The sequence below is a fragment of the Acetobacterium bakii genome, assembly GCF_001263355.1.
Lineage (GTDB): Bacteria > Bacillota > Clostridia > Eubacteriales > Eubacteriaceae > Acetobacterium > Acetobacterium bakii.
Window position 1 is genome coordinate 1 of the sequence record NZ_LGYO01000016.1, and the last position, 57,671, is coordinate 57,671.

Annotated in this window: 58 protein-coding genes and 1 pseudogene (1 of these 59 running past the window's edge); 13 read left to right on the plus strand and 46 right to left on the minus strand. The window is 42.3% G+C overall.

Features of this window, described 5'->3' with window-relative positions:
• Positions 1-366 (minus strand): B12-binding domain-containing protein (locus AKG39_RS07085; protein ID WP_201780227.1); only part of this gene is annotated, 366 nt, incomplete at its 3' end.
• A gap of 343 nt (positions 367-709) precedes the next feature.
• Between AKG39_RS07085 and AKG39_RS07090 the strand changes: the two genes are divergently transcribed.
• Positions 710-1,369, plus strand: a complete 660-nt coding sequence (locus AKG39_RS07090; RefSeq protein ID WP_050739685.1) for a TetR/AcrR family transcriptional regulator — start codon at positions 710-712, stop codon at positions 1,367-1,369.
• Positions 1,370-1,497: 128 nt separating this feature from the next.
• Here the strand turns inward: AKG39_RS07090 and AKG39_RS07095 are convergent, their stop codons facing one another.
• The 7 genes and pseudogenes from AKG39_RS07095 to AKG39_RS20475 all read right to left on the minus strand — a co-directional run bounded on the left by AKG39_RS07095 (position 1,498) and on the right by AKG39_RS20475 (position 6,326).
• Positions 1,498-2,364, minus strand: coding sequence for a formate/nitrite transporter family protein (locus tag AKG39_RS07095; RefSeq protein ID WP_050739686.1), 867 nt, complete (start codon positions 2,362-2,364; stop codon positions 1,498-1,500).
• A 1,101-nt stretch (positions 2,365-3,465) separates the two neighbouring features.
• Entirely contained in the window at positions 3,466-3,837 is a 372-nt protein-coding gene (locus AKG39_RS07100) for a NifB/NifX family molybdenum-iron cluster-binding protein (RefSeq protein ID WP_050739687.1), read from the minus strand.
• Positions 3,838-3,959: 122 nt separating this feature from the next.
• Positions 3,960-4,916, minus strand: a complete 957-nt coding sequence (locus AKG39_RS07105; protein WP_126981295.1) for a GGDEF domain-containing protein — start codon at positions 4,914-4,916, stop codon at positions 3,960-3,962.
• A complete protein-coding gene (locus AKG39_RS19715; protein ID WP_126981294.1) occupies positions 4,913-5,200 on the minus strand; it encodes a hypothetical protein in 288 nt (95 codons plus the stop codon). Before AKG39_RS19715 ends, AKG39_RS07105 begins: the two co-directional genes overlap by 4 nt.
• Before the next feature lie 274 nt (positions 5,201-5,474).
• A complete protein-coding gene (locus AKG39_RS20470) occupies positions 5,475-5,825 on the minus strand; it encodes a rhodanese-like domain-containing protein (RefSeq protein WP_278277926.1) in 351 nt (116 codons plus the stop codon).
• 27 nt (positions 5,826-5,852) lie between these two features.
• Positions 5,853-6,029: pseudogene (locus tag AKG39_RS20670) on the minus strand (CoA-disulfide reductase); the annotation flags it as partial.
• Positions 6,030-6,098: 69 nt separating this feature from the next.
• The gene (locus AKG39_RS20475) at positions 6,099-6,326 is read right to left on the minus strand and encodes a hypothetical protein (protein WP_050739690.1); all 228 of its coding nucleotides are present in this window, start codon (positions 6,324-6,326) and stop codon (positions 6,099-6,101) included.
• 312 nt (positions 6,327-6,638) lie between these two features.
• Between AKG39_RS20475 and AKG39_RS07120 the strand changes: the two genes are divergently transcribed.
• The 4 genes from AKG39_RS07120 (at position 6,639) to AKG39_RS07135 (ending at position 11,875) form a co-directional block, all read left to right on the plus strand.
• Positions 6,639-7,019 carry an RrF2 family transcriptional regulator gene (locus tag AKG39_RS07120; protein WP_050739691.1) on the plus strand — a complete coding sequence of 127 codons (381 nt, stop codon included), beginning with the start codon at positions 6,639-6,641 and terminating at the stop codon, positions 7,017-7,019.
• 95 nt (positions 7,020-7,114) lie between these two features.
• The gene (locus AKG39_RS07125) at positions 7,115-7,714 is read left to right on the plus strand and encodes a class I SAM-dependent methyltransferase (RefSeq protein ID WP_050739692.1); all 600 of its coding nucleotides are present in this window, start codon (positions 7,115-7,117) and stop codon (positions 7,712-7,714) included.
• Positions 7,715-8,511: 797 nt separating this feature from the next.
• Positions 8,512-10,872, plus strand: coding sequence for a glycyl radical protein (locus tag AKG39_RS07130; protein WP_050739693.1), 2,361 nt, complete (start codon positions 8,512-8,514; stop codon positions 10,870-10,872).
• A gap of 73 nt (positions 10,873-10,945) precedes the next feature.
• Positions 10,946-11,875, plus strand: coding sequence for a glycyl-radical enzyme activating protein (locus AKG39_RS07135; protein ID WP_050739694.1), 930 nt, complete (start codon positions 10,946-10,948; stop codon positions 11,873-11,875).
• Positions 11,876-11,939: 64 nt separating this feature from the next.
• On the opposite strand, the gene AKG39_RS07140 is transcribed toward AKG39_RS07135, so the two are convergent.
• From AKG39_RS07140 to AKG39_RS07230, 19 genes are all read right to left on the minus strand, one after another.
• A complete protein-coding gene (locus tag AKG39_RS07140; protein ID WP_050739695.1) occupies positions 11,940-12,665 on the minus strand; it encodes a GntR family transcriptional regulator in 726 nt (241 codons plus the stop codon).
• The gene (locus AKG39_RS07145) at positions 12,662-13,315 is read right to left on the minus strand and encodes a cobalamin B12-binding domain-containing protein (RefSeq protein WP_050739696.1); all 654 of its coding nucleotides are present in this window, start codon (positions 13,313-13,315) and stop codon (positions 12,662-12,664) included. Before AKG39_RS07145 ends, AKG39_RS07140 begins: the two co-directional genes overlap by 4 nt.
• Before the next feature lie 90 nt (positions 13,316-13,405).
• Positions 13,406-13,936 carry a DUF2284 domain-containing protein gene (locus AKG39_RS07150; protein ID WP_050739697.1) on the minus strand — a complete coding sequence of 177 codons (531 nt, stop codon included), beginning with the start codon at positions 13,934-13,936 and terminating at the stop codon, positions 13,406-13,408.
• A 105-nt stretch (positions 13,937-14,041) separates the two neighbouring features.
• Positions 14,042-14,845 (minus strand): dihydropteroate synthase, encoded by an 804-nt coding sequence (locus tag AKG39_RS07155; RefSeq protein ID WP_050739698.1) that lies wholly within the window; start codon positions 14,843-14,845, stop codon positions 14,042-14,044.
• Positions 14,846-14,863: 18 nt separating this feature from the next.
• Complete coding sequence (locus AKG39_RS07160; RefSeq protein WP_050739699.1) at positions 14,864-15,985, minus strand: uroporphyrinogen decarboxylase family protein; 1,122 nt, start codon at positions 15,983-15,985, stop codon at positions 14,864-14,866.
• Positions 15,985-16,602, minus strand: coding sequence for a cobalamin B12-binding domain-containing protein (locus AKG39_RS07165; protein WP_050739700.1), 618 nt, complete (start codon positions 16,600-16,602; stop codon positions 15,985-15,987). Before AKG39_RS07165 ends, AKG39_RS07160 begins: the two co-directional genes overlap by 1 nt.
• Positions 16,603-17,094: 492 nt before the next feature.
• Positions 17,095-17,580, minus strand: coding sequence for a hypothetical protein (locus AKG39_RS07170; RefSeq protein ID WP_050739701.1), 486 nt, complete (start codon positions 17,578-17,580; stop codon positions 17,095-17,097).
• Positions 17,581-17,600: 20 nt separating this feature from the next.
• Complete coding sequence (locus AKG39_RS07175) at positions 17,601-18,194, minus strand: CobW family GTP-binding protein (protein ID WP_050739702.1); 594 nt, start codon at positions 18,192-18,194, stop codon at positions 17,601-17,603.
• Positions 18,195-18,455: 261 nt separating this feature from the next.
• Complete coding sequence (locus AKG39_RS07180) at positions 18,456-18,830, minus strand: hypothetical protein (protein ID WP_050739703.1); 375 nt, start codon at positions 18,828-18,830, stop codon at positions 18,456-18,458.
• Complete coding sequence (locus AKG39_RS07185) at positions 18,818-19,777, minus strand: DUF3089 domain-containing protein (protein ID WP_050739704.1); 960 nt, start codon at positions 19,775-19,777, stop codon at positions 18,818-18,820. Before AKG39_RS07185 ends, AKG39_RS07180 begins: the two co-directional genes overlap by 13 nt.
• A gap of 176 nt (positions 19,778-19,953) precedes the next feature.
• Entirely contained in the window at positions 19,954-21,456 is a 1,503-nt protein-coding gene (locus tag AKG39_RS07190) for an aldehyde dehydrogenase family protein (RefSeq protein ID WP_050739705.1), read from the minus strand.
• A gap of 173 nt (positions 21,457-21,629) precedes the next feature.
• Positions 21,630-22,415 (minus strand): propanediol utilization microcompartment protein PduB, encoded by a 786-nt coding sequence (pduB, locus tag AKG39_RS07195; protein WP_050739706.1) that lies wholly within the window; start codon positions 22,413-22,415, stop codon positions 21,630-21,632.
• A 30-nt stretch (positions 22,416-22,445) separates the two neighbouring features.
• Complete coding sequence (gene eutM / locus AKG39_RS07200; protein ID WP_050739707.1) at positions 22,446-22,721, minus strand: ethanolamine utilization microcompartment protein EutM; 276 nt, start codon at positions 22,719-22,721, stop codon at positions 22,446-22,448.
• Between the two features lie 86 nt (positions 22,722-22,807).
• Entirely contained in the window at positions 22,808-25,438 is a 2,631-nt protein-coding gene (locus tag AKG39_RS07205) for a glycyl radical protein (RefSeq protein WP_160316158.1), read from the minus strand.
• 207 nt (positions 25,439-25,645) lie between these two features.
• Positions 25,646-26,812 (minus strand): methionine adenosyltransferase, encoded by a 1,167-nt coding sequence (gene metK / locus AKG39_RS07210; RefSeq protein WP_050739709.1) that lies wholly within the window; start codon positions 26,810-26,812, stop codon positions 25,646-25,648.
• A gap of 19 nt (positions 26,813-26,831) precedes the next feature.
• Complete coding sequence (gene pduL / locus AKG39_RS07215; protein ID WP_083439461.1) at positions 26,832-27,512, minus strand: phosphate propanoyltransferase; 681 nt, start codon at positions 27,510-27,512, stop codon at positions 26,832-26,834.
• 13 nt (positions 27,513-27,525) lie between these two features.
• Entirely contained in the window at positions 27,526-28,494 is a 969-nt protein-coding gene (locus AKG39_RS07220) for a glycyl-radical enzyme activating protein (RefSeq protein ID WP_050739710.1), read from the minus strand.
• Positions 28,467-29,582: a butyrate kinase gene (gene buk / locus AKG39_RS07225; protein WP_050739749.1), complete on the minus strand. Its 1,116-nt coding sequence runs from the start codon at positions 29,580-29,582 to the stop codon at positions 28,467-28,469. The genes AKG39_RS07220 and buk overlap by 28 nt, the downstream gene beginning before the upstream one ends.
• A gap of 167 nt (positions 29,583-29,749) precedes the next feature.
• Entirely contained in the window at positions 29,750-30,373 is a 624-nt protein-coding gene (locus AKG39_RS07230) for a BMC domain-containing protein (RefSeq protein WP_050739711.1), read from the minus strand.
• A 294-nt stretch (positions 30,374-30,667) separates the two neighbouring features.
• Between AKG39_RS07230 and AKG39_RS07235 the strand changes: the two genes are divergently transcribed.
• A complete protein-coding gene (locus AKG39_RS07235; RefSeq protein ID WP_050739712.1) occupies positions 30,668-31,906 on the plus strand; it encodes a PocR ligand-binding domain-containing protein in 1,239 nt (412 codons plus the stop codon).
• Between the two features lie 24 nt (positions 31,907-31,930).
• Positions 31,931-33,049, plus strand: a complete 1,119-nt coding sequence (locus AKG39_RS07240; RefSeq protein WP_050739713.1) for a helix-turn-helix domain-containing protein — start codon at positions 31,931-31,933, stop codon at positions 33,047-33,049.
• 332 nt (positions 33,050-33,381) lie between these two features.
• Here AKG39_RS07240 and AKG39_RS07245 read toward each other — a convergent pair whose 3' ends face one another.
• Entirely contained in the window at positions 33,382-33,714 is a 333-nt protein-coding gene (locus AKG39_RS07245) for a CGGC domain-containing protein (protein ID WP_050739714.1), read from the minus strand.
• Positions 33,715-33,920: 206 nt separating this feature from the next.
• Here AKG39_RS07245 and AKG39_RS07250 point away from each other — a divergent pair, with 206 nt between their 5' ends.
• The gene (locus tag AKG39_RS07250; protein ID WP_050739715.1) at positions 33,921-34,934 is read left to right on the plus strand and encodes a DUF3089 domain-containing protein; all 1,014 of its coding nucleotides are present in this window, start codon (positions 33,921-33,923) and stop codon (positions 34,932-34,934) included.
• A gap of 210 nt (positions 34,935-35,144) precedes the next feature.
• Positions 35,145-36,464 carry an alpha/beta hydrolase family protein gene (locus AKG39_RS07255; RefSeq protein ID WP_050739716.1) on the plus strand — a complete coding sequence of 440 codons (1,320 nt, stop codon included), beginning with the start codon at positions 35,145-35,147 and terminating at the stop codon, positions 36,462-36,464.
• Positions 36,465-36,713: 249 nt separating this feature from the next.
• Here AKG39_RS07255 and AKG39_RS07260 read toward each other — a convergent pair whose 3' ends face one another.
• From AKG39_RS07260 to AKG39_RS07275, 4 genes are all read right to left on the minus strand, one after another.
• The gene (locus AKG39_RS07260; RefSeq protein WP_050739717.1) at positions 36,714-37,007 is read right to left on the minus strand and encodes a YggT family protein; all 294 of its coding nucleotides are present in this window, start codon (positions 37,005-37,007) and stop codon (positions 36,714-36,716) included.
• 374 nt (positions 37,008-37,381) lie between these two features.
• Positions 37,382-37,903, minus strand: a complete 522-nt coding sequence (gene leuD, locus AKG39_RS07265; RefSeq protein WP_050739718.1) for a 3-isopropylmalate dehydratase small subunit — start codon at positions 37,901-37,903, stop codon at positions 37,382-37,384.
• A 13-nt stretch (positions 37,904-37,916) separates the two neighbouring features.
• Positions 37,917-39,203: a 3-isopropylmalate dehydratase large subunit gene (locus AKG39_RS07270; RefSeq protein WP_050739719.1), complete on the minus strand. Its 1,287-nt coding sequence runs from the start codon at positions 39,201-39,203 to the stop codon at positions 37,917-37,919.
• Between the two features lie 402 nt (positions 39,204-39,605).
• Positions 39,606-40,274 carry a Crp/Fnr family transcriptional regulator gene (locus AKG39_RS07275; RefSeq protein WP_050739720.1) on the minus strand — a complete coding sequence of 223 codons (669 nt, stop codon included), beginning with the start codon at positions 40,272-40,274 and terminating at the stop codon, positions 39,606-39,608.
• A gap of 111 nt (positions 40,275-40,385) precedes the next feature.
• On the opposite strand from AKG39_RS07275, the gene AKG39_RS07280 reads away from it, so the two are divergent.
• The 3 genes from AKG39_RS07280 (at position 40,386) to AKG39_RS07290 (ending at position 44,105) form a co-directional block, all read left to right on the plus strand.
• Entirely contained in the window at positions 40,386-40,868 is a 483-nt protein-coding gene (locus AKG39_RS07280) for a permease (RefSeq protein ID WP_050739721.1), read from the plus strand.
• On the plus strand, positions 40,865-41,587 hold the full coding sequence (locus AKG39_RS07285) for a permease (RefSeq protein ID WP_050739722.1): 723 nt from the start codon (positions 40,865-40,867) through the stop codon (positions 41,585-41,587). Before AKG39_RS07280 ends, AKG39_RS07285 begins: the two co-directional genes overlap by 4 nt.
• Before the next feature lie 670 nt (positions 41,588-42,257).
• Positions 42,258-44,105: a glycerophosphodiester phosphodiesterase gene (locus AKG39_RS07290; RefSeq protein ID WP_050739723.1), complete on the plus strand. Its 1,848-nt coding sequence runs from the start codon at positions 42,258-42,260 to the stop codon at positions 44,103-44,105.
• Between the two features lie 29 nt (positions 44,106-44,134).
• Here the strand turns inward: AKG39_RS07290 and AKG39_RS07295 are convergent, their stop codons facing one another.
• From AKG39_RS07295 to AKG39_RS07355, 14 genes are all read right to left on the minus strand, one after another.
• Positions 44,135-46,189 carry an ATP-dependent helicase gene (locus AKG39_RS07295; RefSeq protein WP_050739724.1) on the minus strand — a complete coding sequence of 685 codons (2,055 nt, stop codon included), beginning with the start codon at positions 46,187-46,189 and terminating at the stop codon, positions 44,135-44,137.
• A gap of 9 nt (positions 46,190-46,198) precedes the next feature.
• On the minus strand, positions 46,199-48,862 hold the full coding sequence (locus AKG39_RS07300; RefSeq protein WP_050739725.1) for a DEAD/DEAH box helicase: 2,664 nt from the start codon (positions 48,860-48,862) through the stop codon (positions 46,199-46,201).
• 136 nt (positions 48,863-48,998) lie between these two features.
• Positions 48,999-49,283: a helix-turn-helix transcriptional regulator gene (locus AKG39_RS07305; protein WP_050739726.1), complete on the minus strand. Its 285-nt coding sequence runs from the start codon at positions 49,281-49,283 to the stop codon at positions 48,999-49,001.
• A complete protein-coding gene (locus tag AKG39_RS07310; protein WP_050739727.1) occupies positions 49,276-49,641 on the minus strand; it encodes a type II toxin-antitoxin system RelE/ParE family toxin in 366 nt (121 codons plus the stop codon). The genes AKG39_RS07305 and AKG39_RS07310 overlap by 8 nt, the downstream gene beginning before the upstream one ends.
• A 471-nt stretch (positions 49,642-50,112) precedes the next feature.
• A complete protein-coding gene (locus AKG39_RS07315) occupies positions 50,113-51,507 on the minus strand; it encodes an aminotransferase-like domain-containing protein (RefSeq protein WP_050739728.1) in 1,395 nt (464 codons plus the stop codon).
• A gap of 80 nt (positions 51,508-51,587) precedes the next feature.
• Positions 51,588-51,890 carry an AzlD domain-containing protein gene (locus AKG39_RS07320; RefSeq protein WP_050739729.1) on the minus strand — a complete coding sequence of 101 codons (303 nt, stop codon included), beginning with the start codon at positions 51,888-51,890 and terminating at the stop codon, positions 51,588-51,590.
• The gene (locus tag AKG39_RS07325) at positions 51,887-52,660 is read right to left on the minus strand and encodes an AzlC family ABC transporter permease (RefSeq protein ID WP_050739730.1); all 774 of its coding nucleotides are present in this window, start codon (positions 52,658-52,660) and stop codon (positions 51,887-51,889) included. The genes AKG39_RS07320 and AKG39_RS07325 overlap by 4 nt, the downstream gene beginning before the upstream one ends.
• Complete coding sequence (locus AKG39_RS20300; protein WP_201780256.1) at positions 52,635-52,772, minus strand: PhzF family phenazine biosynthesis protein; 138 nt, start codon at positions 52,770-52,772, stop codon at positions 52,635-52,637. Before AKG39_RS20300 ends, AKG39_RS07325 begins: the two co-directional genes overlap by 26 nt.
• A gap of 193 nt (positions 52,773-52,965) precedes the next feature.
• The gene (locus AKG39_RS07330) at positions 52,966-53,256 is read right to left on the minus strand and encodes a nitrous oxide-stimulated promoter family protein (RefSeq protein ID WP_050739731.1); all 291 of its coding nucleotides are present in this window, start codon (positions 53,254-53,256) and stop codon (positions 52,966-52,968) included.
• Positions 53,256-53,693, minus strand: coding sequence for a hypothetical protein (locus AKG39_RS07335; protein WP_050739732.1), 438 nt, complete (start codon positions 53,691-53,693; stop codon positions 53,256-53,258). Before AKG39_RS07335 ends, AKG39_RS07330 begins: the two co-directional genes overlap by 1 nt.
• 238 nt (positions 53,694-53,931) lie before the next feature.
• The gene (locus tag AKG39_RS07340) at positions 53,932-54,489 is read right to left on the minus strand and encodes a 3'-5' exonuclease family protein (RefSeq protein WP_050739733.1); all 558 of its coding nucleotides are present in this window, start codon (positions 54,487-54,489) and stop codon (positions 53,932-53,934) included.
• A 45-nt stretch (positions 54,490-54,534) separates the two neighbouring features.
• Positions 54,535-55,464, minus strand: a complete 930-nt coding sequence (locus AKG39_RS07345) for a DUF1848 domain-containing protein (RefSeq protein ID WP_050739734.1) — start codon at positions 55,462-55,464, stop codon at positions 54,535-54,537.
• A gap of 160 nt (positions 55,465-55,624) precedes the next feature.
• On the minus strand, positions 55,625-56,998 hold the full coding sequence (locus tag AKG39_RS07350) for an MATE family efflux transporter (protein ID WP_050739735.1): 1,374 nt from the start codon (positions 56,996-56,998) through the stop codon (positions 55,625-55,627).
• A gap of 92 nt (positions 56,999-57,090) precedes the next feature.
• Positions 57,091-57,549: a MarR family winged helix-turn-helix transcriptional regulator gene (locus AKG39_RS07355; protein ID WP_050739736.1), complete on the minus strand. Its 459-nt coding sequence runs from the start codon at positions 57,547-57,549 to the stop codon at positions 57,091-57,093.
• 108 nt (positions 57,550-57,657) lie between these two features.
• On the opposite strand from AKG39_RS07355, the gene AKG39_RS20850 reads away from it, so the two are divergent.
• Positions 57,658-57,671 carry the 5' end (the start) of a DUF2252 family protein gene (locus tag AKG39_RS20850; protein ID WP_423230034.1) on the plus strand. Its footprint extends 133 nt past the window's final position, so the window shows 14 of its 147 coding nt (coding positions 1-14); its start codon is at positions 57,658-57,660; its stop codon lies off the right edge, out of view.

Genomic DNA, 57,671 nt, shown 5'->3' on the forward strand with positions numbered 1-57,671 from the left:
GCCAAGGTCAACCATATCAAATCCGGCACTTTCAATCATCAGCGAGACCAAATTTTTACCGATATCATGTAAATCCCCGGCAACAGTACCGATGACACAGGTCCCTAATTTAGAGGAACCATCTCCGGCCAGGTGTGGTTTAAGAACGTCCACGCCCTTTGCCATGGCTTTGGCGGCGATCAGCATTTCCGGTACGAAAATTTCTCCGGTTGAGAATTTTTCGCCGACCACGCCCATGGACTCAACCATGGCATCGAGAATATCCTGGGGATTATTCCCGGCATCCAATGCTTCCTGGACCAGACCCGGAACGAGTTTGGATTTTCCTGCTTCTACCTTGGCTTTTACTTCTTCAATTTTAGTCATGTTTTCTTCTCCTATTAACTGTATTTTATTTTCTTACGAAACATGGGTAACAAGATGATTTCTGATAATATTTATTGATTTTTTCTTTGGGGCAATTAAACCCGTTTAATCCATTAATATGGGACATATTAACGATTCATCGGGGAATCATCACCACATAAATTGTTTTGATGCAATATGCTTAACCGGTTCAGTATTTGTATTGTAATCGTTATTTTACGAAATGTCAACACATTTTAAATGAATTTAATTTTCCCGATTTTAAAAGAATTTGCTTGCTTCCATTCTCAAAAAATGCTAAACTGAAAGATACATAAATTATCATCAAAAGAAAGAGATATTCATGAAAAGTCAAAAAGAAAACATTCTCGAGACCGCCGCCCAGCTCTTCTATGAGCAGGGCTACAAAAAAACTTATCTGGATCAGATTGCCGAGATTTGCGACATCACCAAACCGCTGATCTCCTATCATTTTGGTTCTAAATCTAAATTAGCCCGCAAAGTGAGTGATGCTTTTTTATTTGATTTTAAAAATAAAATCGCCCTGAAACTATATACGGACTATTTTAAAGGCCGCCGAACCGATCTGCAGGTCAGCACGGCGGTCGAAATCCGTTTGTATAACCAGTTATTTCTTTGCGATGCCAAAGCGATGCGCTTTATTAAGGAACTGGCCGACGAGAAGTATGAGGATCTCTTCAGTAATGACAGTATCCGGCTTTATAAAATGCATGATCGCCGGTATCATCTGAATATTCACCAGGACATGGATGAAATAGCCATGATTGCCACCGCGGCCCGTTCGTCCACCTTCTCCATCCTCTGGGCCTATGACCGGGGGGAATTCAATTGCCCGATGGAAGACTGCCTGGATTATATCACCCGCCTCAATTTTGTGCTGATGCATATTGACACAAAACGCATCGATGCCATCCTTGCTGAAAGCAAACAAGTCCTGGAGCAGGTTCACTTTGAATTCAAACCCTACTTTCAGATTGAATAATGAGTGGTGAATAAAACGATTCCATTAAGTCCAAGACAAACGAAACGTCCCCATTATAAAAAAATAAGTGCAAATGTTGAACCATAACTGGTTTACATTTGCACTTATTATGTTATTTAATATTTTACTTAAATCTTTAGCTCATTCTTTTTCTTTCCACCTTTGTAAACAAACCAGTAGTAACCAGCGACTAAAATCCCACCACCAACGATGTTTCCCAGAGTTACTGGGAGTTCATTATTGAGAAAAAATGAAGCCCAGTTTAAACTGTCCAGTTTTTCCGGAGTCACGCCATGTTCCATAGCGGCTGCAACCCACTTGGGATTGGATTTTGCCAGGATTCCGGCCGGAATATAATACATATTTGCAACACAATGCTCAAATCCGGAAGTGATAAAGAGCCATATCGGGAAAAAGATAGCGAATATTTTACCGGTTATATCTTTAGCTGAAAAAGACATCCAGACTGCAAGGCACACCAGCCAGTTACACATAAGGCCAAGCCAAAATGCTGACATAAATGACAGTCCTACTTTGCCGACGGCGATCTTGATGGTCATGCCGCCAAGTAAGTTGTCGCCGCTGTTAAAGAGACCAGATTGGACCATCATATAAGCCAGAAATATTCCACCTACAAGGTTTCCGATCCAGACCAGGCTCCAGTTGCCCAGCATCTTTGATACTTTTACTTTGCCTTCCAAAACTGCTGCCATAATGAGGGTTTGTCCGGTAAACATTTCCCCACCGGCGATAATTACGAGCATCAGGCCGGTACCGAATATCGCTCCTGCAAGGCATTTGCCAAGACCATAAGTGCCTGGATCTGCAAGAAGATTGAACGCTGCCATATTGGAGCCTTCAGACGCAAAACCTATGAAAACCCCTGCTAGAATTGCTAATAAGAATTCTTTGAAATATGGGGTTGATACTTTTTTAATTCCAACGCCAACTGCCACATCTACAATTTCCGGTGGTGAATAATAATTTTTATCCATCTACTCCTCCTGTTTTTCTGATATCTATTTATGTAAATCAGTAGCAAAGTTGATAGCATTTGAAGCACGTTTCGAAGAATTTCGAACTTTACATTTGTCCAAATGGAGTAGGCTAGCTGAGGTTTTTTACAATTCGATTTTTCGGTCCTTGTCTAAGGATGATAACCAATAGTGTCATTATCAATAATATTTTAAGTATAAATAATATTTTCTTTCATGAAGGAATATAGCACGGAAAACGTTTGCCTGTCAAACATTAAAGCGATTTTAACAAAAATCTGCAGAATATAGATATAACCTCATATTTTTCCAGAAAACGGGTAAATTATAGAGGCCTATTTCGTGAAATAAAAATGCAGCCAAAAAATTGATTTTAATATTAAATAGATTCAAAAAAGGGTAATATATTGATTCTCATCCTGCCAGAAATGGCTGAAGGTACAAATATAGCAATGATATTTTAATGGTTCAAAAGAAGGGTAAAATTTAGAGTGAAAGTCCTTTTAAAAAAGATGAAATAACAGAAAATCCACTCCGAAATTTATAGCTGTAATTGCTTGCGCTAACCCAAGGTATTATGATATGGCACTGAGTTTCATTCCTGAAAATATAGTAGATACTAAATTGCCACAGCCAATATTTAGGCTGAAATTTATTTCAACGGTTTTAATTCGCATATTATACCACTCATTTTTACTCTAAAAACCTTGTGCTGCTGTTTTATTTTAAATCGGTCTAATTGTGTTCAAATGGTACTGCCGCTGATATTTCAAGTAGCATTCGGTCTGTTTAATCCAGAAATCATCGTGCGGTTTTAGGGAATATCTCATAAAACCAGACAATTGAAACAAAGGGTAATATCTCATTATGCTAATAATCTGTATCCTTTTTAATGCAAAAAAAAACACAGCATTTTTTACTGTGGACGAATCGCTTATACCGCGAGTATACCGCGGGGACGTTTTTTTGTCATGCCCGCCATTTCAGCCGCCTGCTTGCTGGCGTGTCAGCAACCATCTCAAACAGAAAAACGCACAGCAATGGCAGATAGCCACAGCTGTGCGTTTTAAATTTTATTCATATAAATTATCATCCGTCGTTCTAATGATGGTGGTCATGATCGCCATCGCAGTGATCGCTGCCACTGATATTTCTGATTAATGCCAGTTCACGCTGATCCATTAAAGCAAGTGCTTCGGTTCCAGAATGACCTGATCCCAGAAATCGCGTGATGTAGGCATCTGCCAAGATATCAAAGGCTCCCGGATGGCTGATGACGCCGGTGATGATGCCTTCACAATTAAATTCGATTACCTTTTGAGCCATGCCTTCCTGGGTAAGAGCAGCTGTATTTTCGATCGCATTGACGCTTAAATCATTGGTGTCTACCACTAACAGATACTTACATTCTTCAAATCGCTGAGAGACGTTGCTTTCCAGAGTTTTACCATCGGTTGTCATCGCTAAATACATTTTTGCTCCTTTTGCTTTCAATATTTTTTAACATATGTTGATTATACAATACTATTCAGAGATTTCAATGATTATTTGTGATTGCGTATACCCATCATTTCCGGTAATCGTTCTGATTAATTTTAATTCGCGTGCCTTCTCGTTAAAATTAAACCTTCCGCCAATTCACCAGACGTTTCTTTCGGGGAAAGCACATTATGCTTTTCCCCATTATTTTTGGCCTGATACATGGCATTATCGGCATCTGCATAGATTTTTTCAAAGTCATCCTTATTTTTTGCGACAGCAACCCCGATGCTGACAGTAAAATCCGGAATCATGGGACTCTTTTCGAATATATTTATTAGATTCTGATTGAAAACGGCTATCTTCTGCTCAATCGGATCATCATTCGGCATATTTCTAACGAGCACGATAAATTCATCGCCGCCAAACCGTGCAATGATATCCGTACTCCGAAAACTATTTTTAAGGTTATCAGAGATAGCTTTCAGCGCTTCATCACCAGCAGCGTGTCCATTAGTATCGTTTAATTGTTTAAAATGATCAATATCCAGAAACAGCAGCACGGCTGTTTCTTCTTCATAAAGACAGGTTTCCACCTGTTCCTGAAAGGCCCGACGGTTTGAAAGTCCGGTCAGAGGATCCGTTTCGGAAAGCCGCTTGTACTTCTCCATGTATTTAACCTTTTCTTTCATCGCGGTTTCGGATTGAAGCAGTTCATACTTCTGTGCCGTGTTACGCAAAGAAACATAGATAAAACCAAGGACAAGAAAATAAAGAAGATATGCAAGGACAATTTCAACCTGGCCATAAAGATCGCGATCAAAATACATGGTGGGATAAACGCTTAGCATCACAATAAGCCCTGTAAATACTGATACCAGCATCGAAATCAGATACCACTCGGAATCCGCAATATGAACAATGTATCGAAAGGGCTTTCGGATATAGTTGACTTCAATGAAGATTACCAGAGCAAAAACAACCACCCGTAACAGCAAATAAATGACTGGATCTGAGCTGAAAAAAATCCTAATGGCGGTGCCGCAAGCCATGCTGACACCAAAATAAATCATAAACTGGGTGAGAAAATTAAAATATGACACCCAGAATTTGTCTGCCGAATTAAATAACACCAGACTTCCAGCGATAAAATAATCATCGGAACATGTATTATTTCAGCTGTTTCCTCGCTAATATATTGGTAAACAGCGGTCAGATATAAACAACTTGCCGTCAAGATAATCAGTGTGATTACTAATCTTAATACTGCGCGCTGCCGTAAAATCCCAAACGCCATTGTCATTGCCATAAGTGCAATTGCTGTTTCAGCACAACGTAAAAAAAGCAATATATCCATAATTTTCTCAACTTTCTTGCCTAAAAAATATCCATTCGAATAATATCGCTATTATATCATATTCTTTGACTATTTTGATTTTATATAAACTAGGTGGCGGATGTTTCTTTTATTTTCCGCGCTCCGCCTGACCCTCCGCAAAGAAGGACGGCAAAACAAAAGTTTTGCCGTCCTTCTTTTTATTCTTATGCTTCAATGCCTGCTTTTTTAAATCATTTATCCATTCCCCGCCGACCTCCCCGTCTACCTTAACCAGGGTTAGATTCCAGCTGGTTTATTTTGCGCGAGATGGAAAAATCGAACAATAGTGCAGGTATCCGCCATTGAAATTGTATGTGTCAAAGCCATTCTGCATCAGGATTCGGGCGGCAGTATAACCCCGGGCACCAACCATGCAGGTCTCATAAATGGGTTTTTCTTTGTCGAGTTCAGCCAGGCGCTCCCGTAGAGAATCCAGGGGAATATTAATGAATCCATCGAGATGGCCGTTTTCGTTCTCCTGTGCGGTCCGGATATCCAAAAGCGTCACACTGCCATCATGGGGCAGCGTCTCGAGATCGTGCCAGTGAAAATTCTTCACCTTGCCCTTTAGGACATTTTCGATGGCAAAGCCCACGATGTTCATTGGATCCTTGGCCGATCCATAGGGTGGTGCGTAACAAAGTTCCAGTTTTGTCAGGTCGTAGGCGGTCATGCCGGCCCGGATGGCGGTTGCCAGCACATCACAGCGTTTGTCCACGCCGTCGTGGCCGACGATCTGAGCCCCCAGAATTTTACCGGTCTTTTTTTCGAAAATTGTTTTGATCCGCATGTATGAAGCTCCGGGATAATAACTGGCATGGCGGGTGAATAGATAAACAACTTATCATAGTCCAGCCTCAGCCGTTTGGCGGTTTTTTCATTGACGCTGGTAGGCAGCAACGGTGAGATCAAACACCTTGAGAATCGAGGACCCCTGGGTTCCGGTATAAACACTGTCATCGCCGGCAATATTATCCGCGGCGACTCGGGCCTGCTTGTTGGCCGGTCCGGCCAGGGCCACAAAACCCTTGTTGCCGGTGGCTTCCTGGAAATGCTGGAAGGGTTTGCTCTGGGTATAAATCCCATCGACGAGGCCATTTTCCAAGGCGGTTTCCAGGGGGGCAGTTGGTATAGTACACTTCTTTCCAATCCAGGGGCGCTGTGTGTAATTTCATCGCTTCCTTCTTCATTATTATATTTCTCCATTCATTTTTGTGTCATCACCGAACCTGTGATGCTTATGAGGCTATTCCCTGTGAATTGCCCTATTAATAAATACATACCTAATATATGAAATAAATAACAACGAAATTTAAAATAAAATAATCTTAAGGATAGGAATTGTTATTGACATAATAAAATTCATCAAGTATAATCATAGATAAATACAGTCTGCATTATCTTTGAGGAGAATATTATGAAGTATACAAAAGCAACGAATTATGCTTTGCATATCATGGCCTATTTCGTTAAGCAAGAAGGCAAAGACAATTTAAGTCTTCAACCGATCGCCAGTCACCTGAATATATCCCCTACCTACCTGTCCAAAATCCTGACGCAATTGGTCAAGGCTGACCTCATTCAGTCGGCACCGGGCGTAAATGGCGGTTATAGTCTAAGGAAACCGAAGACTGAAATCAGTTTTTATGATGTCATTCAAGCCATTGAAGGCAGCGGCGCGCTTTTCACCTGTGAAATGGAAGAGAATCATGGTTGTCAAATCGAAAAAGTTATGAAAGCTGCCGAAGAGAAAATGGTGAGCCATCTTAAAGAAAAACATATTTACGACGTTGTCTGAAAATGAGCTGAAAGATAGGCCGTTTCAACTGCTCATTTTATTAGCACAATTATAGATAATTACAGTCTGCATTATATTTTATAGGAGGTTCTATTATGAATCATACACATCATTGCAACCAATCGGATCAAAAGTTTTTAAGCAAAATTGCTGTTTTAGATAGCCGTCAAAGGGAGCAGCTCATCCCACCTGAAGCACTTATTGGCCAAATGCCAATTCAAAAAAACCATACGTTACTCGATGTTGGTGCCGGCTCAGGGTTTTTTACCATTCCCATGGCGGAAAGCACAGACTGCAAGGTGTACGCCATGGATCCTGATGAACGCATGCTCGGCGTCATCGCAGCTAAAGCTAAGGAAAAAGGACTTACCAATATTGAACTGCTTCAGGATCCCATTGAGAACCTAAGCATTCAAAATAGCAGTGTTGATTTTGTGATGGCATCCTTAATTCTCCACGAAGTAGGCTCGCTTTCAAAAGCACTCACAACGATCTTTGAGGTCCTAAAGCCAGGCGGGCATCTGTTATGTCTGGAGTATGAAAAGGACGACCTGGTAGTAGAAGGACCGCCCATGTCCATTCGGGTTGGTTCAGCGAAACTTGAAGAAGTATTGCCAGTAATTGGCTTTGAAATTGTAAAGAAGACTAAAATCAGTGAGGCCATCTATACTGTTTTAGCCGTTAAAAAGAAGTAAATCATGACTTGGGGACGTTTCGTTTGTCTTGCCCTGCCAAAATCCTAGTCATGAATATAAAGCAATTTAAGTTTTCTATAATTCATATATTTCGAATTAAAACGAATTGTATTTTTGCACTTGTTATCGCCTCAGATATATTTCCGAACATTTTTAAAAAACTATAATTCTATTACTTTTACAAAATTTCTCAATTTTTTAGTTGAGTATATTGCCTTTAATATTAATCTGTATCTTGTTTTTCCAAATATAAAATGAATCACAAGATATCCATTTTAATAAAACATTGCTGAGTTCAAAACTGGCCGGGATTTAATAGACGAGTCTTATAACTATTCAAAAAGTTATATAACAAAAATTTCCAAGAATTTATTTTTGTTATTTTTTTCGTATAATTGGCTTTATATCCCAATATATTTCATTTAAAACTTAAAAATCATTATCAAATAATATTTATGGCATAATATTTATGGCATAATATTTATCTAAACTTAATAACATTAAGGGTATAGGGAATGCAAATTGACGACAAAGTTTCTATGTGATATATTCTAAAAATCTTAAGTATGATCATGTTTACTAATTTTTTTTCGGCTTGTGAAGACGCTTACTTATATGAACTGATGCTCTGGCACATATTTTATAAGAAGAGTAAAAAAAACAAGATTAGGAGTAATTTATTGTGATCTTTTAAGTATTTTCCATTAAAAAAAGAAAGGCAGGTTTAATGAGTAAAATACAACTATAGTTAATCAAAATGGGCTGGATACTTTTTTAAAATAGAGGAGAAATATAAAATGGCAGCTGTAAATCCAAGAATTAAAAAGTTAATTGATAGCATATATTCAGTAACCCCGGAAATCGAATCGCAAAGAGCTGTATTAATCACACAGTCCTATAAAGAAACCGAAGCGCTGCCGATGATTATTCGTCGGGCCAAAGCATTGGAAAAAATTCTAAATGAAATGACTATTGTGATTCGCGATGAAGAATTAATCGTTGGTAATTTAACGGCTAAACCTCGTGGTACCCAGATTTTCCCCGAGTTTTCCAACAAGTGGCTGATTAGTGAATTTGATACTGTGGCTAAACGAAAAGGCGATGTGTTTCTTATTTCGGATCAAACCAAGGAAGATCTTGGCGAAGCATTTAAATATTGGGATGGCCGCACGGTCAATGAATTAGCCGAACAATACATGTTTCCTGAAACCAGAGAAGCCATTGCCGCCGGCATTTTCACGGTTGGAAATTACTTTTTTAATGGCGTTGGCCATATTGGTGTCGACTACGCAAAGGTCATGGCAGTAGGTTTTAAAGGAATTATTGCCGAAGCTGAAGCAGAAATAGCAAATGCTGATACTACTTTGCCGGAATACATTAAGAAGAAACATTTCCTTGATGCCGTGATCATTTCCGCCAATGCTGCCATTAATTATGCCCATCGTTTTGCGGCTCAGGCGAGGGAGCTTTCCAGTCAGGAAAAAGACCCCCGCAGACAAAACGAACTTCTGGAAATTGCTAAAATGTGCGAAACGGTTCCCGAAAATCCAGCGAATTCCTTTTACGAAGCCCTGCAGTCTTTCTGGTTTGTCCAGGCAATCACGCAAATCGAATCCAACGGACATTCCATTTCACCGATGCGTTTCGATCAGTATATGTACCCCTATTACAAACAGGACGTCAGCAAGGGCAACATTACTGATGAAAAAGCTCAGGAACTGCTGGATTGCCTTTGGGTTAAATTCAACGATATCAATAAGATCCGTGATGAAGGATCCACCAAGGCTTTTGGCGGTTACCCGATGTTCCAGAATCTCATTATCGGCGGTCAGACCCCGGACGGACTGGATGCTACCAATGAACTTTCTTTTATGAGTCTCATCGCTACCGCACACACAAAATTGCCACAACCTTCGCTTTCCTTTCGGGTATGGAACAAAACACCGGAAGAGCTCTTATTAAAAGCCTGTGAAATCAGTCAATTAGGACTGGGAATGCCTGCTTTTTACAGTGATGAGGTTGTCATTCCTTCCTTAGTCAGCCGTGGCGTGACCTTAAGTGATGCCCGTGATTACGGAGTTATCGGCTGTGTCGAACCACAAAAGGGTGGTAAAACCGAAGGTTGGCATGATGCGGCATTCTTTAACATCGCCAAAGTACTGGAAATCACACTTAATAACGGTATGGCCGATGGCCAGCAGATGGGTCCTGAAACGGGAACCTTTGAATCCTTTAAAACCTTTGATGACCTGATGGAAGCCTACAAACAACAAATGGTACATTTCGTAAGCCTGCTCATCAATGCCGATAATTCTGTGGATCTTGCTCACGGTGAGCGCGCTCCCTTGCCTTTCCTTGCTTCGATGGTAGATGACTGTATCAGTAAAGGAAAATCACTTCAAGAAGGCGGCGCCCACTATAACTTCACCGGACCACAAGGCGTTGGTGTTGCCAATGTTGGAGATTCCCTGGCCGCCATTAAAGAATTGGTCTATGACAAGAATGCCATTACCGCCAAAGATCTTAAAAAAGCCCTGGACGAAAACTTTGTGGGCATGGAAGATATGCGTCAAATGTTATTAAACAGAGCACCAAAGTTTGGTAATGATATTGATGCCGTGGATAACCTTGCTCGTGAGGGCGCCTTGATTTACTGTCGTGAGGTTGAAAAATATACGAATCCTCGTGGCGGCCAGTTCCAACCGGGTTTATACCCTGTGTCAGCCAATGTTCCAATGGGTGCCGGAACCGGCGCTTCCGCTGACGGTCGACTGGCCGGTACTGCTTTAGCTGATGGTGTCTCACCGGTTTCCGGAAGAGATCTGGCGGGTCCAACCGCAGCTGTCAATTCGGTTTCCAAACTGGATCATTTCATTGCTTCCAACGGAACCCTTTTGAATCAGAAGTTTCATCCCTCAGCCATTGCCGGGGAAGCCGGTCTTCACAACTTATCCTCACTGGTTCGCGGTTTCTTTGATCAGAAAGGGATGCATGTTCAGTTTAATGTGGTTGACCGTGCGAAACTGATTGATGCCCAGAAAAACCCTGAAAAATACCAGAGTCTGGTTGTCCGTGTGGCTGGTTACAGTGCCCATTTTGCCTCGCTTGATAAATCCATTCAGGATGATATCATTGAAAGAACCGAACATATTTTTTAAGACTATTTAAAAATTCTTAGCAGTGAGGGGATAATTGCCTCTCACTGCTTTTATAATAATTGGAGGTGCAAATATGCCGAGCAACATTTTAGATTCACAAGCAAAAGGAGTCATTTTCGATATCCAGCGATTTTCTGTTCATGATGGACCCGGTATTCGAACCATCGTGTTTTTAAAAGGGTGTCCTTTAAAGTGCGATTGGTGCAGTAATCCCGAATCCCAGCAAAGCCAGCAGGAGCTGATGTTTATTGGTCACAACTGCATTGGCTGCGGTAAATGTCTGAGTGTATGCCCCGCCGGGGCGATTGATATGGAAAACCCGTCACGGATCATTCAGGAAAAATGCACCCACTGCGGCAAATGCGTCGAAGTCTGTTATGCCGGCGCACTCAATATGGCTGGTGAAGAAAAAACCGTGGAAATGGTATTGAGTGAACTAAAAAAAGATGCTATTTATTATCGTAATTCTGGTGGCGGGATTACTTTTTCTGGTGGAGAACCCTTTTTTCAACAGGAATTTTTCGAGCAGCTGCTGATGGGCTGCAAGTCAAACGGCTGGCATACCACCATTGAAACAACCGGTTTTACCACCGAGAAAGTTTTAAATAAAATACTGCCTTTGGTGGATCTGGTTTTTATGGATATTAAACATATGGATGACCGAAAACATGAGCTATGTACCGGAATTTCCAATAAAACAGTTCTGAAAAACGCCCAGATTATTGCCAAGTCCGGGGTTCCGATGATTATTCGAATCCCCGTTATTCCGGAAGTCAATGATGACCTAATGAACATCCAGGCTACGGCTGACTTTGTAAGGTCTTTGGCGTCTGTTAAGGAACTTCAATTGATGCCTTATCATCGTCTGGGACAGAATAAGTACGACTATTTGGGACGAGAATATGCTTTAAATGAAATCAAACCTGCCAGTAAGACCAGCATCGATCAGCTGAAAGAAGCCGTCGAAGCATATGGTCTGAAATGCTCAATCGGAGGATCGTAATAATAGAAGAAATGGTTAAAAAAAGGACTGCCAAAACTCTGCAGTTCTTTTTTATTTTAATTGACTAGAAGATCCGTTTATCGTCACTGTCCTTTGGCGTTGCCGCTTTAATACTTAGATATTTGGGACTGACATAAAACCAGGCGTATTCCAGAATTTTAAGCGTGGCTTCGTTCTTGATAATTTCCGTGATTTCAAAAACGGGATCACGCTCACCCAGGTTGAGTTTTTCCCGGATTTCTTCCGATGGCATGGCCACTGTGATGTTCAGTGTCTTATCAAGGACAAATGCCAGTTTTTCTTCCACCGGCTTGAGATAGTTGGCAAATTTCAGCATATCTTCAATTACCGGCTGATGATGCACATAGGGCAGATAAATAATCTCCATGGCAATTTCTTTTTGATCGGAATATAAAATCCGCTTCACTTCGACGGCTTTCTGGTTTTCCGCCAACGCTAATGTGCGGTCAATCTGCTTAGTCGGATACAGCACCTTCACCGAAATCAGCTTGACCTCATCAATATGGGTGTTTAACCCGTCATACTTATTAAACTTAAACTGAAAAATATCCACTTCGGGTTTACAGACAAAATTCCCCTTGCCCGGCACCGAGTAGATATACCCTTCGTTGGATAAAAGCGACAGGCTTTTGCGGATAGTCATCCGGCTCGCGGAATACTCACTCATCAGTGCGGTTTCAGAATTCAGCATATCACCGGGTTTAAGCTGACTTTTTAATATTTTATCTTTTAAACTCGCTACAATTGCTAAATATAAAACATCACTCATTCATTTTTTGCTCCCTTATTTTTTTCTTCCAGAAAAACTTCACAGTATCTCAGCCCTTCATAAAAATTGTTGGTCATAAAATCGATCTGTGGAATTTTAACATAATCGTGATTCACCACCGCGCCACCCAATAAAAAACGACGGTTTTCCAGCAGATGTTCTCTTTCCAGGGCATTTCCCAATTCCTGCAGATAAGGGATGGAATTGGTCATCACACAGCTCACGGCGATAATATCCGGTTGGTGCTGCTTTACTGCATCAATAAATTTTTCAACTTTCACATCCACGCCCAGATCAATGACTTCAATGCCCTTGTTTTCCAGGGCATCAATCATCAAATCCTTGCCGATATCATGAATATCATCAAAAATCGTCCCAAAAAGCACCTTTCCTACGGGTTTCAACCAAGTCTTCCCCCCCTGATGAAGGTTGGCTGCTGCAAAAATATTCTTGGCAATCATTCCCGAGACAATCAGGTCGGCAATGTAGCATTCGCCCGTTTCATATTTTTTTCCGATTTCATTTAATCCTTCCATAACAATATCATAAAGATCTTGAGCTTCGATTCCCTGTTGGATCAATTCGTCTGCAAAGGCCTCTGCTTCGCTCAGTTTTAAGTCCGCAATCAGTTCGATCAGTTTTTCCTTCATCATTTCTCCTCAACTCTTACGTACAGATCTGTATCATTGATTCTATCATAATTGCTTTTTATTGCATAGCAACATTCACCAAATTTTGGGCTAATCCCTATAGAGCACTAAACCAAAATAGGTGACTTTATTGGAACCATTGTTATAAGTCATCCCCAAATCACGGCTTAGCGTAACCACATCGATGCCCGACGCTTCCAATGATGGCATGGTTTCATCAGGAAATCGACAGGGTTCCGCGGACAGGATGGCACAGGTTTCACAGATAGAGCAGGTTCCCGCGGTGAAAAAGAGATAGTCAAAATGTTCGGCTTTCGCTGCTTCGCTGATTTTTTGGATCTCTTCTCGAAATTCAAGGCCGGATTTAATCATGCCCTTGTGATCATATTTGTTTTTTAATGAATATATTTTTGAAAAAAGCAGTCCTTTGGGGTACGTCAGGATCAATTCCCGATAATACTCCAGATCTCCCACGGCCGGAGGACACATATAATTTTTGCCATAAAATCCGCAATAATTGTCAGCACAGCGATCTCGGACTTCCTTGGTGATGTGGATGCTTTGGGTATCATCAATCGCCTTTATTTCCGAAAAATTACCACTTTGAAGATACGCTTTCATTGATGGATCAACTCCTATTCTTTGATATTTTGATTAAAGGTCTGAATCAATCACAGCCCTTTCCCGAATGCGCCAGGAAAAGGGCTATGAAAATCTGACATGTTTTTATTTTTTGATAAACGCGATTTTTGCCCCAGTGGTATACTTCCGACAGAAGCGATCCCGGCCCAGCAACAGCTCAGTGGCTTTGAGTGACTCAATTAATGCCACATTCTCGGGATTGACAACTGCCGAATCCATGCCGGCTGCCACTGCCAGGGTCAAAAAGGTCCGATTGACCAGAGCCCGGTTTGGCAGACCAAAGGAAATATTGCTCAGCCCGCCAGTGATATGGGCTTCCGGATATGCCGCATGGATGGTTTTGATGGATTCAAAGGCGATCAGCCCGGCTTTCTGATCTGTGGCAACCGCCATGATCAGGGGATCAATGAAGACTTTATCGTCAGCTATCCCCGCATCCCGGGTGGCCTTGAATATATTTTCAAGTACAACCATCCGCTGTTCTACGGTTTTTGGCATCCCGGATTGGGATTCGTCCAGCGCCAGAGCGATGACATTGCAGTCTCTTTCCTTTATAAAGGGGATAAAGCTCTGCAGACGCTCCGGGTCACCATTGATGGAATTGATCATCGGCGTTTCTTTGACAGCGTGGATCGCTTCGCTGATGACTTCCGGGGTGGAACTGTCGATGCAGATGGGGGTATTGGTGACCGATTGCACCATCTCGATTAACCAGAGCATGTCCCCTTTTTCTCGGGAAGGATCGGTGCCGGCATTCACATCCAGATAGTCTGCCCCGGCATTGGCCTGATCCAGAGCTGTTTTTTTAATGAAGTCGGCATCCCGATTGATAATGGCTTCCTGGATAGCTTTGCGGGTGCCATTTATTTTTTCTCCGATAAATATCATAAATGTCTCCTTAATTCTTTAATACTCTAGTGCGACCTCATGCATTGCTACAAGATTTTCGAATTTTGAACATGTCGGAGCATCACAACCTGCAGCTAAAATTACCCCTTTTACACCAATGTCATCAAGTAGTCGACGTATATAATCCTTGACTTCATCAGGAGTTGATACGGTTAACATTTGAGCAGGAACGTCTCCCATAAATGCAACGTGGTCACCTAAAACTTTCCGGGCTTTTCTTAAATCAGTCATGCCATCGGTATTGATAATACATTTTTTTGCTGGTAATTCTAAAAATCTTTCTAAATCTCGATCCCAATTCTGGTCTAAATGCAAGATTGGTGTGATTCCTCGATCAATTAAGGCTAACGCAAGTTTATACATATAAGGCCATACCAAATTATCCCAAATCTTTGGACTGACAAGTCCTGACGCTCCACGCCAACCACCAATCCATTCACCTATGACATAATCCCTATCTGGCCGAGAAGCGATCATTTTCAGCTGTTCTTCCAGCATGGCATCTTGAGCTTCTTTAACTAAATCCGGTTTTCGATAGCAATCCATAAAAAATGCGGTCATAGAACGTCCGCCACATAATGTTTCAAACGGAGGACAGATCAATCCACTATTTAAAACTGGATATCCTGCATCAATATACTGTTGCGCAATCATTTCGTCTTTTGCATGGTATTCAAAAAATTTTTCAATCTTTTTCATATCTATGATTTGAGGCAATATCCGATTCATTACCGCTTGAGAACCTTCTTTAATGATAAGTTCATAATCGCCATCCTGAATCATTTTTTTCTCATCAACCTGCCAGATTTCGTTTTCTCCTAATTCCTCACCTGGCATTTTGACTTTAGACCACCATATCAGGCTTAATGCCGCTTGATGCGCCCCTGGATAAGCAAAATTAATACAATCAACAGGAGCGATTGTATTTATACGATTAACAAAATCGATGTAGTATTTTAAACCAGCTTCTGTATCTGACATATATTTAGCCAGTGTAATATCAGAATAGGTTGGTGGTACAGCTTGCCCCATATAGCAGGCAAGAACATGTTCGTTTTCATGATTAGTACAAGCTTGAACTTTTTTTAATCGTTCATCAAATATTGGGTTCGTTTTCATCATAACATCTCCTTACATAATTTAACTGCCGACTGGGCATCGTCACCGACGGCATCCGCGCCGGTATATCTGACAACTGATTCGTCGGTGGGTCCGCCACCAATGATAATTTTGACCTGATCTCTGAGTCCGGCTGCCTCAACGGCTTTGACAGTGTTTGAGATGGAATCATAGGCGGTGGTCAATAAACAGGATAATGCCAAAATCGGTGCTCCTGATTCCTTCAGTGCATTGACAAACGCTTCCGGTTTGGCATCAACCCCCACATCAATGACATCAAATCCGCCGGATTTCAGCATCACATAGACCAGATCTTTACCGATATCGTGGATATCTCCTTCAACGGTGCCTAAAACAACCTTAGCCAGAATATCTCCGGTTTTTCCATCTAAATAAGGTTCCAGCATCGTCCCGACTTCCTTGAACATTTCTCCGGACATCATCAGGTCGGAAACAAAATAATCTCCTGAGCTAAACAATTCCCCGACCTTGACCATGCCAGCTTCACATTCTTTGAGAATACTCACGGGATCGGTGCCATTTTCCAGTTCTTGCTGGACCAATTCCATCAGCTCATCCATTTCCAGACTTGCCAGTAATTCACTTATTTTCGCCATTTCTTTATCCTCCATGTTTTTGTTTTGTTAACTTTTTTTCGTTTGAACCAAACATTTTCAGAAGGAACACTCATCAGGTTTCAAGTATATTTAAAATTAATCCGATTTATGGAAAAATAATTTTATTTTCCATTGGGATTTGTGTTAATATAAAAGTGATGAGCACTCCTTTTAGCGCTTCCCGTGTACGTTATGGCCCACAATGCCAGTACCCGTGGAATTTTAAGGAGTCTCTTTTTTTGTTTCAAGCATGCATTGTACCTCCAGCTTTAATTTGTTTTGGTAATTGCGTTACAGCCGTGAGCTTCGCTGCCAGTTTTACACGAAACAATTTTTACACTCTACGGCGGACACTCTCCGAGATGTCCGCCTCGACGTTACAAAATTGTTTGTGAAAACTGACATCAAAGCAGCCATTGTTCATCATTTTTTAATTTCGCAATTACCAGAAATTTGCTTTATAATACCGATGGTTTTATCGGTTATTACCATTTAATGATGATGCCCACAGGTTTCGTCATGGGGATGATGTTCATGGCAGACTGGACAGGGTTCCGGATTTGAATTGGTTGTTTCTTCATCACCGGGAATCGCTTCTTTATAATCTGTCGTCAGCCCGTAGACGCTGCAGGTTCGCTCCAGTGCCATATGAAAGCACTGGATATTGGTGTCTTTTGAAATATTGGAAATAATGCCGTTAAAGGTTAAACGCCCTTCCCGGCTGTTGCCATGAGTTTTAGGGATTTCAGCGTTTACCGGGCGGTCTGCACGAACGCTGCTGAGTTTGATGAAATTCTCATCCTCCAATTCAATCAGCCCTTTGATATGACCAATGACCGCATTCGGGGTTTTTCCGAGCTGCTCCATATAATTCCGGATAAAAAAGCATCCGATCTCCTTCCATGTTAAATTCTCTATGGTCTGCCGTGAGAACAGTGTGGTCTCCACCGCCAGTGTTTCAAATGTATTCTGATACATTGCCATCTCTCCGTTTCACTTTATTTAAGTATCTCTTCGATCTGATTGTCACTCAGTTCATTCACATTGATTTTCAAAACCGGAACCGTCTGATTGTATTTCCGGATGATGGCTTCTGATTTTTCCAGCTCTGGTGCAGTTGCCACATCGATTTTATTGATAACGGCAATATCTGCCAGCGGAATGGATGATTCAAGATAGGGTTCCAAAACCGCTTCAAACATCTCCACCCGGGTGGGATCCAGGATAAACACATTGTTCAGATTTTCTTTGGCAAAGCCACAGTGCTTCAGTGGCTGAAACAGTGCTTTGGGATCAGCGGCGCCGGATGGTTCCATCAGAATGTATTCAACCGCATAATTCGCCGTCAGTTTTTCAATGGTTTCTTCCAGACTGACTGCCAGAGTGCAGCAGACACATCCCCCAAATATTTCCCAGACGTCATAGCCCATTTTTTTCATCTGCAGATTGTCAATTCCGATCTCCCCAACTTCGTTGACGATAATGGCACATTGTTTTTGCTGCTGTGCCAGATGTCTGGCTGTTTTTAAAAGTAACGAAGTCTTCCCCGAACCAAGAAAACCGGTAAAGAGTATTAATTTTGGATTATTCATGATCCATCTCCTTAATCAACCTATACGTACAAGTAAGTATGGATTAAATATAAGCCTTTGTAAACGTTTTGTCAATAGGCAATTTCAAATATAATTATTTTAAGCATTATTTATACATACAAAAAAATCACCTTCTTTTGAAGATGATTCTGTTGCGTCATTTGAATTTTTCATTACTTGTTTTGTGCTTCGATATATTTTTCCATAATCGCTGCACCCATCCCTACCAATGCTTCACAGTGTCGATTCTGATAATAATCTTTACTGACTGTTTAAAATAGGAGCAAGAACAATACAATTATTATTTTCTAAAATATCAAAATACATATTTTTATTAAACACTTGATTCTTTTGGGGATAGATATTCCAACATTCGGTTAACATATTCAGCAACACTTTCTCCGATATTTTCCACGAAATTGTATTGTTCAAAAGTGATTGGTACAATGCCATTAATAGCATAATAATATTAAAATCTCTATTATTATAATTATAAGCACTCAAAAAATACTTCTTTCTAAAGATATCAAGATTTGTCAAAAAATTTAAGTATATCGTATCACTTCGAGAATCCCCGCAAAACTTACTTAAAATTTTGTAACACTTATAAAAGACAACTTTTTCTATTTTTTCCATAAAGTCTCCTTTTTTGCTAAATATGCGTTCACTCTCTTTTGCGCATTTTTTCTTAAATCGTAATAATAAAGCGAATAATCGCCACTATGTAAATTCCCCAGAGGAAAGTATTTTTCACCGCCAATGATCCGAAAATCTTCAGGATTTGCGGTACTGCAAATGACTACACCGCGATTCATATCAATTCTGGCATCGGCATAATGAAGCTTGTCAAGTATATCAATCAAGTGTCCCTCTTCGTCGCGTCTGACAATCCGAGAACCCAGGCTCAAGCTGGATGATATTTCTGTCTCGTCACATTTCCAGGAAATTGGATTTATTGCAATCGTGCCATGCGGTACGGTGATATTTTCTGCAGTAATACCGGGTGCTTCTGTATTATACGAGATGATTACTCCATAATCGGTCTCGCCGCTGGCAAATCGAAGATGCGGATTATTTTCTAAATACTGTTGGGTTATGCCATAACCAATGATATAGGCAGCAACCATGGATTGGTTGTATTCCGGATGTTTTTTAAATGAAGTAGCCAGCAGAATGGAAATTAAAATAGATCCCTGTGAATGACCTGCCAGAATAAACGGTCGTCCATTGTTAAAATTTTCCATATAATAGGTAAACGCCTGAATCACATCGGTCACAGGTCCGGCAATGAACTCTCTGATATCATTTTTTTTCTGATCGATCAGATATTCAAGACTTATTTGGCGGTAATATGGTACAAAATAGTTACCGACAGCCTTAAATACCGAGCCTTTATTGATAACATTTTCCCGGGCTCGCTGACGCATTGCGCCATGGGTAACAGGGCAGATTGCCGGTTCGCCCGGGCTATTATAATAAGCGGTTGGATACACATAAAATACATCAACTGGCAAATTCGAATCGAATGTGCAAAACATCCAGTTGTTACGGTCTTGATAATCGGTTGTATATTGGTGAACCATTTTTATTCCTCCCTCTAAAACATTTCTCCTTAAAACCTGTTGAAATGTTTATTTTAAGGATATAAGGGACTGTCACTTCTCTGAAAATCAGATAATTTGTGACAGCCCGAGTGATACTTATCTTGATGCATCGTTACGCATATTTTATCCTTTTGAAAAAAGATTGTTAAAAACTACTATCTTGTACCACTTCTAACATTGAATTCTTTGATCAAAGCGCATCGGGTCTCCCGAGTAAATGATTTAGGACGTGTCAGACCTTCACCGGTTGGTCCGGCAATCGTCATGGTTGCATATCCTTCTCCGCCATAACCAACACCGGCAAATGACGGCCCATTTTTGACAAGAATTGTCGTTTGGATTGCTTTCGCATATTCAGTAATGGTATGGACATCTCGTGAATGCAGCACCGCACTATGTCTTCTGCGGCCTTCGATGATAACTGCTTTTTCAATTCCCTCATCGACATTTTTAACTCTGACGATGGGCAGCAATGGCATCAGATATTCTTCCATGACAGTAATATGATCGGCCGGAACTTCATAAATAATCGTTCTTATCTCATCGCCAACCGTGATCCCGATATCCGTTAAAATGATCTTAGCGTCTTTTCCAATATATTTCCGATTAACACCACCCTTATCTGTCGTGACTAAATCAGTTAATTTATCAATCGTTGCCATATCCTTTATCAGATATGCCCCATTCTTTTGCATTTCGCCAATCAGTAAATCCGCAATGCTGTCAATGACCAGGCACTCTTTTTCACCGTTGCACTGGATGCAGTTCTCAAAGCTGTTACCGGCAATGATATCTTTTGCCGCTTTGGGAATATCCGCGGTTTCATCAACAAATACCGGTGGATTACCGGGTCCTGCTCCAATGGCCTTTTTCCCGGATGATAAAATAGCTTTGACAACACCTGGTCCACCGGTGGCAACTAATAAATCAATTTTAGGATGGTGCATCATTTCATTTGCTTTATCAATCGTCGCTTCCTTGGTTGTAACAAAAATATTTGCCGGACCGCCAGCTTCCCGGACCGCTTCATTCATCAATTCTAATACCGCATAGGTCGTGTTTTTCCCGCCTGGATGCGGACTAAAAACTACACTGTTTCCAGCCGCAACCATACAAATGCCATTATGGATCGGTGTACACGATGGTGCCGTTGAAGGCAACACGCAACAAGCAACGCCATAGGCTCTTTTTTCAATTAACGTCAGACCATCGTCCCCGGTATATACTTCCGGTTTTATATCTTCCACACCAGGCGTTTTATTGATTGTGAGCAGATGTTTAGCAACCTTATCTTCATAGCGGCCATAACCCGTTTCATCAAGTTCCATGCGAACTAATTGGGGAATATTTTCTCTGATTTTTTCACGGATCGCGTTAATTATCTCAGCACGTTTGGCCAATGAACATTTTACTAATTCCTTTTGAGCCTTCACTGCCGCTTCAACCGCATCATCCACTTCATCAAATAAGAATGAATTTTTTTTCTCTGCTGCTTCTTCATATTGCTGATTTCCGGAACATACCGTAGCATCAAACGATAATTCATTATTGGTTGATATATTATGCGTCTGTGATTCTGTATCGCAATTGAACTGATTCAATAAATCATTGATGAAATTATTTACGTACTTGTTGTCATTATTTTCAGATGAAAACATCGTTATACCTCAAAACTTTCTGTACTCTCTGTCTAAGATTGTAAAATAAGATTCGCCAACCGGTTCAGGTTTACCTCCCCGAATTTTGAATCATTCGAAACCAACTTCCGGCCACGCTTTAACAAAGCCCTTCTATTTATAAAACGAACGACTTACGCTGCATCGCTTTTTAATTAAATATAGGGCGTTGTTACCGATGGGCAAGGACCGCCAAGTGCTTCCAGTGCCTGCTTGCCAACTTCTCTGGCAGCATAAATCGCTTGACGGACTGCTCCGGCATCACCAGTGATGAAGATCATTGACTCATTCGAGTATTTGGTTCCGCCATTATCAGGAGAAGCGTAACCAACGAGTTCGACATTAGCCGATTTTAATGCGGAATCAGCCATTAATACGCCGATCCCTGCCGGAGCACCAACAACGATACCAAAGGCTTTTCCGATCGGAGCGCCCAGTGTCATGTTACAGGCAAAGCTTGCGCGCGCCGTATATTGGAATTCCAAATGACCGGCCGAATTCGAATATACATCTCCAAAGGTTCTGTTCAAGTCATGAAGTGCCACTTCAACCGCTCTTTTTGCATCTGAAACATCTTCTGCGCCAAAGATAATCAAAGAACCATGGCCGGCTCCACCTTCAGTGTCTCTTGCTAATTCGCAAGAGACAACTTCGCAATTGGTTGCTTTTACTGCCTCATCCGCTGCAAATATTTGGGGGCCAGCACCAGTTCGGGCGGAAAGAATACCGATTGACCGGTATTTTGGATCAATTTTCATTGCTTCGTGCAATGTTTTATCGACGTTTGCAATAACAAATCCAATGGTATTACCAATAGCGGTTCCTACGAATTCGGTTAATCCACATACCCCAGTGGCCGCAGCTACAGTACCGGTTTCTTTAACATCGCCCATTTTCTTCATAACTTCTTCCATCAATTTGTTCATTAAATCATCTTTCATTAATTTACGCCTCCGTATTTATTTTAATAATTATAGATTCGGCAAAATTTTCTCTACATCACCATGTGGTCTTGGGATCACATGGACTGAAACAACTTGTCCAACTTTATCAGCTGCCGCAGCACCTGCATCAACCGCTGCTTTGACCGCGCCAACATCGCCGCGAACCATTACGGTTACTAATCCGGAACCGATTTTTTCGTAACCCACTAATGATACGTTTGCTGATTTTACCATTGCATCCGCTGCTTCAATTGCTGAAACCAGACCTTTGGTTTCAATCATACCCAAAGCTTCATTTGTCATAATTTTCACCCTTTCTGAAAATAAAACAGTATTGGTGGTGTGAACACGCTTTTGCGTCACACCACCGATTACTTTTTAATTATCTTTTAGATTTCATCGAATGCGTTACGGTGAATTAAATCATCCTGAAGGGCTTTACTCAATCTTGTAAAGTAAGCACTGTATCCGGCAACCCGAACCAAAAGTCCTTTGTAATTTTCGGGATGTAATTGGGCATCGATAAGCGTTTCGACATTCTGAATATGGAACTGGATATGGAGTGGGTTTTGGTGGAAATAGGAATGGATAAACCCAATCATATTTTTGGTGCCCTCTTTACCGGAAACACTGTTTGGCGTAAATCTGATATTTAATAATGTTCCGTTGCCGGCTTTTTGATGGTCATACTTAGCCGCTGAATTACACATTGCCGTTGGACCATTAACATCATGGTTGCCAGCCATTGTATTGACAGCACCGATACAATTTGAAACAGCTTCGTAAGCTTTTCTTCCGTCAGGAGTAGCCGCTTGGATCATCCCAATACCGACATTGGCTGAGACACTGTATAAACCGGCTGCATATTTACCGCCTCTAACATTTTCACGTCCATTGATGAACTCAAAGTAACATTCACTTGCAAAGACAGAATAGGCATCAGCTTCATCATTATCATTACCGAAATGCGGGATACGATCGCTGTTGGCAAGCTGATATATTTCTTCATAACCTTTCCAGTCTTTTCTCAGACAATCCAGGAATTGTTCCCCGGTGATTCTTTTATCTTCAAATACTATTTTCTGGATATTGATTAAGGAATCGCCAACGGTGGCTGGACCGACCCCTTGAGGACCTGAAAAATTGTATTTTGCACCGCCGGCGGTTAAATCCACACCATTTTCAATGGCACACTTGTTCATACCCGATAAGAATGGCAATGGTTTAAGATCTTTATGAGCCTCTTCAACACAGTTCATACAGCTAACCATGCGATCACACCAGTATTTCATTTGTTGTCGATAAGAATCTTTTACCTCATCGATATTTTTTGCGGTTGCTAAGCTGCCGGTATTTGGTCCCAGTGTTTTGCCTGCTCCGACGCAGATGCTGAAGCGCGGACAATTGGGACTGCAATCGATACACTGACCGCCATTTAAAGCTAGTTCCATGGCTTTTGGCAAACTGTAGTAACATAAATCATGGGCACCGTATTCTTTGCCGGGTACATCAAGTTCAACACAACCTACCATTGTACAGGTTCGGGCATCTTCCAATGAAATACCTTTAGCCAATTCAGTTGGGATAATGCCTTCAATATTAAATAATTTTGGCTGACCGGTACCAATTTTAATGGCTTCAACCATTTTAACTTTAATTTCCCAGGGTGCGGCATCATTCCATTGGCAGGCAAACCAGGGATCTGGTAAACAGGTATGGTTATGGGCTTCGATCGCTAAATAGGTAAGGTCATTCGTTGCATCTGAACCATCTGCTTTCTGTCCGCCAACAACGAGACAAGGACCGCCAATGCCAACTTCACTGTTTAAGGTTGCTGTTTCTTCATCACGCAGTTTACGCAGTTCGTGAATTTTAACATAGAAACTTTCCATACATTGAGCGACAAAAGATTTGGTGATTTTGCCCTCTTTCATATCTTTTTCATAGAAAGGATATAATACCTGATCAAAATTAGCATAGGTGATTGAATGACCATTACTTTCGATCATGGTAATATTTGAAGCCAGGTGGTATAGTTGCAGGGCATCCCAATAACCTTTTGGTTTATTTTCTGAAACCCAGTCGCAGTTTTCAGCAATCTGTTGTAAAATTTTCTTTTCGTCCGGATTTGTTTCGGCAGCAGCTTTTGCTCTTGCACAGGCAGCGTATCTTCTGAAAAATTTAGATGCCGCTTCCAAGCTTATCAGTGCCGCCGTATAGAATTCTCTTTTCTTAAGATTGGCCAGTGTCGTAAAGTCATCAATTGCTTCCAGCTGTTCGACAATCATTCTTTTTAATCCGCTGTAGCCTTCATTTAATATCGTTTCATAATCCAGACAGGTATGACCGACACCGCCATACACATACAGGTTAGGCATGAATATTGGCCGACCGCCTAAAGATGATCCTTTTATTTCTTCCTGAGTCAGATAATTATTTACGACATGGTCTTTCAGGTTTTTACCTTCCCAGTATTCAGCTATGCTTAATAAATCTGCTTTTGTTTGATCTGAACATGCAAAAATGTCGGTTTTTCGATTGTACCATGGTGAATTATTTAATTCATCGACGATCCAGTCAAATGAGAATTCCGGAAAAAATGGGGAACAACGCGCGGGAGCACCCATTTCACCAACAATTAATTCATCCGGGTAAATGTTAATTGTTATGTTGTCAAGAATATAATTTAAGATCTTAGCATTGGTGATAATTTGCGAACCACCATTCCCCCCAAACATCTTATGCGCTTCGGTATAGAGCATCGCTCTTTCGGCATCGGCAGCTTCGGTGATTGCACAAACCCGGTGAAGAATTCGGTTTGTGCGATCATAGGGACTTGGACTTGTTTTAGTGGGATCGCCAAAATTCATCATTCCATATTCTTTATCGAATGGTTCACAGCCACCTTCGCCTAAAACTTCATTAAACTGACTATTTGCAGCACTGCTGCCTGTCCGCGGACTTTTTGCCATTTGGCACATAACCTGTTCCACTAATGCTTGGACTTGTTGTTTCGACATTTCCATAATAAAACCTCCTAAATTTTTAACACTGTGTATTAACTTAATTACATCATACTGTTTTAACCGATTACAATCGAGTTCCAAAATTGTTCAGACCAATTCATCTTTTGTTTTGTGCTGAAGCGAACAACCAATCATTTTTTAACACCAATCATTTATTGACAATCATCATACCTCCTTATCGCAATGGCCTGACAAAATTACTTACTTAAACAAATGAACACTATCTAATTTCTCCCAGGGAAGATCCAAATCATTTCTGCCAAAATGGCCGTATGCCGCTATTTGTTTATAAATCGGCCGTCTCATATTAAAACGATCAATTAACGCCGTTGGCCGCAGATCAATATTTTCCCAGATGATTTCTCTTAATTCCTGTTCCGTCCATTTCCCGGTTCCATAGGTATTGATGCAGAGTGAAACAGGTTTTGAAACACCGATGGCGTAGGCCACCTGAATCTCGCATTTTTTTGCTGCGCCGGACGCCACAATGTTTTTAGCAAGATAGCGCATCGCATAGCTGGCTGTCCGGTCCACTTTTGTCGGATCCTTTCCCGAAAATGCACCACCACCGTGTCGGGCATACCCACCATAAGTATCCACAATGATTTTTCTTCCTGTCAAACCGGTATCACCGGTCGGTCCGCCCACAACAAATCGCCCGGTAGTATTTATCAGAAACTTGGTCCGATCATCCAGTAAATGCGCTGAAATTTCTGACTCGATTACCTGACTGACGATGTCTCGTCTAATCCGTCCCTGACTGATGCCTGAATGATGTTGAGCCGCGATCACGACGGTATCGACGCGGACCGGTTTATCGTCGTCATATTCAATGGTTACCTGGGACTTGCCATCCGGACAAAGATAATTGATCGTATTGTTTTTTCTGACCAACGCCAGCCGGTGGGTTAATTTATGCGCCAAGACAATGGCCATCGGCATAAATTCAGGCGTTTCATCACAGGCATAACCAAACATCATGCCCTGATCGCCTGCCCCAAGATCTGACTTTTCAGCGAAAAACTCGTTTTTTGATTCAAAGGAATGATTGACCCCTAAGGCGATATCCGGTGATTGAGCATTAATCGAGAGCAGGACTGCACAGGTATCGGCATCAAAACCATCGGTTTTGCTGACATAGCCAATTTCTCTAACGGTGTTTCGTACAACTTTTTCAATATCAACATAACCGTTAACGGTGATCTCACCCATCACATGGATCAAACCGGGTGAAGCGGTCGTTTCACAGGCGACTCGCGCATTTGGATCTTTTTCGATCATTGCATCCAAAATCGCATCGGATATCAAATCGCACATTTTATCAGGATGACCTTCGGTTACCGATTCAGAAGAAAAATAATTTTTCATCTTTATATCCTTTGCCTTCTTATAAAATAATTTTCAGAAAATCGCCGTTTTTAATGCTTGCTGCATTTGCTTCGTCAGAATCCAAATGCAGTTCGGTGCGGAAAGCTTCGCCGATTCTAATTTTTACATTTGAAAAAATAATTTCCCGTTCGCCCTGGGTCTTCACTTTTACATAATCGCCATCGCTAACACCCAGAAGTTTCGATTCATAAGCGTTCATATGGATATGGCGCCATGCAACCATCCCGCCCATGTTATTAATAACGGTACCTTTCGGACCGACAATGGTAATCGTCGGGGCCACTGTCGGTGACCCTGATTCTCTGACCGGCGGTTCAATTCCAAGGGTAAATCGATCGGATGCCAATACCTCAATTTGGGTATCGTTTCGCAAAGGGCCTAATAATCGCACCTTGTTTATCGCACCTTTTGGACCGACCACGGTAACGGTCTCCTTCGCTGCAAAATAACCTTTTTGGGTTAATTCACGATATTCTGTCAATTCACTTCCTTCGCCAAATAGCACATCCATATCTTTCCGACATAAATGCACATGACGATTTGAAACACCAACCGGTATTCTCAATAAATCATCGTTAATATTTCTGGAAAATTCATTATTTTGATTGTCCTGTAATATGTTTGTTACAATTTCCTGAATAACTTTTTTAATATCTGGATTTTCAATATCTGTTGTCATGCTGCCATTCCTCCTATCCTCGCATTTTTTCTGATAATTTCATGGCTCCCGGCACCGCCGGTACCCCATATTTCTGTAATTCTTCGGCAATTTTTGTCAGCTGCTCGGTATAAAGATCTCGATTACTTGGGGTTCCTGTCATGAGATATGAAATGCCAAGAGACTCATATTTATCTTCTCCTAAAGGTCTGAACGGCAATAACTGTAATTGGATGATTCTGTTATGCAGTTCATTTTGAATAAATTCTCCGGTTTTGCGAATGTTTTCGTCACTATCATTATAGCCAGTGACGATCGGGATCCGTAAAACAAGCGGAATATTCTTACTGACGAGATATTGAAGGTTGCCCAGAATAATTTCATTCCCGGCATTGGTAATCTGGCGATGCTGCTTGCTGTCCATATGCTTGATATCTGAAATAAATAAATCTGTGCACGGGATAATTTCATCCAAAATTTCTTGCTTACAGAAAAGCTCTGATTCCACACATGTATTGATATTAAGTCTTTTGCATTGCGCTAAAACGTCACGAACAAACTCCCATTGTGTAAGGGGATCCCCTCCTGAAAATGTAACGCCGCCGCCTGATTGATCATAGTATTTTCGGTCGGCTCGGATAATCTTCATCAATTCATCCACGGTTAGATCGGCCCCGAAGATTTTCAAGGTATCGTTAACACAGGCTTTTGCACAGGCGAGACAATTTGTGCATTTTTCTCGATCAATTCCTGCAATTTTATCGCCGGAAAACATCAAGGCCTCCTGTGTACATACGTCGAGACATTTACCGCATAATTCTTTTCCAATGCAGCTGTCACGATTCACGCCGACCTCAGAATAAGGGTGCCTACTTTCCGGATTACTGCACCAAATACAGTGCAATGGACATCCTTTTAGAAAAATTTCCGTTCGAATTCCGGGCCCATCATGAATAGTGAAGCGTTGAATATTGATTATCTTTCCGATTCTATTATTGGCCATAACGTGTCCTCCTGGTTTTCTTTTATATATATCCGTGTATTTATTTCCTTATTAAGGACGCGTAAGGCACCTTTTGCCAATGCTAATGCTTCATTCTCACCTGGGAATATCAATACCGGTGCTAAAAACCCCATATAACTAATAATTTTGGATGTGAATTTTTCTGAATAAGCCAAACCACCGGTTAAAACAATTGCATCAAGTTTTTCTTGACTGACGACTGAATAAGCACCAATCTCCTTAGCGACTTGATAAGCCATTGCATCATAAGCTAAAATTGCTTCTTTATCCCCTTTATCGATTCGGTCCTCAATTATTCGCACATCTACTTCACCCAGATATGATTTCATACCTCCTTCCCCATTGATCATGCGAAGAATTTGCAATTGATCGTATTGTCCGGAAAAACATAGTCGAACCAGATCGCCAACCGGCAGACTGCCGGAACGTTCAGGAGAAAATGGCCCATCACTGTCAAAGCCATTATTCGCATCAATAATTTTCCCGTTATAATGAGCACCGATCGTAATACCGCCGCCCATATGGGCGACAACAAAATTGCATTCCTCATAGGGCTTACCAATTTGCAACGCGGCAATCCGCGCCGTCGCTTTATGATTTAGCACATGCATATTGGAGGTTCTCTTTAAAATTCTATTTCCGGAAAGACGCGCTTCAGGTATTTTTTCGTCAACAACAATCGGATCCGTTGTATAAGCTGGGATACCGTATGCTTTAAACAATTCATAACCGATGATACTGGCTAAAGCACTGGCATGAACGCCATATTGACCGCTTTCCAAATCATCGACCATATCCTGGTTGACCTGATAGGTTCCGCTTGCAATCGGGTGGACATTCCCACCTCTGGGAGCAATGGCGTCAAAAGACATGATTGACTCATTAATACTTTCCAGCCATTCTAAAACGGCTTTTTTTCGAAAATCTCTTTGATCAATAACGCTTTTAAATTGATTAAGCGTTGCTGTATTATGTGCGATCGATGTTTTATTTACTTCAACTTCATCTTGAAAAATTGAAATCTTCGAAGATGTTGATCCAAAATTCAGAACAAGAATTTTTTTCATTTTACTTCCATCCCTCCCTTTTTTTTGCCTGTTTATCTCAAATAATTGATTTCCTTTTTCCTGTACATAATTTTCAGCAAATGTTGCAATCAACGTTCCGTCATTCTTTAATGCTAAGTGGCGCAGAACTTCGTTTACAATACTAATAATCAATTCCTGATCCATCATTATTCCCTTTTCTCGTTATAGTGAAGACACTCTGTATGGGGTCTGCCTTTAATTCTGGGGCAGGTTGGATCTTTACACAGATTACATGAATACTCTTTTTCAGACACTACTAAAAAATTTTGATCATTGAACACCATTTTCGTTTCATTCCCTATTGTTTCACTGATACGGGTTTCTTCGACTTTGGGTTTTAATCCCATATCTGATTTCTCAAAAACAATCAAATCGGGTTCATCATAATTTTTTTCATTCATCTCATTCTCAGTTTTCTGATTATCTCTCAAAAACGTCGATTGAACATTCTGGCCATTCTTTTCTTGATTCATTAAACTGTGCATGACATAATCATTCTTCAGCATACAATTAATATTGTCATGAGGCCGGGGAATAATAATTTTTCCCATGATCCCGCCAATCGTATCTGCAATAATTATTCCAGCTGCTATCGCAGCTTTCACGGCACTAACATCTCCAATTAACTTGACATCAACCATCCCTTCTCCTTTTGCCAATTCCATTCCTAATAATTTTACATTGGCAGATTTCAAAGCCATATCCAGAAAAGCAATTGCTGTTGGCAATCCATTACATTCGACGATGGCCACTGCTTTACCTTTCTCCATGTTTTCACCTCACTTCAATCATAATTACAGCTAAATTCCATTGAATACACTTATGATACTCTCTTTTTAAACCTCAAGTAGTTATCATTATTGTCCATTAGTATTCCTTTATTGTCTGACAAAATTCAATATTCAAGTATACTGCACTCTTTTATTACAAATAACCAATCAATTTTTGACATCTTAATCATTATTAATTGACAACATAAATTGATAAGGTTATATTGAAAATATGATATAATTAAACTAATATCGTGGAGTGTAAACCTTTACAATAAAAAAGGGGGGATCATCATGCATGTCATTCATTTAACTGATTTGGTTTCCGTAGAAATCCTGGAAGAACTCTTGCAACAATACTATGAGGCTACCGGCATGGCTTCATCCATTGTTGACTTTCAAGGGCGTACAATTACCAGTCATAAATTTCTACCCGTTTGTGAATCGATCAGAAGTATTCCAGAACTTGAGAAACTGTGCATCCAATCAGATGCTTATGCCGGATTAACCGCATCCATCACTCGAGAACCATATATTTATCAGTGTCCCTGCGGATTGATTGACTGTGCCGTCCCCATTTTTGTAGAAGATACCTGCGTCGGGCAGATAATGACTGGTCAAGTTCTTTTAACCGGTGTGGATTTAGATAAAGTGCCAAAGATCTTTGATTATTTACCGGATATATTTAAAAATTCGAATGCTTTTCACTATACCGATATCTATCATGAAAAAATTCTGGCCCTCTCCCTGAAAGAAATCACTGCCTATACAAAACTGCTGAAAATTATTGCTCAATTAATATCTGTCATGGGATACCAAAATATTTTGAATGAACGATATAAGGAACAGCAAATCAAATTATTGGAAGAAAAAAAGGAGATTGCGGAGACGAAAGCAAATGTGGCGAAATTGAAGTTTAACCTTCTTGAGAACCAGTTACCGATAACATTTCTAGTTGAAAGTTTTAATTCTATTTATCAACAAGCAATCATTGAAGAAGCAACTGAAACTGCTGATATCATCTTTTCAATCTCTTCTCTACTGAGACGGACACTTTATCGCAAAGAATCTTTAGTTCCTCTTGAAGAAGAAATCGACTATATACAAAATTATATTACGATTAAAAATCTATCGCGAAATTTTAAAGTTACCATTGAAGAACAGATTAATCAGGAGTGTGCAAAAAAAAATATTCCGATCACATTGATTCAATCCATTGTCGAACATCTTTTTTTTATAAACATTGATAAGCAAAATATTTCCAGCATAATAATGATTTCGGCTATTGAAATTGATAACAAAATGGTTCTGGCATTATCCTGTAATCATGTGAAATTACCAATTGTCAATATAAAAGAAACGACGAATCGCAATATTTTAAGTTCGCTTTTCTCGCGAACAACCTGTTTAACACTTAACAACCTCCTGCGTATGCTTTCGGCATTCTATAATGAATCATATGATATTACTATTATTGAAACGGAAGATAATTGCGGGAAAATTGTTATCTCTTTACCTTTAAACCTCGAATAATTTATTATTAAAGGAGTCCATAATATGATCAATTACTTTGTTATCAGTTCGAATCCTTTGGATGGAGAAATGTTCAATCATTTATTTAAATATAATTCAAATATTCAATACAGTGGCCAGGCTTTTTCTTTCAACTCTGGATTGACCGTCATTAAAGAAAAGAAACCTAGACTTGTATTCCTTGAAATCAAGCCAATCGACAACACTTTTTATGTTGATATTGTCAAAATGATCAAGGATCTTGACCCGTCAAATTTTCTCATTTGTTTTTCAATTTCCGAACAGTTTGAATTACTTCAATCGGCAATGGATTTCGGAGCTTATTCTTTTTTATCAGCTCCTATTGACCGAAAAAGAATCATTCGAATCGTAGAAAACATTAATAAAAGTGTTGAGAAGAAAGAATACTTCTTCAATGATTCAGCTAACAGTATTTCTTACAAAAAAATATTTTTGGACTGTCTGAATTGTACTTGTACAGAATTAGAAATTATTTTTGATGAAATATGGGATACTTACTTAAATAAAGAAGAATATCATTTTTCTCGAGTTGTAAACAAATGTCAAAAATTCTGCACCGAATTATATTATTATCTTATTGATACCTACGTTGAAAAGATTAATGAAACGGTAATCATCATCTATAATAATTTTATGTTGGAAATTACTAAAATCAAAACAAAAATCGAGATAAAAAGTTTGCTGTATAATTTCATAAAAGACTGTAACTGTACAATCAACAAAGACCAGCAGGATTTATCCAGAGAGCTCATCATCAAAGCAAAAAAATTGATTAGTCAATATATTAATGAAGAAAAACATATTTCATTAGAAACCATTGCCGTTGAAATGTTTATGAGCCCGTCCTATTTAAGCCGCATATTCCGAAAAGTCGAGGGTATTAAATACATCGACTATGTAAACTTCTATCGACTGGATAAAGCCAAGGTATTGTTGTCAACAACCAATAATACTATTGAGAACATCGCTTGTATCTGCGGTTATAATGAGCCCAATTCTTTTCGCAGACTTTTCAAGCAAAAGCTTGGTATGACTCCAAATACATACCGTAAGGTACAAGGGAAAAACGACAACAGTCTCCGTGATCCATCCAAAATAATCACTGCACCAAAATTAATATGACATGGGTATGACGTGGGGACGTTTCGTTTGTCATGCCCTCTCTGCCTCCTTCTGCCATAACGCAAAAGAGGACTGCCAAAACTCTGCAGTCCTCTTTTGTATTATTTTTTGTTGTTTCAGTAATTCAGCTGGGAATAATTATAGCCTTTTTTAAACAAATCCATTGCAATATCTGAGTGCTTCTTGCTTACGATATTGCTATGAGAAAAATCGCCGCTTTTATGTTGATTTCAGTTGTCCTTTAATTCAGTTGCCATTATTTAGCTACTCCTGCGCACTGGAAATAATAACCCAGTTTGAATTTCTTTACACTATTATTATGAATGCGTCTCTTAATGCGTATAATCAATAATTTTTATGGAATCGCCCAGTTTTTTTTCAATGGCAGCTTTCATCTGTTCAACATTCGGACAAACAAAACCGATGGGATTTCCTCTGGTGATACACGAGGCCAAAACAATCGTATCGGCTCCGCGCTTAACCATTTCCGCAGCTCGTGTTACCGCTTTTTTCCCGGGACAACCGCCACATGAAGTGAAACCGATTATTTCAATTTCCCCTTCTACCCCTTCAAATGCCAGTTTCTTCTCTTTCATCACTTTAAAATCGGTTGTTCCGGGACACATATCCTCAGTCTGCATGCATCTGATTAATCCAACTTTCATCATTTTACCTCCTTACAGCATATGAATTACCGTTCATCATTTATTGACATATGTTAATTATGAGTTTATTATACAATACTCTTGTGTGATTTCAATTATTATTTATTTTTTGCAGAAAAGATATGATTGCGCATTCCCATCATTTCATATAAAATGAAACTCATTAAAAATATGTTAACGAATGTAATTAAAGGAGAAAAACGGAATTGAAAAGAAAAATCGTGATATTGATGGCTGCCGTTGTAGGTCTGGGCATTGTCCTGGCAGGATGCACTGCCCAGAAAGATGTAACCGATTACTCCCAAACTGAGCATTGGCTCAATGTCCCCACTAGCACAGACAAGAAGGTGGACGTTTTTTATCTCTACCCCACTACCTACGCCCCGGCCGATCAGACCAATCCCAGTATCAGCACCATTGATGATCCGGGCATGATGGCCAATGCCAAACTGGCCTATGACCGGCAGGCGACGGCCTATGAAACGGTGGCCAATATTTATGCCCCTTTCTATCGCCAGGACAACCTGTCCGCGGTCAATCGGGAGGAAACCATCGCCGGTATCCCCACCACCGATGCCACGGCCGCCTTTGATTACTACATCAAACATTATAACAACGGCCGGCCCTTTATTTTAGTCGGTCATTCCCAGGGATCCGACGTCATGAGCAACATCCTGTCCGGCTATTTAAAAGAACATCCGGATGTCTACAAACGGATGGTGGTTGCCTATGTGGTCGGCTTTACCATCACCGATGATTACCTGGCCGCCAATCCCCACTTGAAATTTGCCCAGGGCCCGGATGATACCGGAGTGATCGTTTCCTATAATACCGAAGCCCCCGAGGTGCTGCCACCGGGTAACCCGGTGATAACCGCCGGTGCTCTTACCATCAATCCGATCAACTGGAAACGGGATGAAACCCTGGCCACCGCGGCTGAGAATTTAGGGTCCATCGGGCTGAATAAAAATGGCTCAGCGGTACGAAATGCCGAGGGTTTCATTGAACCGGTCATGAATTTTGCCGATGCCCAGATCGATCTGGCAAAGGGTGCGCTGATCTGCAGCACCGTTAATGTGGATGTCTATTCGCCCGGCAGTGCGACCTTTGGCAAAGGGGTCTACCATACCTTCGACTATCCCTTTTATTATTTCAACCTCCGGGAAAATGCCGCGAACCGGACCAGCAAATACTTTGAAAAAAATGATGCCAAGGTGTAACACCGCCATGCTGACACTAATTCCAAAGAACGATTATCGGGGGGCCGAACCATCCCCCTGAAATCTAGGGTTCTCTGATAACCGTCTACCTTTTTCACAATTGATTAATTAGACAAAATATATATTGCTTCGTAATATTAGTTGCTGTAGAATAACATCAATGACAAGACCATGAATGCTGGGGTCAATTTATGTCAATATGAGGAGATTATGAAATCAGCTAGAAGAATCTTTTTCCAATTGTTTTTAATGCTTATTGCCCTTTTTTTGCTTGTTTTTATGCTTCAAACAATTTCAGGCAAAGAATTAAAGACTATTGAAGCCAAGGCCGCCTATGATGTCAGTAGTGCCACCCGCGGGGACCTCTTGTTTAATGAATTTTATCAAACCTTTTCAACCGTTGACTCGACCACTTTTCTTCAAAAATTAGGGAAAAGCACCACCAAGGAATCTGCCCAATGGTCCATGTCACAGCTTGGTTCACCAGAATTTCCGGTTAGTGCCTATATTATTGAATATGTCACCGTTAATCACGCCGGTGAAAAGATACCCTGTTCGGGAGTCGTTCTGATTCCAGAAAAAACCGATGCCACGCCCATGCCTTTACTTGTTTATCAACATGCAACGATCATGACAAATGGCACTGCTCCCAGTATCAGCATTCAAAAAGCTTCCGGAGAATCCAATACGATGGCAGGTGCATTTGCCAGTGACGGATATGTGGTCGCAATTTCCGACTATGTCGGTACCGGACAGCCCAATTGCCTGAAATATCCCAGTGAATATTTGTTTGCCGACAGTGAAGCTGCAAATGGTGTGGATATCTTAATTGCCACCCAACATTTATTGGAACAATTAAAGCTGTCCACCAATGGCCAACTCTTTTTGTCGGGCTATTCAGAAGGTGGTCAGGCCGTATCAGCGCTTGCTGAATTAATTCAGAATGACTATCCTCAGTATCCGGTTACTGCCGCTGTATTTATGGAAGGTCCCTATAACATGAATGCTGCCATGAATAACTTTCTTGAAACACCAGGGGGCGTTATCATGGATGGCCGGCCTGGCGGAAGCCTGGTGTGTGCCAAAGCGATTTATGCCTATCAGCAAATTTACAATTGGGGTACAATGGATGCTATTTTCAACAAACCTTATGATACTCGGGTTGAAAAAAACTTCGCCAACCCCGCAACTCCACTTATCATATTGGCTTCCAATTACCCAAAAGAAACAGACAACATGTTTACAGCTGCTTTCCTGAGCAGTGCCAAAGATGGCGATGTATCACAGGACATTGCCGCTAATGATACGGATAATTGGGTTCCGCAAATGCCTGTCACCTTTCTGACCTCATCTGAGGATGGATTGATTCCGGCATCGGTAACCGAGAACGCCTATGAAAAAATGCTGGCTGCCGGCGGAAATGTAAAAATGAGCTATACCCAGTATCCACTTAATCATCTGCAAAACTATATGCAAGCCATTGTTCAGTCAAAGGGAATCTTTGACAGTTATGTGAACGCAACAAATTGATGTATATAAAGGGGTGTCCAGAGTAACGACAATACCCTTAGAATAACAGTAAAAAATCATAACCATCGGCTCAGCCGGTAGTTATGATTTTAATTTTATACGTAATTATTTATGCCATGGGTATTCAATGGAGACGTTTCGTTTGTCATGTTCTCTTCACCGCCCCCTTTCCCCACAGCAAAAAAAAGGCAGCAAAACCAAATAAAGTTTTGCTGTCTTCTTTATTATTTTATGCTATATTGGTATTCTTCAATTCGTAGAAGAAGAAAAAATCTTATTTAAAACCCAACCGATCAAGGCCACAACCAGCATCGCAATCAGGGTTGCCGGCTCAAAGACAGCGGTGGCATTAATACTCGGGATGGGAATTTGGGCGAAAATGCCCTCAAAAATACCCACAAGCGGCTGAGTGATCATATAAACACCATTAACAATAACATTTCCCGGATTTGCACCCAGCAGTTTTAGAACCAGACGAATCAGCAATACCGCTTGAACTATTCCGACAACTAATCCAATAATCTTTCTTGCTCCTGAATTCATTTTTACACCTCTATTGCTAATCTATTTTTTTCAGTTAAAACACTTATCACCGACATCCATCGCTTTTCCCTCTTGATACCACCGACGGTCTTATCTTTGGCCTCATCAATTCTATCTTTTGGATCTGCTATAATTGAATTCTCCCTTAATACAATATTTTTGATACTATTTATATACCATATTTTTTAGTATTTATTCAGTCTATGTTTTATTTTTAGGGGTTTTATCTCACGAATATTTGGATGCGGTGGTACAAATTTCCTTTTGCGGTGTAGCCGGGTTGCCCATTGCCTTGCACCACCGAAAAAGAGAACTGCAAAACCAAAGTTTTGCAGTTCTCTTTTTAAATTCTAATGATTTAATGCCTGATTCTTTTAGTAATTCATTTCGGCGTAGCCGACCCAGCCGCCTTCTTTAACAAGGGTTTGATCAAACGCCCCGATTTTGAAGTCGATGGTTTCGGTTTTGCCGTCGGCGCTGATGATAATTTTATTGGCGTCTACATCAATTTCCATGGCGACGTCTTTTCCCGCATAATTGGCGAAAAGCGCATCGATGGTTTCTTTAGGCAGCTCAATGGCAAACATGCCGCAGTTGTACATATTCTGCCTGAAAATCCGAGCGAAGCTTTCGGCCAGCACGACGTTGATGCCGTTGACTTCCAGGGCCCAGGGCGCATGTTCCCGGGAAGAGCCGCAGCCAAAGTTTTCCCGGGTGACAATCACGGCTTTATCCCGAATGTCGTCCTTGTTGAAGCCGGTCATAACCAGATCTTCCAGTAAGTTTGGTTTTAAGGCCTCTTTGGTAATTTCGGTCAGGTATTTTGCGGGAATGATTTCATCGGTATTGATATCGCTTCGATCTAAAAATAATACTTTTCCACTAAATGTTTTCATTTTATGCCAGCTCCTAAACTTGATATAAATCGGAATTTGTGATGCTTCCGGTAATGGCGGTTGCCGCAGCGGTTGCCGGGCTCATCAGATGGACCATGCCACCCTTACCCATGCGGCCGTTGAAATTACGGTTGGTAGTGGACGCACAAACTTCCCCTTTGGCCAGGACGCCGTTGCTCATGCCCAGACAGGCACCGCAGGTGGGGTTGGTCACGCAGAATCCGGCTTCATGGAAAATTTCAATGATGCCTTCTTTGAGCGCCATGGAATAAATCGCCGGGGTTGCGGGGCTCACTATGGCCCGAACATTCTCGCTGATTTTCTTGCCCTTTAAGACACTGGCAGCGATGCGCAAATCTTCAATCCGGCCGTTGGTGCAGCTGCCGATATAAATCTGGTCGACTCTGGTGCCGGTCATTTCCTTAACTGTTTTAACCTGATCGGGTTTATAGCCAACCGTCACCATGGGCTCCAGATTTGTAACATTGTATTCGCAGATCCGTTCGTATTCGGCATCGTCATCAGATACCCATTTCGAATATTCTTTGAGGGCGTCTTCTTTGGTAGCGAACTCATCCTTGATGAATTCCCAGAGGTAGTCCACGGTAGTCATATCCGGGTAACAGATGCCCGAGGTACCGCCGGCTTCAATGGCCATGTTAGACAGGGTCATTCGGGATTCCATGGACATCGCATCCACGACCGGGCCGGTGAATTCTATGACCATATTGGTGGCGCCGTTGACGGTCAGCTCTTTAATGATAAACAGAATCAAATCCTTGGCGTAAACTCCAGGTTTTAATGAACCTTTTAGGACGATCTTAATGGTTTTAGGAAAATGGAAGGCACAGACACCCTTTAGAATCCCCACTTCCAGGTCGGTTGTCCCGATGCCGGCGGCAAAAGCCCCAAAGGCGCCATGGGTACAGGTGTGCGAGTCCCCCATGATGATGGTGAATCCCGGTCGGACAAATCCTTTTTCCGGAAAGATGGCATGACAAACGCCGTTTTTCCCGATATCAAAAAAGTCTTTAATGTCATGGCGTTTGGCCCAATCCCGGAGGATTTTTCCTTGTTCCGCGGTTTTTGAATCCTTGGCCGGGGTCACATGGTCGATGACGGCTTTAATTTTGGTGGGATCAAAGACCCGGTCCATGCCGCGTGCCATCAGATCTGTGATGGCGATTGGAGTGGTGATTTCATGGCAGAATACCCGATCCAGTTTTAACACATGGGTGTCCGGAAACGGCTCGTCGACCCGATGCGCATCAAATATTTTTTCAGCAATTGTTTTTCCCATTTTGTTCTCCTCGTTTTTTGATTCGTATTGATAGCATTATTATATAAGAAAACATATGATTTGTGAAATGAATGTTTTTGATCTCATCAATTCGTTTTACTGATTATATGAGTTTTGCACGAATGTACAACTTATGGTGTCTCCCTGGGGGGTATTATAACTTCCTGCTTTTAACTATATATTCATATGTGTCATTCACTATTATGACATAAAAGGTGTAACCTATCAATATATCCAGCGAAATCTGTATTAAAGATTTAGGCTAAACGGTGAAATTCCAATTGAAAACCTTTATCGTAATTCAAAAATTTCCCTAGTCTTATTATTAGGCCAAGGGGATTTTTTAATTACATCTGGGCAACTGTATGCCTGTCTTTAATATTTACGCGTTCTTTATCAATATCAGTAGCCTCGCTTTGTTTGTTCATTGAAATTTTTTATCACAATGCTGCGGTTGCTAAAATCAATGATCTCTTCGTCTTTTAATTTCTTTAATTCTCTGAACAATGAAGGTCTTTGAACGCCTAGATAATCGGCAAGTTCTCTTTTGCTGATAGGCAGAATAATGGTCGAAGATTTTTGAATCAGGGATTGTTGTTTCAGGTAGTACACGATATTTTCCCGAAGTTTTTTTTGCGTCATCATTGTGATTTTCCGATTCATGCTTTGAGAATTTTGGGACAATGATTTTATATAGTGCATTACGAAAGTGTAGTCATGTAAATACTCCGAAACCGCTTCTTTGGAAATGTGAAGCAGTCTGCAGTCAACCCGGCAATAGATGTTAAATGGATAGGCATGATTTTCTCCAAACAATAAATTTGCGCCGATTATGCTGCCCTTTTGAAACTCGAACATGGTTGTTGCCGAACCGTTTTCTGACAATGTATAGGCCACAACCCCACCTGATAGGACAATATCCAGGGTTTGACATAAGTCGCTTTGATTATAAACGGTTGCCCCTTTAAAATAGCTTTGAACATATAGGCAATGATTCATTAAATGTGTTTTAAGCAGTTCCATGCTTATATTTGAAAATATAGGAAGCTTTTGTATTTCTTCAGCCGTCATTATGTTCATCTCCTTTTTGATTATTATAACAAAAAGAAACATTGGTGTCTATATTGCAAACCGCCAATACTCTATAATCGTGTTATCAGTAAACACTTGAAGGAGGATTTAATGGATGTTTTTACTCTGTTAATATGGATCGGCACAGCTGTATTTCTGCTTGTTTCTTTTCAAAAGGATTCTGGAAAAACAAGACAGGCACTAAAAATGGCATTTGGTATGGGTAAAGGCATGATGGGAAGTATCCTGTCAATTATTTTTTTAATTGGTTTAATCCTGACTGTTTTACCACCGGAAAAAATTGCTGACTTTGTTGGCAATCAATCGTTAGTTACCGCCACATTAGTATCCGCTGCATTTGGTACGATCACGATTATTCCCGCGTTCATCGCGTTCCCGCTTGTCGGGACCTTGGTTAATGCAGGAGTTGGCATAGTCCCGGCGGTTGCATTCTTAACGACATTGACAATGGTAGGTATTGTCACTTTTCCACTTGAAAAACGTGAATTCGGATTAAAGTTCACCGCTGCCCGAAATGGTTTGAGTTTTGTCTTTGCCATTATTATTGCGTTGGTTATAGGGGTGCTTATATGACCGTTCTAAAAAAATTATACGACCATTTATTTGTTGTGGCAGTGGTAATTGCTTATGTCATCATGTTTATTTTACGACCGGGTATGGGAATTGATTCCCTCAAGAACAGTAGCTACTACCTTAAAGAAATGCTCTTAATTATGCCGGTCATCTTTGTCCTGACTGCACTTTTGGATTTGTGGGTACCAAAAGAAAAAATCATCAAATATTTAGGGACGGAAGCCAAAACAAAGGGTGTAGTGCTGGCCTTCGCTCTTGGCAGCGTATCAGCCGGACCGATTTATGCGGCTTTCCCAATGTGTGTCATGCTTCATAAAAAGGGGGCCTCGGTCCGCAACCTGGTTATTATTTTGAGTTCATGGGCAGTCATCAAGATTCCGATGCTTTTGAACGAAGTGAAGTATTTAGGGATAAAGTTTATGGTGATTCGTTATATTTTGACAATCATTGCAATCATCATTTTTTCTTGGATTACTGCAAAAATCGTGACGAAAGAGGACTTCCCTCAAACTGAAGAAATACCAGGTGGTCTTTCTGTTAACACGAGTGCCTGTATGGGTTGTCGGCTATGTACAAAGAATTATGCCGATCTTTTTAAAATGCAGAATAAGAAGGCTTTTGTTAAGTCTCAGGATGTTAAAATTGATATGGACCGACTTTTTACTACAATCAGCGCCTGTCCCGTCAATGCAATCACCTATGTTGAGACACCCCGATAAACTAAATATAGGCTGAGAGCGATGTTGCTTTCCAAGCGTCTTCCCAGCCTCGTTTATTAGTCTCCTAAGGACGACGGATTTGTAAAAATCTTTTTACAACCCGATATGATTGTTATACAAAGGTTTACGTTTTCTCTATTTACTTTTAAAAGTATGGTGTTATAATTAGGCCATATCAAAGATCAACTCAATCATTTTGAATAAATGATTACGACACTGGCCAATAAGATCAATAACCGACCCGAGGTTGAAGGAGAAATTTTGACTCGATGAAATAAGTTGATTTTGGCGGATAAAAAATTTGTATGAAAAACAGAGTTTGAATATTAAAAAGAGAAATCTTTTTAATCGAGTAGGAAAGTTCAACAGTGCGTGATGTTTATAAAAAAGTGAAAAAAAGATTTTTGATGATATCAAAAGAAGGAGTCCAAACGGATGACGACTGAGATTGTGAGCTAGGCCGATTTCGCAGGTACAATTGTGGAATCGGTTCTAGCTCTTTTTTGGCTTCAATTAATGCATTGTGAAACAAAGTTTCAAAAATTTACTTTATTTGTTGTTTCTTCTTGTTTCAGATACTCCCTCATGTTACAATCTCCAAAAGATCATATTTTGCTATGATTCTAAACTGTGTTTTTCTAAATTTTAGCTGTTGAAAGGATTGTATCTGATGGACAAAAACAAATCCGGATTATTATCCATTACCAGGGAAACCTTGTCGCTTCTTAAATTTAATTTTCGAATTCTAATCTTTTTCGAAGCCATCTATACCATGGTAGGCTCAATGGTTGTCTATCCGGGAGGTTTTTTTCTATTTAATAGCGTCATGTCTTTTTTGGGTTATCCTTATTTGAGCGGCGCTAATTTCACCCAGGCCTTAACCAATCCGCTGTGTCTGCTGACCTTTTTGTTTCTGGCGATAATTTTTGGCTTTTTTGCGCTGCTGGAATTGACGACCCTGATTCTGCTCTTTAATGAGAGCCATTTCCGCCGAAAAATACAATTGCTGCCATTATTAAAAGAAGGATTCAAACGAGCGATCACGATTGTTCGGCCTAAAAATTTACTTTTTCTTGTTTTTATCCTGGTTATTATACCGTTGACCGAGTTTTCCCTGTCTTCCAATTTCATATCTTCCATTTCAATACCTGGCTTCATTATGTCATATATTTCAGAAAACACGTTCTATTCCCTTGGGTTCACGGTCTTGTCTTTGATTTTGTTTTTACTTGCCGTTTACTGGATTTTTTCATTCCATTTTTTTACGCTTAATGGCCTCAGCTTTTTCGCGGCGGTTAAAAAAAGTTTCGTGCTGATGAAGGGTCACTTCTGGCGTTTCATCCTATACATTCTCTTCTGGAACATGCTGATATTAGTGTCGCTGCTGCTGGTTGTGATCATTCTAGAATTGATTACTTTCTTTTCACTGGAACAGCTCGACAACCATCCCCTGGGATTATCCATTTTTGTCGGAACTTTTGGTTTTTTTGTCTCGGGACTGTTTACCTTTTTTCAACTTATTGTGTCGTCCATGAATTTATCGATTGTATCCAATTTTTATTACGCCTATTCCCAATCTTCCCATGCATTTGTTTCAGCTGATCCTCTTATCAAAAACAATCGTCCTGCCCGACTAACGAAAAAGACCATCCTGACCATCAGCATTACCGCTGTTCTACTTATTGTAATACTAAACAGTGCCATTATTTTTAATTCCTTTAACGATATTTTCAATGATCGTTTTTTAACCGGTCCGTTAATTTCGGCCCACCGGGGCGCTTCCAACCTGGCCCCGGAAAACACCCTGGCGGCCTTGCAGAAAGCCATTGATGAGGGTGCGGATTATGCCGAAATTGATGTCGCCCAAACCAAGGATGGCATCATTGTCGTTTCTCATGACAATAATATCAAACGGATTTCCGGGCAGGATTTAAACATTTGGTCGTCCAACTATGCCGATATCAACGGTCTGGACATCGGCAGCTGGTTTGACCCCCAATTCCAAAACGAACGCATCCCCACCCTGGAAGAAGCCATTCTTCTTTGCCAGGATAGGATTCGCTTGAATATTGAACTTAAACCCACGGGACATGAATCCAGTCTGGTGGAGTCGACGGTTGCCATTATTAATGATCATCAGTTTCAGGATCAGTGCATTCTCGCTTCGTTGGATTACCCGACGCTGGAAAAGGTCGGAGCCGTGGATTCCCAGATAAAACGCGCCTATATTACGGCTGTGGCGATTGGAAATATTCAAACTTTGCCGGTTGATGCCTTAAGTGTGGAAGCCACCTTCGTCACGCCTGATTTGGTTTCGAATGCTCATCGCGCCGATAAGGAAGTCTATGCCTGGACGGTGGATTCGGAAGAATTGACGACGAAAATGGCGAAAATGGGAGTTGATAACCTTATTACCGATGATGTTGCTCAAACCCAGGCAATCATTGATGAAATGACTAAACCCCGAGAAATGATTGAGCGTATCAATAATTTTATCTTTGAAGATCTCGTTTTTTAGTTTCGCTTTTAAAATTTAAAATCACCGTCCTACAAATACTCCAGCTCACTGAACGCCTTGATAAATTCTTTGACGCCGTAATTTTCGAACTCTGCTTCGATCATCGTCTCATCCTCTTTCAGCACCGTGCCGATGCCGTACTTGTGATGGCGGACTTGTTTTTCCGGGACCGCAACGACGGTTTCGGCTGGCTCCGGCGCTTCGCTGCCCTCGCTTTGGGCCGCCTGAATCTGTTTCTTCAGGTCCTGCAAATTGACTTCCCCGCCGGCTTTGACTGATTCATTTTCGACCAGCTGGGGCGGGATCATGTTGATGTAGCGGCTTTCCCCGGCGATGACCCGGTAATCGTCGGGGTTGGTGTAATAGGACAGCTCCAGCACATCCTTGGCCCGGGTCATGCCCACAAAAAACAATCGCCGTTCTTCGGCTTCTTCGGCGGGGCTTTTCATATGCAGGGGGATCAGACCGTAATTGATGCCGGTGATGAAGACATAGGCAAACTCCAGTCCCTTGGAGGCATGGAGGGTCATCAGTTTAACCGAATCGGCCTGGCTGCTGATGTCCTTTTTCAGAATATTGATGCCGTACAGAGCCGAGGAATTGATAAAATCGGTAAGCCCTTCCAGAAAGGGCAGCTGCTTTTCCGCTACATATTCAATGATTAGCTGCAGCAGACCGTCAATGGCGGCCTTATCCTCCTGATAGGTGGATGCCGTCGGGCGAATCTGGCGGTCCAGTTCAAAATAGGTGTAAATCGTTGCGGGTGTGGTCATCTCCCCACCGTGGCTGACAAACCCGCGCATTTTTCCCAGCAGCCCGGACTGATTGGCCCCCGGGTCTTTTATTGTTTTTAGGGCCGCTTTTGCGGTTCTTTTTTCGCCGTAATCCTTATTACTCAGGACCTCGACACCAGAGGACCAGTCATTGGGATTGAGGGAAAAGCGCAGCAGCTTTATCAGCCAGTTGAGCACCGGGATATCCCGGATGGTTTTCTTCAGCGATACTTCAAAGGGAATCCCGTTTTTCAGAAACACATCTTCAAAAACCCGGGACTGGTTCTGGGTCCGGTAGAAGACGGCGATTTCACCATAGGGTGTCCCCTGCTGATGAATGGCGGCGATCCGGTCGGCCAGATAGCAGGCTTCGTTAAAGGGATTGTACTGGTTTTTGATAATGATTTTGCTGCCGGTTTCCCGGCTGCCGGTCAGATCGCTGCCGTCTCTTAGAAAACACTTGGCCGCTGCCAGAATCGATCCGCTGGACCGGTAATTAATGGGCAGGGACCGTTCCCGGGCATCGTATTGCTCCCGCAGGGCCGCAAACACGTTCAGGGTGCTGCCCCGCCAGCTGTAAATAATCTGGTTGGGATCCCCCACCGCAAACAGCCGGGTTTCGCTGCCTTTGAGCCGATTAATGAACTCCAGCTGGAGCTGATCGCTGTCCTGAACCTCATCGATGATGATCCACCGGGGCTTTTGCTGATCATTGGTCAATAGGGCCGTGGCATTCTGGATTAAATCCGCAAACGCCATCTTGTTCTGGCTGATTTTTTCTGCCCGCAGCAGCTCAACCAGCGTAAAAATATCATCCTGGTAGGGCGACACCTTCTGGGCTTCATCGGTGATGGCGGTGGCCTGTTCCAGCCTTTTCTTGAGCCGGTTTTTATATTTAACGGTCAGCTTCTTTTCCCGGATGATCCCCAGGGCAATATCCAGTTCTTCATCCGGAGCGATGACCAGAAAATCCCTGGTGTATCCCAAGTCTTGAACCGGTAACACGTCTTTGAGAAAATGCAGCGCGACGCTGTGAAAGGTGCCAAACCCGGCCAGATCGTCGGTGCAGATGCTATCGTCCGCCCGGAGCAGCCGCGCTTTGATTTCATTGGCAGCCTTATTGGTAAAGGTCAGCACAATCATATCCCGGTAGCGGATCTTTTTCGCTTGATGTAGATAGACAATCTTGGCAATCAGCACTGTGGTTTTTCCGCTGCCGACCTGGGCCTTGACAATGCAGACACCACTGTCATCCAGAACCGCGTCTTTCTGATAGTTGTTCAGCTTTTCCAGCTCTTTTTGATGCTCCATGGGCGCCTCCTATTCCACCAGATTTTTGTATCTTTTTTGCAATTTATTTTTCACATCATCCCGGTCATCAGCGGCGGGCTCGATGCTGACTTTAAGTTCGATCTCGGCCGGGGCCTCGGTGTAAAAGCTGATCATATTAATGAGGCTGCGTTTGTTGGTTTTTTCCATGACCCATTCCCCATAAAAATCGTGCTGGAGCATCAGCGTCAGCACCTGGCCGCTGACGGTCACCTCCGGCACGGCGCTTAAAAAGGCAGCCAGGGGGTCCCCTCTTTCCAGGATATAGGCACAGAATTCCGGCCATTTTTCCGGGAGTTCGTAAAAGCCAAAGGGCTTTTCAATGAATAGCGTCGGCGCATAGGCCACCAGTTTGATGCCCTTGGGCGCTTCCAGTTCTTCGAGAAAATTTCGCAGGCCCCAGAGAATCATGGCCTTGTCCAGATGATAGTCGCCGATACAGGCGGCGCAGCCATCCTTGCACTGGCAGCCGCTGACCATCTTAATGGCATTTTCGACGATCGGGGCAATCAGATCAAAGACCTTTTCGCCATAGCCGAGACCGCCGATGTACTTGTCGTAAATGAACAGATAAACCGCCCCGCTGAAATTTTCGCCGATTTCAATGGCGTTGTTGGACATGGCCACGCCGATGTCTTCCCGCTCGGTCATGGTCGCCATCATGGCCACACTTTTCAGGGCATGGCACAGCCCTTCGAAATGATTATTGCGGATCAGCTGACCATTCTGACTGTGCTGAAGCAGCCTGCGATAGACGTTCACCACGTTATCGGGAATCTTTAACCAGGTGCTTTCAGTGTCGTAATCCTTGGCCAGGGGTTTATCCAGCTGTTCAAAACCGAGGTTCTGATGGTTGTGAAACTGCAGTTTTTTATACATCAGCACCATTTCATCAACGTTGACATCCCCGAACGCCACGCCGAGGCGCTGGTATTCCTTTTCCTTGCCGGCTTTGATGATCCGGATATTGGTATGGCTACCGGGCATGGTGTAGTAATTGCCGTTAAAGGGAATGGCAAAGGCGGTGTGGCTTTCCAGATCCAGTTTGATGACCTGGTACTGGGCGCCTTCATGCATGTAAATGGCGCCGCTGTGAAGTTCCCGAAAGGCCTGCATCTCATCCATTTCGGTGATTTCGGTATTGTTTTCCTGGTTAATCAGTTTATATCGGGCTTTGTCAATGTTGCGCAGACTGAAGTCCCCGGCGGGAAAGGTATTGCCGGTCCAGGCAAACTTGCCGTTCATATTGGTTAACTCATTCGCCCGGATCAGCACCGGAATTGTTTCGCCCAAATCCGGGAACAGCGAAATATCATCCAGGGTCAGGGGAATCTCCGCTGCCGCCGCCCGGATATGGGCCAGCTGGATCAGCAGATTATTCTTGTCGATAACGGCATTTTCACTGCTGCTTTCAAACAGCCAATCGGGATTGATGGCGATGTACTGATCGAAGGGCAGATTATCGAGAATCAGATAATTGGTCGATTCCTTGCCGCTTCGGCCAGCTCGGCCGGTCTGCTGCCAGAAGGATGCCCGGGTGCCCGGATAGCCCACCAGCACAGTGGTATCAATTTTGCCGATGTCGATGCCCAGTTCCAGGGCATTGGTGGATACCAGTCCCTGCAACACCCCGGTGATCATTTTGTTTTCAATGGCCTTGCGCTCCAGCGGCGTATAGCCGCCCCGGTATCCGGATATTTTAGCGGTCAGGGAGGCGCCGAAGAAATGTTCGGTTTCCAGTTTATCCCGGGATTCTTTCAGTACCACTTCAACGTTCTTTCGGGATTTGGCAAAGGCGATAAAACTGTGATCATTTTCCACCAGCTCCGGGATCAGATCCGAGGCAATCTCGGTGACCTGGACCTGGCCGATGTATTGTTTGTCCGAGCCGATAATCTTCGGCGGCTGGACCAGCACGTATTTTCGCTGGGCCGCCGGCGAACCATCCCGGTCGATCTGAATAAATTGCTGCCCACAGATTTCTTCGGCCAGCTCCACCGGATTGGCGATGGTGGCCGAACTGCACAGATACTGGGGGGCCGCGTTATAGTAGCGGCAGACCCGCCGCAGCCGCCGAAAAACATTGGCCAGGTGGGACCCGAAGGCGCCGCGGTAGGTGTGGAGCTCGTCAATGACCACAAACTTCAGATTGGAAAAGATGAAATCAAAGCCGAATTTGCTGTGATTGGGCAAAAAGGCGCTGTTTAACATTTCCGGATTGGTTAAAATGATGTTGGCACTTTTGCGGATCCGGCTGCGTTCATTCACCGGGGTATCCCCGTCATAGACCCCGGCCGATACCCGGCTTTCCCCAAAATATTCAAGGTAAGGCAGAATCGCCCGGTACTGATCGCTGGCCAGGGCTTTGGTGGGATAGATGAAAATGGCTCGGGTCAGCGGATTGGCCAGAATTTCCTGGAGCACCGGCAGTAAAAAGCTCAGGGTTTTGCCGCTGGCCGTGGAGGTGGTGATGACGATATTCTGCCCTTCCATCCCCCGTTCAAACATCTCCGCCTGATGGCTGTACAGTTTTTTGATCCCTTTTTGCGCTAGAAAGGCGGCTAATTCCGGGGCCAGTGCGGCCGGATAAGCGACATACTGGGCCTCTCGCTCTTTGATGGTTTTGGTGTAGATGATTAAATCTTCTATCTTCATTTTTGACTGCTCCTGTTATAAATCTTTTCTATCTGTTATTGCATTTAATCCGATCAAATTGCTATTCAGGCTCTTTTAAAAAGACGAATCAAGATTCGGGGACTCAAAACCATCACTTTCTTTTGTAGCCCTCTACTCATCTGATCTCTATATGAATTTCTTTTCCCAGACTTTTTGCAACCTTGACCAGAAAGTCCAGGGATGGGTTATAAGATCCGCTTTCAAATCTTGAAATATTTGATTTTTGGGTTCCCACTCGTAGGGCTAATTCTTCCTGTGTAATATGTTGAGTATTTCGCGCCTCAATAATTTGTGATATTATTTCATAACGCGGTTTCAATTTTTCATATTCAACCTTAAATTCATCATCTTTCATTAATTGCTCTTTGATTACCTCAAACTTTATTCCTGCCTTACTCATCTTTACACCTTCTTTCATAATCAGTTTTATATTTCCGTGCTCTCTCTAATTCTCGTTCTGGTATCTTATTGGCTTTTTTTATAAATCCATTTAACAATACAAAAGTGTTTTCCTGAAAGCTAAAATAGAAGATTCTCGATATATCTGTTGAAAATTTAATTCTTAACTCATATATTCCTTTGTTGTTATTTCCTTTGATTGGTTTAACATATGGTTCTCTGAGCGCTGTCCCATGTTTTTTTAACAACTCAATTTCACTATATGCTTTTGCTCTCAATTTTGGCTGAAGTGACAATAAAAAATTCAATACCGGGACATCTCCGTTTTCTTTTTCATAAAATTCTACTTCATAATCCACTTAATTTTCTCCTAATATTATGTAATCTATTCTTGAATAATGTTATCATATTTGATAACATTATTCAATGTAATTATTGATAAAATGGGAGGTGACATTAGTATTTTGAAAGAATTTATAAAGCTTGCAGCCTGCAGTATACTTCAAAAGCAATTTATCGTACGGCCTTAGTATTGCAATTACCTGCATTATGACGTTTATATCATTCATTATAGATTTATTGCCGGGTTTTGCAAAGTAGGCACTTTTTTGTAACCATTGATACTTAAGCAGACCCGGTTACCGTTTGGCCGTTTCTAGTCCCCTATTTCCAGAAAAATTTTAATCAACAGATCATCAACATGCAAAAAAAACAACCGCATAACAATTTCAATGCATTGTTATACGGTTATAAATTTATTACGGAAAAAGTTTATCATTTTATAATCAAAGCAACAGTGTTTGTCATCGCCTAATGGCATGGTTGGCCCTCTATTTCCTATCCGCCTTTTTCAACAGATCCCCAATAATTTCCAGACCCGCAAGCAGTTCATCATTGCTATTGGCTGCCCCCACTGCCAGACGCACCGCCGCAACCGGTTTAACATTCCCGACAGCAAAACGTTCTGCGGCATAGACTTGAACCCCGGCGGCCTGGGCCAGGGATTCAAAGGTGTTGCCGGTTATCCCCTTGGGCAACAACAGCCAGCGGAAAATACAGTCTGCTGATCCCAGCACCCGGTAACCGGATAAAGCCTCATCGATGAGCTGATTCCGCACTCGGGTCAGTTGCCGCCGGTTTTCGATTAACCGGTCGGCGTTTTTAGACACAATCATCCGGGATGCAATTTCCGACAAAAATGGTGAAACCGATAAGTTGATGTTATACATAGCCGTGACAAGGTCTTTTTTGTATTGTTCTGGGGAAACCATATAGGCCAGCCGCAAACCCGGAGCAAACACCTTGGACAGGCTGGCGATGTAAATGGTCTGGTCCGGAGCATAGGAGGCCACCGCATTTTTCGGGGTCTGATTTAACAGGCTGTAAATCACATCTTCCAGAACAATCAGTTTCTTTTCCCTGGCGATTTCGCCAATGGCCTGTCGCCCGGAATCCGACATGCTGTGAGTAGTGGGGTTCTGAAAATCCGGCATGATATAAAGGCCCTTGATGTTTTCGTTTTTACAGGCATATAAAATCCCATCGGCACTCATTTCACCATTTTTCTGACGAATGGGGATCAGCTGAATTCCCAGCATTTTGGCAACTGTCTTAATGCCCGTATAGGTCAGGGGGTCCGTTCCGATGCGGTCCCCGGGATGAAACAGACCCGAGAGAATAACGGCAATGGCGTTTTGTCCGCCATTTGTAGGGAGCAGTTTATCGGGGGTGGTTTGATACCCTGCCTGGGCAATGAGTTTGACCGCCGCATCCTTGTGCCAGGACGTCCCTTCGGTTGGGCCATACTGAAACAGTATGCCAAAATCCGGTTCGGTGATCATTTTTTCGATAAGCCCGGTGATTTCTTTATAGGCCACCGCTTCGGGAAAAACCGACCCCATTTCAATGACAGTCCTGGTTTTTGGTGAGGGCAAAAGACAGAGATTGGCCGTGGCATCATAGGCGACAAAGGTTCCGCTGCCCACGGTGCTGCTGAGCAGCCCTTTCTGGGTGCACTCCTTAAACGCTCGGGAAACCGTACTCACGTTGATATCCAGATAGTCCGCCAGCTCTCGCTGGGGCGGCAACCTGGTTCCCGGCAGCAGTACCCCGGTTTTTATATCCTCCTCCAGCTGTCTCACCAGCGATACGCAAAGACGTTCATTACCCGCTGCTTTCTTAGGTTTCCAGCTCATGGGATAGTTTTCAAAAGAATTGATCGACAAGCCGACACCTCCTCGTTAATTAGTCACACAATTATATCATTGTCTGCATCCTGACTCAACCCTGGTTTGGCCTGCACCCATCACAGCAGTAAATAGGCCAGCATCACCGCAACCACCGCTCCCAGAATTATCAGCATGATTGGCGCCTTTTTCCAGCTTAATACCATCGCGGTTACAGCCCCGGCAATGCCAATCCAGATGTTAGTACCGTCCATCGTCAAAACCCCCGGGAATACCAGGGCAGTCATAGCTGTATAAGGAATCAGGCTTAAAAACCGTTCGGTTTTTACCCCAAATCGCAACTTTTCCACCAGCAGCACCGGAATGACCCGGGGGATGTAGGTTACCGCTGCCATACCAAGGATCAGTAAAAAAATATTCATATGGATTCTGTCCTTTCCCGATGAGTTTCCGGCAGGATTGCGGTTTCGCCCTCTTTTTCATCACTTAAAATATAAACGCCGATAACTGCCCCGATTAATGTGGCGCTGATGATGGTCCATGCGGAATCGAGAATAAAGCGCATGGTAAAACTGAACACCGCCGTCAGAAACACCACGGCAGTCAACCGAAGATTTCCTTTTAGGCTGGGAACCAGCAAACCGATAAACATGGCATACATGGTGATATTTAAACTATTGGCCAGAATGGGCGGTAGAATGCTTGAGGCCGCACAGCCCATTGCCGTGCCGATCACCCAGGAGGAATACGTCACAGTGATCAGACCGAGAAAATAATAAACCGAAGCTTTTTCCTCGGATGTGGTAGTGAAGATTGCAAAGGACTCGTCGGTCACCCCGAATGCTGCCAGTAACTTCAGCGCCGTATTATCTCCTTTTATGCGATTCATTACGCAGGTGCTCATAATCAGGTGGCGCAGATTAATGATAAAGGTTGCCAGCAGAATAGTCAGGATGCCGGTGCCCTGATCGGCCATGGTCACTGCAATCATCTGGCTGGAGCCGGCAAACACCATCGCCGACATCATGACCGCTTCCCAAGAGTACAACCCCGACTGTAGCGCCATGATTGAAAACGCAAAGGCCACCGATATAAACCCGATGACCACCGGCAGGCCCGCTTTCATGCCCTGGAAATACTGCGCTTTTCTGTTCCCGGGATTATTTTCAGATAAAGAGTTCTGCAATGGCATAAAGCACCGCCTTTCCGGACAGACTGATCCGATCCTGGTACATATTACAGACCCCTGCCGGATTTCCTTCAAACACATGCTCTGCAAATGCGTCGACGACATACTGTTTCATTTTTACACCTTTCTGATCTTTCTACTTAAAAACTATATTTTCAAGACTTTAATCACAGGATTTTTATTTCCGATACCATGGCTGTTAATTCATTCTAACATAGTCAATGGAACCATATAATGTAAAAATTGTGTGCAAAACAATTTAGCTGGCAAGCTGATAAATTCAGACGTAAAAAAGCATCTGCTGTTCGCTATGACAGCAGATGCTTAATAACCATTTTAGGATCATAAAAAATCATCCGTGGCCCACAAAAACGCATGACCTTTCGAATCGCTTCCTTTTTTTCTTTGGTGTAACAGTGGGTGGTGCATTGATTGCAAAAGCCCTTGTTCTCACTGTATCTGCAATGATCCAATCGGCTCAAGGCATATTCCAGAAGTTCTGCGCAGTCATCGCACAGCTGGTTGGAGTTGTGATTTTTTTTGCAGTAAATTTTTATCATTAGGGTAAGTGTGCGTTTTTCGTTCTCGATTTTTTTCATCATGTCTCCTGTTGATTGAGTGATTCGGTAAATAAACTCTTAAACAGAAAGAATCCCGTAAAAATCGGCGTCACATAATGAAAAAACTCCAGATATCCTGATTGATAAAAGATGAGAATTCCCAAAATTGGAAATGTACCCAGGATTGAAATTACAAACCATCCTATTGCGATTAGAAAGGGCGGGGTCGAAAAGCTGAAACCCGGCCAATTTTTAAAGTTCAGAAAACTGAGCAACACTCCCAAGAAAAACCATTGGAAAAATGTAATGCTGTAAAGCCTGATGATATGCACTCGAAGTGAGGTGACAGTAATTGCGGCCATCGTATTAAGATCATTTTGATGACTATCGAACAGGTTTTTCATGAGGATGAAAAATAGCATATAGGCCAGAATCACACCGGTCTGAATCAACAGAGAGAGTTTTTTGTTTTTCATGTGCCCCTTCTTTCTCTTCTTTAAATAGTGAAACAAAATTTTTTAAATTTATTTTATTTGTCATTTCCCATTGTAACCCTAGCCATTATGCCCGTCAATTAATAATCCCTGTAAATATTCACAGTCCTTTCTCCTATGCCGTAGGGGTGTTTCGTTTCTCCTCTCATACATCTTACAAAAAAGAACCCGTTTCCAGCCAGGGCTTCCGGCTAAAAACGGGTTCTTCCATTTATTCACTTCATATCTTCGCCAAGATGTATTTATCTATTTCATGGTCAAGCAACTTCATAATCATCAACTCGTCGATCGCGTCAGTCAGAGCGTTGTGCAACTCGCAGTACTCCGACTCCTCGCTTAACATCCGGTATACGCTCTCCACGCCGTAACCTCGCTTCAATCTGCCGGTGCCGCAGCATTCGGCCCAATCGGGGATGCTGGGATTGTGCTGTCGATACGCCGCCACCTTCATAATGTCATACCAATCAAGATGGCTTAATTCCGGCAGATGACGGCAGTCAAATACGGCGTTATAAGCAAACATAGCAGTGGCCTCATGATCTGAAAGAAAATGTCGTAATTCGACCATTACCGTTTCTCGTGAACACTCAAGGTCAGGCGTGATGCCATTGGCATATAGGGCGTATGTATACATACCGCCGTGATCTTTAAACGGCGTGAGGATGTAATAGCGTTTGTCGACCAACTCGAAGGTCACAGAATCGGCTATGACAATCCCGATGGACATAACCGCATCATCCCAGGTAGTTTCTGTATCAATTACGGCAAATCTGCTCATCGTTTTCTCCTTGTCTTCGGCTTAATTTAAATTTTGTCCCAATTTTCAAAATAACCTCAATTGCCCATCCACATAGGACACCTGTTTGGCTTCTTTGATGATATCCCCGTCCATAAAGCCACCGATTAAAAATGGGGATTTTGCGTCGTGGTTGGCCATGTTATGCCTGACGGATTTGTTATCGTGATTGGCATAGCAGTAAAGACAGCCGTGTCCACAGGTGTTGTAAACACCGATATCACTGCCAAGCAAACAGTCACAGCCGTCCCGGGTTTCATGGCGGTTCCTGGGTATCTTCAGGGTGGTCCCAATGGCCCGTTCCAGAACCGCCTGGGTCATGCAGCCGGAACAATCCACCTCAAAGTGCTGCAGATCCGTGCCTTCACAGCAGGTTCGCAGGGTCATCTTATATTTTCTGGCGATGGCGGCAAATGCCTGTCCGATGATCTGCCGTTCTTCGGCTGTTACAGCCTGGACGCCCTGGAAATTTCGCAGGGTCTTTTTGTACAGATCAATAAAACTGATCACGCAGTGATCAGTGTAGCCGCTGAGGCCACTAGCCATCCGCTCAAAACTTTCCAGATGAAAAGCCAGGGGGTATTGCTTGGAAATAAAAATCGGATCATACCGCCATCCGATGGATTTGAGACTCACCGCATCCGACAACTGCCGAAAGGCCTGCATAACCTGCTCACTGTCGGGCACATGAGGTTCAATATCCCGGCCATAGGGTGTAATGGTCACAAACCAGTACTGTTTGAAGGTTCTAATTTCGCCCAGACGTTCAAGCATGGGCTCTGGATTTTTTGTACAGAAGGCCAGACAATCCACCACCTCCGGACTGAGACGGTACTTGATGACCTGCTGAGAATAGTATGGATTTCGGACCAGGACTGTGCCTGCCTGGATGCGATTGTAAAACCATTCACTGAAGAATGCCGGGATATCGGTTCGATTACCGGTATTAAGTATCATAGAAACTCCTAAGGACTTTTCTATGTATTATAACATTTATTTCAGAATAATAAAATCGATTGCTTAAATACCTGAACAGCCATTTCTCCTCGTTGTTGATCTATTAGCCGCCGACCCAGTCAAAACATCCCCATACCTTTCCTCATTTTCAGCGCTGTCTTCACCCGTCCACTTTGACAACCGACTGATCGGGAAGAATTTTTCCATTCTTTTCATTTTGCACCAGGATGGCCACCATAATAATCGAACAAATATCTGCGATGGGTTGGGCCATAATCAAGCCGTTAAGACCAAAAGCCATGGTAAAAATAAAAACCAGCGGCAGGAAAAAGGCTCCCTGACGACCGACGCTGATGAGTCCGCCTTCTTTTCCCCTACCCATTGCAAGGAACCGGGTGCCGTGTATCACCTGATAAGCCATCCCCAAAAATATCACAGCATTGGCAATCAAGGCCGTTGAGCCGATATTAATGACCTGAGCATCATCCTGACTGAATCCTGTAAGAATTGGATTTCGAAACACAATCAGAAGGGTGGTACTGATCAAGCAATAGACCATTCCCCAGATCAGTACCGTTCGGGTTGCCTGTTCCGCCCGTTTCATATTTCCGGCGCTGAAATTATACCCCAGAAACGGCTGATACCCTTTGAGAAAACCAAAAATCATCATACTCCCAAGGGACATGATCCGGTTTACAATCCCCAGGGCGGCAACAGCAGCATCCCCAAATCCGGATGCCAGAAAATTAGTGATTCCCATAGTCAAACTGCTGAGCAGCTGAAAAATCAGCATCGGAATTCCGACTTTCATGATTTCACGGAATAAATGAACTTCCGGTTTCCAGTTGGATAATTTAAAGGTCAACATGCTTTTCCCGCTAAACAGATAAACCAGATAAAGGACAAAAGACACCAGTCTTGCTACCAGGGTGGCGTAGGCTGCTCCCTGGACACCCCAATTCAGTAAGATGATAAACACCGGATCCAGCATCATGTTGATAAGTCCTCCTGCGAGCATGGCAATCATGCTTTGCATGGCGGCACCTTCAGCTGTGATAATATTGTTCACGGCAATATTAAAGACATTAAAAGCCATGCTGATGATGATAATCATCGCATATTCTCTGGCAAAGGGCAGAATGGTGTCGGTTGCTCCCAGTGCCCTCAGAATCGGATCCAGAAACAGACCCATTGCAATCAGCAGCACGGAGCCCAGCAAAACAGCGCTGATGATTGCGGTTGTTGCACACTGACTGGCTTCCTTGTAAGCTTTGATTCCCAATAATCGCGCAATATAGGAAGCCGCGCCGGAACCGAATAACAGACCGATACCCAGCAGAATCATCTCCAGCGGATAGACCACCGACACCGCACCGATCTGGGCTGTTCCAAGTTTTCCCACAAAAAAAACGTCCACCAGATTATAGAGCGCCGAAACCATCATACCGATCATCGTGGGTATCCCCAATGTCAGCAACGCTTTTGAAACCTTTTCTTCTTTCAGTAAATAGATCCGAGAACTGATACTTTTCATAAAATACCTCTTTCATTGTATTGCTGCTATATTGTATATGTACTATACTTCAAGATCCAAAAGAATGGCTGCAATCACAGCCACTTTTATTGCTATTTCGATTGTTTTAACTGAATATCCAGAATTTTGTCAAATTCAATCAAAATTTTCTCCATCTCTTTCATTGTTTCTTCCGGCATTTTGCGCATCGTTTTAAAAAACAGATTATTGGTCTCCTCGTGATACCGTTGGTGGGCTTCATAGGCTGCCTTCCCGGATTCCGTCAGAGACAGACAGACTTCTGTATCGGAAACCGGAGAAACCTCTTTCCGAATCAGACCTTTATCCACCAGCTTATAAATCATCTGCGATGCTGCGCCTTTTGTAATACCTTTTTTCTGAGCCAATGCCGTAATATTCAGACCAGGTTTGTCCCCCACTTCCACAACTGTATGAATCTCAGTCCGGGTTAAAATGAGATCTGTTCCGAAATAGCGTTTTTTGTTTTCTGCCTGATTGTATTTATGAATAATTCGTTCCATCAGTGAGGATAACTGTCTAAAATCACCCATCGTCTTACCTGCTTTCTTTTTGTATAGCACCTATACAGTATAGTAAATCACAATAACTGCTTTGTCAACACTTTTTTTACAGATGAAACCTAGCAGCAATTGAGATAAATTAACAATGTCCA

Excerpts from the sequence above, each read along its gene's own strand:
- AKG39_RS07090 (WP_050739685.1), top strand. The coding sequence starts at position 710 with ATGAAAAGTCAAAAAGAAAACATTCTCGAGACCGCCGCCCAGCTCTTC.
- AKG39_RS07095 (WP_050739686.1), bottom strand. The coding sequence starts at position 2,364 with ATGGATAAAAATTATTATTCACCACCGGAAATTGTAGATGTGGCAGTT.
- AKG39_RS07100 (WP_050739687.1), bottom strand. The coding sequence starts at position 3,837 with ATGTATTTAGCGATGACAACCGATGGTAAAACTCTGGAAAGCAACGTC.
- AKG39_RS07105 (WP_126981295.1), bottom strand. The coding sequence starts at position 4,916 with ATGATTTATTTTGGTGTCAGCATGGCTTGCGGCACCGCCATTAGGATT.
- AKG39_RS19715 (WP_126981294.1), bottom strand. The coding sequence starts at position 5,200 with ATGGATATATTGCTTTTTTTACGTTGTGCTGAAACAGCAATTGCACTT.
- AKG39_RS20470 (WP_278277926.1), bottom strand. The coding sequence starts at position 5,825 with ATGAACATCGTGGGCTTTGCCATCGAAAATGTCCTAAAGGGCAAGGTG.
- AKG39_RS07120 (WP_050739691.1), top strand. The coding sequence starts at position 6,639 with ATGAAGTATACAAAAGCAACGAATTATGCTTTGCATATCATGGCCTAT.
- AKG39_RS07125 (WP_050739692.1), top strand. The coding sequence starts at position 7,115 with ATGAATCATACACATCATTGCAACCAATCGGATCAAAAGTTTTTAAGC.
- AKG39_RS07130 (WP_050739693.1), top strand. The coding sequence starts at position 8,512 with ATGGCAGCTGTAAATCCAAGAATTAAAAAGTTAATTGATAGCATATAT.
- AKG39_RS07135 (WP_050739694.1), top strand. The coding sequence starts at position 10,946 with ATGCCGAGCAACATTTTAGATTCACAAGCAAAAGGAGTCATTTTCGAT.
- AKG39_RS07140 (WP_050739695.1), bottom strand. The coding sequence starts at position 12,665 with ATGAGTGATGTTTTATATTTAGCAATTGTAGCGAGTTTAAAAGATAAA.
- AKG39_RS07145 (WP_050739696.1), bottom strand. The coding sequence starts at position 13,315 with ATGAAGGAAAAACTGATCGAACTGATTGCGGACTTAAAACTGAGCGAA.
- AKG39_RS07150 (WP_050739697.1), bottom strand. The coding sequence starts at position 13,936 with ATGAAAGCGTATCTTCAAAGTGGTAATTTTTCGGAAATAAAGGCGATT.
- AKG39_RS07155 (WP_050739698.1), bottom strand. The coding sequence starts at position 14,845 with ATGATATTTATCGGAGAAAAAATAAATGGCACCCGCAAAGCTATCCAG.
- AKG39_RS07160 (WP_050739699.1), bottom strand. The coding sequence starts at position 15,985 with ATGAAAACGAACCCAATATTTGATGAACGATTAAAAAAAGTTCAAGCT.
- AKG39_RS07165 (WP_050739700.1), bottom strand. The coding sequence starts at position 16,602 with ATGGCGAAAATAAGTGAATTACTGGCAAGTCTGGAAATGGATGAGCTG.
- AKG39_RS07170 (WP_050739701.1), bottom strand. The coding sequence starts at position 17,580 with ATGTATCAGAATACATTTGAAACACTGGCGGTGGAGACCACACTGTTC.
- AKG39_RS07175 (WP_050739702.1), bottom strand. The coding sequence starts at position 18,194 with ATGAATAATCCAAAATTAATACTCTTTACCGGTTTTCTTGGTTCGGGG.
- AKG39_RS07180 (WP_050739703.1), bottom strand. The coding sequence starts at position 18,830 with ATGGAAAAAATAGAAAAAGTTGTCTTTTATAAGTGTTACAAAATTTTA.
- AKG39_RS07185 (WP_050739704.1), bottom strand. The coding sequence starts at position 19,777 with ATGGTTCACCAATATACAACCGATTATCAAGACCGTAACAACTGGATG.
- AKG39_RS07190 (WP_050739705.1), bottom strand. The coding sequence starts at position 21,456 with ATGTTTTCATCTGAAAATAATGACAACAAGTACGTAAATAATTTCATC.
- pduB (WP_050739706.1), bottom strand. The coding sequence starts at position 22,415 with ATGAAAGATGATTTAATGAACAAATTGATGGAAGAAGTTATGAAGAAA.
- eutM (WP_050739707.1), bottom strand. The coding sequence starts at position 22,721 with ATGACAAATGAAGCTTTGGGTATGATTGAAACCAAAGGTCTGGTTTCA.
- AKG39_RS07205 (WP_160316158.1), bottom strand. The coding sequence starts at position 25,438 with ATGTCGAAACAACAAGTCCAAGCATTAGTGGAACAGGTTATGTGCCAA.
- metK (WP_050739709.1), bottom strand. The coding sequence starts at position 26,812 with ATGAAAAATTATTTTTCTTCTGAATCGGTAACCGAAGGTCATCCTGAT.
- pduL (WP_083439461.1), bottom strand. The coding sequence starts at position 27,512 with ATGACAACAGATATTGAAAATCCAGATATTAAAAAAGTTATTCAGGAA.
- AKG39_RS07220 (WP_050739710.1), bottom strand. The coding sequence starts at position 28,494 with ATGGCCAATAATAGAATCGGAAAGATAATCAATATTCAACGCTTCACT.
- buk (WP_050739749.1), bottom strand. The coding sequence starts at position 29,582 with ATGAAAAAAATTCTTGTTCTGAATTTTGGATCAACATCTTCGAAGATT.
- AKG39_RS07230 (WP_050739711.1), bottom strand. The coding sequence starts at position 30,373 with ATGGAGAAAGGTAAAGCAGTGGCCATCGTCGAATGTAATGGATTGCCA.
- AKG39_RS07235 (WP_050739712.1), top strand. The coding sequence starts at position 30,668 with ATGCATGTCATTCATTTAACTGATTTGGTTTCCGTAGAAATCCTGGAA.
- AKG39_RS07240 (WP_050739713.1), top strand. The coding sequence starts at position 31,931 with ATGATCAATTACTTTGTTATCAGTTCGAATCCTTTGGATGGAGAAATG.
- AKG39_RS07245 (WP_050739714.1), bottom strand. The coding sequence starts at position 33,714 with ATGAAAGTTGGATTAATCAGATGCATGCAGACTGAGGATATGTGTCCC.
- AKG39_RS07255 (WP_050739716.1), top strand. The coding sequence starts at position 35,145 with ATGAAATCAGCTAGAAGAATCTTTTTCCAATTGTTTTTAATGCTTATT.
- AKG39_RS07260 (WP_050739717.1), bottom strand. The coding sequence starts at position 37,007 with ATGAATTCAGGAGCAAGAAAGATTATTGGATTAGTTGTCGGAATAGTT.
- leuD (WP_050739718.1), bottom strand. The coding sequence starts at position 37,903 with ATGAAAACATTTAGTGGAAAAGTATTATTTTTAGATCGAAGCGATATC.
- AKG39_RS07270 (WP_050739719.1), bottom strand. The coding sequence starts at position 39,203 with ATGGGAAAAACAATTGCTGAAAAAATATTTGATGCGCATCGGGTCGAC.
- AKG39_RS07275 (WP_050739720.1), bottom strand. The coding sequence starts at position 40,274 with ATGACGGCTGAAGAAATACAAAAGCTTCCTATATTTTCAAATATAAGC.
- AKG39_RS07280 (WP_050739721.1), top strand. The coding sequence starts at position 40,386 with ATGGATGTTTTTACTCTGTTAATATGGATCGGCACAGCTGTATTTCTG.
- AKG39_RS07285 (WP_050739722.1), top strand. The coding sequence starts at position 40,865 with ATGACCGTTCTAAAAAAATTATACGACCATTTATTTGTTGTGGCAGTG.
- AKG39_RS07290 (WP_050739723.1), top strand. The coding sequence starts at position 42,258 with ATGGACAAAAACAAATCCGGATTATTATCCATTACCAGGGAAACCTTG.
- AKG39_RS07295 (WP_050739724.1), bottom strand. The coding sequence starts at position 46,189 with ATGGAGCATCAAAAAGAGCTGGAAAAGCTGAACAACTATCAGAAAGAC.
- AKG39_RS07300 (WP_050739725.1), bottom strand. The coding sequence starts at position 48,862 with ATGAAGATAGAAGATTTAATCATCTACACCAAAACCATCAAAGAGCGA.
- AKG39_RS07305 (WP_050739726.1), bottom strand. The coding sequence starts at position 49,283 with ATGAGTAAGGCAGGAATAAAGTTTGAGGTAATCAAAGAGCAATTAATG.
- AKG39_RS07320 (WP_050739729.1), bottom strand. The coding sequence starts at position 51,890 with ATGAATATTTTTTTACTGATCCTTGGTATGGCAGCGGTAACCTACATC.
- AKG39_RS07325 (WP_050739730.1), bottom strand. The coding sequence starts at position 52,660 with ATGCCATTGCAGAACTCTTTATCTGAAAATAATCCCGGGAACAGAAAA.
- AKG39_RS20300 (WP_201780256.1), bottom strand. The coding sequence starts at position 52,772 with ATGAAACAGTATGTCGTCGACGCATTTGCAGAGCATGTGTTTGAAGGA.
- AKG39_RS07330 (WP_050739731.1), bottom strand. The coding sequence starts at position 53,256 with ATGAAAAAAATCGAGAACGAAAAACGCACACTTACCCTAATGATAAAA.
- AKG39_RS07335 (WP_050739732.1), bottom strand. The coding sequence starts at position 53,693 with ATGAAAAACAAAAAACTCTCTCTGTTGATTCAGACCGGTGTGATTCTG.
- AKG39_RS07340 (WP_050739733.1), bottom strand. The coding sequence starts at position 54,489 with ATGAGCAGATTTGCCGTAATTGATACAGAAACTACCTGGGATGATGCG.
- AKG39_RS07345 (WP_050739734.1), bottom strand. The coding sequence starts at position 55,464 with ATGATACTTAATACCGGTAATCGAACCGATATCCCGGCATTCTTCAGT.
- AKG39_RS07350 (WP_050739735.1), bottom strand. The coding sequence starts at position 56,998 with ATGAAAAGTATCAGTTCTCGGATCTATTTACTGAAAGAAGAAAAGGTT.
- AKG39_RS07355 (WP_050739736.1), bottom strand. The coding sequence starts at position 57,549 with ATGGGTGATTTTAGACAGTTATCCTCACTGATGGAACGAATTATTCAT.